The sequence below is a fragment of the Kineosporia rhizophila genome, from assembly GCF_021277265.1.
Classification (GTDB): domain Bacteria; phylum Actinomycetota; class Actinomycetes; order Actinomycetales; family Kineosporiaceae; genus Kineosporia; species Kineosporia rhizophila.
On record NZ_JAJSOH010000041.1, the window covers coordinates 1 to 56,706 of the forward strand.

At 67.2% G+C, this 56,706-nt stretch carries 47 protein-coding genes, 1 tRNA gene and 4 pseudogenes; 33 read left to right on the forward strand and 19 right to left on the reverse strand.

Annotated features, from left to right (window positions below; all coding sequences use genetic code 11):
* A partial coding sequence (locus LWF15_RS32850; RefSeq protein ID WP_232814891.1) for a hypothetical protein occupies nucleotides 1-326 on the reverse strand: 326 nt, incomplete at its 3' end.
* A 193-nt stretch (nucleotides 327-519) separates the two neighbouring features.
* Between LWF15_RS32850 and LWF15_RS32855 the strand changes: the two genes are divergently transcribed.
* Together LWF15_RS32855 and LWF15_RS32860 are read left to right on the forward strand one after the other, a co-directional pair.
* On the forward strand, nucleotides 520-1,461 hold the full coding sequence (locus LWF15_RS32855; protein WP_232814892.1) for a glycoside hydrolase family protein: 942 nt from the start codon (nucleotides 520-522) through the stop codon (nucleotides 1,459-1,461).
* A 46-nt stretch (nucleotides 1,462-1,507) separates the two neighbouring features.
* Entirely contained in the window at nucleotides 1,508-2,239 is a 732-nt protein-coding gene (locus tag LWF15_RS32860) for a sulfite exporter TauE/SafE family protein (RefSeq protein ID WP_232814893.1), read from the forward strand.
* Between the two features lie 34 nt (nucleotides 2,240-2,273).
* Here the strand turns inward: LWF15_RS32860 and LWF15_RS32865 are convergent, their stop codons facing one another.
* Together LWF15_RS32865 and LWF15_RS32870 are read right to left on the reverse strand one after the other, a co-directional pair.
* Nucleotides 2,274-2,789 (reverse strand): hypothetical protein, encoded by a 516-nt coding sequence (locus tag LWF15_RS32865; RefSeq protein WP_232814894.1) that lies wholly within the window; start codon nucleotides 2,787-2,789, stop codon nucleotides 2,274-2,276.
* Between the two features lie 114 nt (nucleotides 2,790-2,903).
* Complete coding sequence (locus LWF15_RS32870; protein WP_232814895.1) at nucleotides 2,904-3,710, reverse strand: hypothetical protein; 807 nt, start codon at nucleotides 3,708-3,710, stop codon at nucleotides 2,904-2,906.
* A gap of 280 nt (nucleotides 3,711-3,990) precedes the next feature.
* Here LWF15_RS32870 and LWF15_RS32875 point away from each other — a divergent pair, with 280 nt between their 5' ends.
* Nucleotides 3,991-5,244 (forward strand): lytic transglycosylase domain-containing protein, encoded by a 1,254-nt coding sequence (locus LWF15_RS32875; RefSeq protein WP_232814896.1) that lies wholly within the window; start codon nucleotides 3,991-3,993, stop codon nucleotides 5,242-5,244.
* Between the two features lie 3 nt (nucleotides 5,245-5,247).
* On the opposite strand, the gene LWF15_RS32880 is transcribed toward LWF15_RS32875, so the two are convergent.
* Nucleotides 5,248-6,369 carry a calcium:proton antiporter gene (locus tag LWF15_RS32880; protein ID WP_232814897.1) on the reverse strand — a complete coding sequence of 374 codons (1,122 nt, stop codon included), beginning with the start codon at nucleotides 6,367-6,369 and terminating at the stop codon, nucleotides 5,248-5,250.
* Between the two features lie 69 nt (nucleotides 6,370-6,438).
* Nucleotides 6,439-6,912 (reverse strand): NUDIX hydrolase, encoded by a 474-nt coding sequence (locus tag LWF15_RS32885; protein ID WP_232814898.1) that lies wholly within the window; start codon nucleotides 6,910-6,912, stop codon nucleotides 6,439-6,441.
* Between the two features lie 117 nt (nucleotides 6,913-7,029).
* Here LWF15_RS32885 and LWF15_RS32890 point away from each other — a divergent pair.
* From LWF15_RS32890 to LWF15_RS32945, 12 genes and pseudogenes are all read left to right on the forward strand, one after another.
* Nucleotides 7,030-7,115, forward strand: a tRNA-Leu gene (locus LWF15_RS32890).
* A gap of 842 nt (nucleotides 7,116-7,957) precedes the next feature.
* Nucleotides 7,958-8,281 carry a hypothetical protein gene (locus LWF15_RS32895; RefSeq protein WP_232814899.1) on the forward strand — a complete coding sequence of 108 codons (324 nt, stop codon included), beginning with the start codon at nucleotides 7,958-7,960 and terminating at the stop codon, nucleotides 8,279-8,281.
* Nucleotides 8,282-8,850: 569 nt separating this feature from the next.
* The gene (locus tag LWF15_RS32900; protein ID WP_232814900.1) at nucleotides 8,851-9,240 is read left to right on the forward strand and encodes a DUF6082 family protein; all 390 of its coding nucleotides are present in this window, start codon (nucleotides 8,851-8,853) and stop codon (nucleotides 9,238-9,240) included.
* A 1,049-nt stretch (nucleotides 9,241-10,289) separates the two neighbouring features.
* Nucleotides 10,290-10,748, forward strand: coding sequence for a hypothetical protein (locus LWF15_RS32905; protein WP_232814901.1), 459 nt, complete (start codon nucleotides 10,290-10,292; stop codon nucleotides 10,746-10,748).
* Nucleotides 10,749-10,777: 29 nt separating this feature from the next.
* Nucleotides 10,778-10,966 (forward strand): hypothetical protein, encoded by a 189-nt coding sequence (locus LWF15_RS32910; RefSeq protein ID WP_232814902.1) that lies wholly within the window; start codon nucleotides 10,778-10,780, stop codon nucleotides 10,964-10,966.
* Nucleotides 10,967-11,040: 74 nt separating this feature from the next.
* A pseudogene (locus LWF15_RS32915) lies at nucleotides 11,041-11,456 on the forward strand (integrase core domain-containing protein); the annotation flags it as partial.
* Nucleotides 11,457-11,883: 427 nt separating this feature from the next.
* Nucleotides 11,884-12,537 (forward strand): Crp/Fnr family transcriptional regulator, encoded by a 654-nt coding sequence (locus LWF15_RS32920; RefSeq protein ID WP_285620097.1) that lies wholly within the window; start codon nucleotides 11,884-11,886, stop codon nucleotides 12,535-12,537.
* 101 nt (nucleotides 12,538-12,638) lie between these two features.
* Nucleotides 12,639-13,508: a hypothetical protein gene (locus tag LWF15_RS32925; protein WP_232814904.1), complete on the forward strand. Its 870-nt coding sequence runs from the start codon at nucleotides 12,639-12,641 to the stop codon at nucleotides 13,506-13,508.
* Complete coding sequence (locus LWF15_RS32930; RefSeq protein ID WP_232814905.1) at nucleotides 13,505-15,487, forward strand: hypothetical protein; 1,983 nt, start codon at nucleotides 13,505-13,507, stop codon at nucleotides 15,485-15,487. Before LWF15_RS32925 ends, LWF15_RS32930 begins: the two co-directional genes overlap by 4 nt.
* Nucleotides 15,484-16,239 carry a hypothetical protein gene (locus LWF15_RS32935; RefSeq protein WP_232814906.1) on the forward strand — a complete coding sequence of 252 codons (756 nt, stop codon included), beginning with the start codon at nucleotides 15,484-15,486 and terminating at the stop codon, nucleotides 16,237-16,239. The genes LWF15_RS32930 and LWF15_RS32935 overlap by 4 nt, the downstream gene beginning before the upstream one ends.
* On the forward strand, nucleotides 16,236-16,721 hold the full coding sequence (locus LWF15_RS32940; RefSeq protein WP_232814907.1) for a hypothetical protein: 486 nt from the start codon (nucleotides 16,236-16,238) through the stop codon (nucleotides 16,719-16,721). The genes LWF15_RS32935 and LWF15_RS32940 overlap by 4 nt, the downstream gene beginning before the upstream one ends.
* Before the next feature lie 91 nt (nucleotides 16,722-16,812).
* Nucleotides 16,813-17,487: an alpha/beta hydrolase gene (locus tag LWF15_RS32945; RefSeq protein ID WP_232814908.1), complete on the forward strand. Its 675-nt coding sequence runs from the start codon at nucleotides 16,813-16,815 to the stop codon at nucleotides 17,485-17,487.
* A gap of 14 nt (nucleotides 17,488-17,501) precedes the next feature.
* Here LWF15_RS32945 and LWF15_RS32950 read toward each other — a convergent pair whose 3' ends face one another.
* The 5 genes from LWF15_RS32950 to LWF15_RS32970 all read right to left on the reverse strand — a co-directional run bounded on the left by LWF15_RS32950 (nucleotide 17,502) and on the right by LWF15_RS32970 (nucleotide 27,084).
* A complete protein-coding gene (locus LWF15_RS32950) occupies nucleotides 17,502-20,087 on the reverse strand; it encodes an alpha-L-rhamnosidase (RefSeq protein WP_232814909.1) in 2,586 nt (861 codons plus the stop codon).
* Nucleotides 20,084-23,689: a sugar-binding protein gene (locus LWF15_RS37985; protein WP_232814910.1), complete on the reverse strand. Its 3,606-nt coding sequence runs from the start codon at nucleotides 23,687-23,689 to the stop codon at nucleotides 20,084-20,086. The genes LWF15_RS32950 and LWF15_RS37985 overlap by 4 nt, the downstream gene beginning before the upstream one ends.
* A gap of 41 nt (nucleotides 23,690-23,730) precedes the next feature.
* On the reverse strand, nucleotides 23,731-24,666 hold the full coding sequence (locus LWF15_RS32960; protein WP_232814911.1) for a carbohydrate ABC transporter permease: 936 nt from the start codon (nucleotides 24,664-24,666) through the stop codon (nucleotides 23,731-23,733).
* Nucleotides 24,666-25,616: a carbohydrate ABC transporter permease gene (locus tag LWF15_RS32965; RefSeq protein WP_232814912.1), complete on the reverse strand. Its 951-nt coding sequence runs from the start codon at nucleotides 25,614-25,616 to the stop codon at nucleotides 24,666-24,668. The genes LWF15_RS32960 and LWF15_RS32965 overlap by 1 nt, the downstream gene beginning before the upstream one ends.
* Nucleotides 25,617-25,692: 76 nt before the next feature.
* Entirely contained in the window at nucleotides 25,693-27,084 is a 1,392-nt protein-coding gene (locus LWF15_RS32970) for an ABC transporter substrate-binding protein (protein ID WP_232814913.1), read from the reverse strand.
* 279 nt (nucleotides 27,085-27,363) lie between these two features.
* Between LWF15_RS32970 and LWF15_RS32975 the strand changes: the two genes are divergently transcribed.
* The 4 genes from LWF15_RS32975 to LWF15_RS32990 all read left to right on the forward strand — a co-directional run bounded on the left by LWF15_RS32975 (nucleotide 27,364) and on the right by LWF15_RS32990 (nucleotide 31,772).
* Nucleotides 27,364-28,461 (forward strand): LacI family DNA-binding transcriptional regulator, encoded by a 1,098-nt coding sequence (locus LWF15_RS32975; protein ID WP_232814914.1) that lies wholly within the window; start codon nucleotides 27,364-27,366, stop codon nucleotides 28,459-28,461.
* A gap of 66 nt (nucleotides 28,462-28,527) precedes the next feature.
* Entirely contained in the window at nucleotides 28,528-30,576 is a 2,049-nt protein-coding gene (locus LWF15_RS32980) for a glycoside hydrolase family 36 protein (protein ID WP_232814915.1), read from the forward strand.
* 273 nt (nucleotides 30,577-30,849) lie between these two features.
* The gene (locus LWF15_RS32985; RefSeq protein WP_232814916.1) at nucleotides 30,850-31,215 is read left to right on the forward strand and encodes a hypothetical protein; all 366 of its coding nucleotides are present in this window, start codon (nucleotides 30,850-30,852) and stop codon (nucleotides 31,213-31,215) included.
* Entirely contained in the window at nucleotides 31,173-31,772 is a 600-nt protein-coding gene (locus LWF15_RS32990; RefSeq protein WP_232814917.1) for a hypothetical protein, read from the forward strand. Before LWF15_RS32985 ends, LWF15_RS32990 begins: the two co-directional genes overlap by 43 nt.
* 144 nt (nucleotides 31,773-31,916) lie before the next feature.
* On the opposite strand, the gene LWF15_RS32995 is transcribed toward LWF15_RS32990, so the two are convergent.
* From LWF15_RS32995 to LWF15_RS33005, 4 genes are all read right to left on the reverse strand, one after another.
* On the reverse strand, nucleotides 31,917-32,525 hold the full coding sequence (locus LWF15_RS32995) for a hypothetical protein (RefSeq protein WP_232814918.1): 609 nt from the start codon (nucleotides 32,523-32,525) through the stop codon (nucleotides 31,917-31,919).
* Nucleotides 32,526-33,172: 647 nt separating this feature from the next.
* Nucleotides 33,173-33,307 carry a hypothetical protein gene (locus tag LWF15_RS37115; RefSeq protein WP_269811263.1) on the reverse strand — a complete coding sequence of 45 codons (135 nt, stop codon included), beginning with the start codon at nucleotides 33,305-33,307 and terminating at the stop codon, nucleotides 33,173-33,175.
* Between the two features lie 157 nt (nucleotides 33,308-33,464).
* Complete coding sequence (locus tag LWF15_RS33000) at nucleotides 33,465-36,038, reverse strand: putative bifunctional diguanylate cyclase/phosphodiesterase (protein ID WP_232814919.1); 2,574 nt, start codon at nucleotides 36,036-36,038, stop codon at nucleotides 33,465-33,467.
* Complete coding sequence (locus LWF15_RS33005) at nucleotides 36,035-37,636, reverse strand: S8 family serine peptidase (RefSeq protein WP_232814920.1); 1,602 nt, start codon at nucleotides 37,634-37,636, stop codon at nucleotides 36,035-36,037. Before LWF15_RS33005 ends, LWF15_RS33000 begins: the two co-directional genes overlap by 4 nt.
* Nucleotides 37,637-38,812: 1,176 nt before the next feature.
* Between LWF15_RS33005 and LWF15_RS33010 the strand changes: the two genes are divergently transcribed.
* Together LWF15_RS33010 and LWF15_RS33015 are read left to right on the forward strand one after the other, a co-directional pair.
* Nucleotides 38,813-40,081, forward strand: a complete 1,269-nt coding sequence (locus LWF15_RS33010; protein WP_232814921.1) for a poly(ethylene terephthalate) hydrolase family protein — start codon at nucleotides 38,813-38,815, stop codon at nucleotides 40,079-40,081.
* 726 nt (nucleotides 40,082-40,807) lie between these two features.
* Nucleotides 40,808-41,347, forward strand: a complete 540-nt coding sequence (locus LWF15_RS33015) for a hypothetical protein (RefSeq protein WP_232814922.1) — start codon at nucleotides 40,808-40,810, stop codon at nucleotides 41,345-41,347.
* Between the two features lie 127 nt (nucleotides 41,348-41,474).
* Here the strand turns inward: LWF15_RS33015 and LWF15_RS33020 are convergent, their stop codons facing one another.
* On the reverse strand, nucleotides 41,475-42,029 hold the full coding sequence (locus LWF15_RS33020; protein WP_232814923.1) for a TetR/AcrR family transcriptional regulator: 555 nt from the start codon (nucleotides 42,027-42,029) through the stop codon (nucleotides 41,475-41,477).
* A gap of 91 nt (nucleotides 42,030-42,120) precedes the next feature.
* Between LWF15_RS33020 and LWF15_RS33025 the strand changes: the two genes are divergently transcribed.
* Nucleotides 42,121-42,843, forward strand: coding sequence for an SDR family oxidoreductase (locus LWF15_RS33025; RefSeq protein WP_232814924.1), 723 nt, complete (start codon nucleotides 42,121-42,123; stop codon nucleotides 42,841-42,843).
* Nucleotides 42,844-42,994: 151 nt separating this feature from the next.
* Here the strand turns inward: LWF15_RS33025 and LWF15_RS33030 are convergent, their stop codons facing one another.
* The 3 genes and pseudogenes from LWF15_RS33030 to cynS form a co-directional block, all read right to left on the reverse strand.
* Entirely contained in the window at nucleotides 42,995-43,435 is a 441-nt protein-coding gene (locus tag LWF15_RS33030; RefSeq protein WP_232814925.1) for a TIGR03618 family F420-dependent PPOX class oxidoreductase, read from the reverse strand.
* Between the two features lie 48 nt (nucleotides 43,436-43,483).
* Nucleotides 43,484-44,310, reverse strand: a pseudogene (locus LWF15_RS38305) (formate/nitrite transporter family protein).
* A pseudogene (gene cynS / locus LWF15_RS38310) lies at nucleotides 44,310-44,767 on the reverse strand (cyanase). The pseudogenes LWF15_RS38305 and cynS overlap by 1 nt, the downstream one beginning before the upstream one ends.
* Before the next feature lie 196 nt (nucleotides 44,768-44,963).
* On the opposite strand from cynS, the gene LWF15_RS33050 reads away from it, so the two are divergent.
* The 8 genes from LWF15_RS33050 to LWF15_RS33085 all read left to right on the forward strand — a co-directional run bounded on the left by LWF15_RS33050 (nucleotide 44,964) and on the right by LWF15_RS33085 (nucleotide 53,798).
* The gene (locus tag LWF15_RS33050) at nucleotides 44,964-45,425 is read left to right on the forward strand and encodes a PAS domain-containing protein (protein WP_232814928.1); all 462 of its coding nucleotides are present in this window, start codon (nucleotides 44,964-44,966) and stop codon (nucleotides 45,423-45,425) included.
* Nucleotides 45,426-45,734 carry a helix-turn-helix transcriptional regulator gene (locus LWF15_RS33055; RefSeq protein ID WP_232814929.1) on the forward strand — a complete coding sequence of 103 codons (309 nt, stop codon included), beginning with the start codon at nucleotides 45,426-45,428 and terminating at the stop codon, nucleotides 45,732-45,734. It begins immediately after the preceding gene.
* Nucleotides 45,735-45,902: 168 nt separating this feature from the next.
* A complete protein-coding gene (locus tag LWF15_RS33060) occupies nucleotides 45,903-46,556 on the forward strand; it encodes a hypothetical protein (RefSeq protein ID WP_232814930.1) in 654 nt (217 codons plus the stop codon).
* Between the two features lie 89 nt (nucleotides 46,557-46,645).
* Nucleotides 46,646-47,875 (forward strand): serine hydrolase domain-containing protein, encoded by a 1,230-nt coding sequence (locus LWF15_RS33065; protein ID WP_232814931.1) that lies wholly within the window; start codon nucleotides 46,646-46,648, stop codon nucleotides 47,873-47,875.
* Between the two features lie 30 nt (nucleotides 47,876-47,905).
* Nucleotides 47,906-49,168, forward strand: a complete 1,263-nt coding sequence (locus tag LWF15_RS33070) for an alpha/beta hydrolase (RefSeq protein WP_232814932.1) — start codon at nucleotides 47,906-47,908, stop codon at nucleotides 49,166-49,168.
* A gap of 216 nt (nucleotides 49,169-49,384) precedes the next feature.
* The gene (locus LWF15_RS33075) at nucleotides 49,385-49,816 is read left to right on the forward strand and encodes a hypothetical protein (protein WP_232814933.1); all 432 of its coding nucleotides are present in this window, start codon (nucleotides 49,385-49,387) and stop codon (nucleotides 49,814-49,816) included.
* A 500-nt stretch (nucleotides 49,817-50,316) separates the two neighbouring features.
* Entirely contained in the window at nucleotides 50,317-51,978 is a 1,662-nt protein-coding gene (locus LWF15_RS33080) for a discoidin domain-containing protein (RefSeq protein WP_269811273.1), read from the forward strand.
* 170 nt (nucleotides 51,979-52,148) lie between these two features.
* Entirely contained in the window at nucleotides 52,149-53,798 is a 1,650-nt protein-coding gene (locus LWF15_RS33085; RefSeq protein ID WP_232814935.1) for an endo-1,4-beta-xylanase, read from the forward strand.
* A gap of 51 nt (nucleotides 53,799-53,849) precedes the next feature.
* On the opposite strand, the gene LWF15_RS33090 is transcribed toward LWF15_RS33085, so the two are convergent.
* Nucleotides 53,850-54,578 (reverse strand): class I SAM-dependent methyltransferase, encoded by a 729-nt coding sequence (locus LWF15_RS33090; RefSeq protein ID WP_232814936.1) that lies wholly within the window; start codon nucleotides 54,576-54,578, stop codon nucleotides 53,850-53,852.
* A 265-nt stretch (nucleotides 54,579-54,843) separates the two neighbouring features.
* Between LWF15_RS33090 and LWF15_RS33095 the strand changes: the two genes are divergently transcribed.
* From LWF15_RS33095 to LWF15_RS33105, 3 genes and pseudogenes are all read left to right on the forward strand, one after another.
* Nucleotides 54,844-56,034, forward strand: a complete 1,191-nt coding sequence (locus LWF15_RS33095; protein ID WP_232814937.1) for a hypothetical protein — start codon at nucleotides 54,844-54,846, stop codon at nucleotides 56,032-56,034.
* A gap of 249 nt (nucleotides 56,035-56,283) precedes the next feature.
* Complete coding sequence (locus LWF15_RS33100) at nucleotides 56,284-56,496, forward strand: heavy-metal-associated domain-containing protein (RefSeq protein ID WP_232814938.1); 213 nt, start codon at nucleotides 56,284-56,286, stop codon at nucleotides 56,494-56,496.
* Nucleotides 56,497-56,510: 14 nt separating this feature from the next.
* Nucleotides 56,511-56,706: pseudogene (locus LWF15_RS33105) on the forward strand (heavy-metal-associated domain-containing protein); the annotation flags it as partial.

Below are 56,706 nucleotides of genomic sequence, written 5' to 3' on the forward strand. Positions count from 1 at the left end.
TCAAAGACTTCGTCCAGAGTGGGATTGAGGACGATGACCCCTGATTCCAGCTCAACTCTGAGACCGCGCCCTCTCGCCTCCTGGGCCGAGACAACCCAAGCCGGCGTCATCCGGCGCAGTACGTCCGCATAACCAAGATCCGGCTCCCGCCAAACGGTGCCCGCCCGCTCCAGCACGGGCCAGACATAGCAGTTGAGGCACGGCGAATCAGAACTGTCCCCGCCATCGAAACGCAGTTGCACATAGTCGTTCAATACGAACTCGACCGAGTACAGCCGATAACCCACGAGCCGCGACAGCAACTCGTCAGGGATGTAACTGCTCAAACCCGCGCTCCCCCCTCTTCACGCGATGGCGTTCACCCGCCACCAGTCAAGTCAGATCTAAGTCCATGTGAAGATCCAGACCGCCGGAACCCGCCCGGACATTCGTCGTCGCAGCTCAGGCCGTATGCCACAGCAAACACTGGGACTTTCGCACTAGCCACCGCGCTCCGACCAGGCTCTACGCTCAGCCACCATGCCGTCCCTGACAAAACGCACCACCGCTCTCCTGGCCGCCGCGGCCGTCACCCTGACCGCTTCCGCGACTGCGGCCACCGCAGTGAACCGCTCCTCCGCCGACACCCCCGCGAAGTCGAGCGTCGCCGCCGAAGGCTCACCAACGTCCTCAGGTGTTTCGGTTGCCTCCCAGGCCGCCAAGAAGAAGGACCTGATCGACGGGCCCAAGAAGGGCGCGGCGCTGTGGAAGCAGGACGGCATCACCAAGAGCCTGAAGAACTCGAAGGTGTCCTGGTACTACAACTGGTCGCCGGTGCCGGCCGGGGTGAAGGCGCCCAAGGGCGTGGACTTCGTGCCGATGATCTGGGGCGCGGACTCGGTGACCAAGTCGAACCTGGCCAAGGCCAAGAAGAACGGCAACACGCTGCTCGGGTTCAACGAGCCGGACCTGGGCGAGCAGTCGAACATGAGCGTGGAGCAGGCCCTGGACCTGTGGCCGCAACTGCAGAAGACCGGGATGCGGCTGGGCAGCCCGGCCGTGGCCTGGGGCGCCGACCAGGACGGGCAGTGGCTGGACCGGTTCATGAAGGGCGCCAAGCAGCGCGGTCTGCGGGTCGACTTCATCACGCTGCACTGGTACGGCTCGGACTTCCGCAGCGCCCAGGCGACCAAGCAGCTGAAGCAGTACGTGACGGCGGTGCACAAGAAGTACCCGAAGAAGCCGATCTGGATCACCGAGTACGCGCTGATGAAGTTCGGCACCGGCGACCGTTTCCCGGCGCCGGCCAACCAGGCCAGCTTCGTCAAGAAGTCCACGGCCATGCTGAACAAGCTCAAGTACGTGGAGCAGTACGCCTGGTTCGCGTTCCCGACCTCCACGAACGGGCAGGACGAGACCGGCCTGTACCGCCCGGGTGGGGCGATCACGGCGCCCGGTAAGGCGTACCGCGCCGCTCGCTGAGCTTTACTTCAGGGGCAACTGCTCCCGCTGAAGAACGGCTCCACTCGTGATCCTTGAGACCGCGCCGGCCGCGGTGACCTGGCTCGTCCTGGTCACCGCGGCCTTCTGCGCAGGCTTCGCCAAGACCGCCGTGGGCGGGATCGGCCTGTTCACCGTTGTGCTGGCCGCGCTGGTGATGCCGGCGGCCGAGTCGACTGCGGCGGTGCTCCTGCTGCTGATCATTGCTGACGCCTGCGCGGTGTTCCGTTACGGACGGCACGCCGACTGGGCTCTGATCCGTCAGGTCGTGCCCGCGGTGATTCCGGGGTTGCTGATCGGCGCGGTGCTCCTGGCGGCTCTGCCCGACTCCCTGCTGCGGCGTCTCATCGGGGGCATTCTTCTGCTGATGGCCGCGCTGCAGCTTCTCCCCCGCACGCCGCAGCCTCCCCGGGGTGCGGCGACGGTGACGGGGCTAGGGGCGGGCGCCTGCACGATGATGGCCAACGCCGCCGGCCCCGTGATGACGCTGTACCTACTGGCCCGGGGGCTGGACAAGCAACGGTTCCTCGGCACGTCGGCCTGGTTCTTCGCCGGGGTGAACCTGTGCAAGGTGCCCTTCACCGCTGGGCTGGGTCTGTTCGACGGGCCAATGCTTTTACGGACGCTGGTGCTGGCCCCCGCTGTTCTGCTCGGTGCGTTGGTGGGCGTCAAAGTGGTGAACCGGCTGCGTCAGAGCGTGTTCGAGAGGGTGGTGCTGGGCGCCACCGCGGTGAGCGCTCTCACCCTGATCCTGCTCTGAGCCCGGCCTTTCCTGGAGGCCGGGCTCAGACGAGTCAGGCCCCTGGGTACTGGAACGGGATGTTCCCGCCGACGGCGATGTAGGCCAGTGGCAGGCTGAGCGCCGTCAGCGTGCCGGTGAGCACTTTCTCGAACTTGCCACCGGTCTTGAACCCGGCCCCGATGCGTCGGCTGTTGCCGGTCAGCGTGGCCAGGGCGAACGGGATGCCGCCGAACAGGAAGTCGGCGGCCAGGTGTGAGCCCCAGGCTGCCGCCGCGGCCATCAGGAACCAGTCGAGGTCGGGGGTCAGCACCAGACTCAGCCCGTACAGGACGGCGAAGACCAGCTCCGGCATGTGCGTGGGCCCGCGGTGACCGCCGGGGATGATCTTGGCCATCACCCCGCCCTGGTCGGCGTCGGGCGACCAGTCGTCGGCGCACATGCTCGAGGCGACGACCGCGCCGGCCACCACGTGCTGCCAGCCCAGATGCCAGTCGCCGTAGAGTTGTTCATAGGAGCAGATGCTGAGCCAGGTCGCCTGTGCGGCGGCCTGGTGGCCGAGCCTGTTCATGTGGTGCGAGGTCTCCGTTTCCTGGTGAATCTCCACTTCTTGATCACGTGGAGACCGTCAGTGCACCAGATGGGCGTTCTGCCCCGGTCATCGGGGTCGGGTCCGGACCGGCGGTCACCGGAACGGGGGTTCAGCGACCTTGCTGTTCTCCCCGCAGGCGATCGACTGAGCGCGACGTACCTCGTCCGCCCGCTCCGCAAGGTCCTTGCCGATCAGCACGTCCGGGCCATTCGTGGCCCGCTTGCCGTCCTTGTCGAGCTCGACCGCCCGGCGGGACACCTTGTACGTCTGCTGGTCCGGGTCGTACTCGGCCCGGTACCCGACCAGGATCCGTTCGGAGCCGTCGCCGAGGCAGCCCACCCCGTCACCGGTCATGTCGTAGCCCAGATCGAACAGGTACGGATGCCCCTCGGCATTCGTCGTGGCCACGATGTAGCAGTTGACCACGCTGTACAGGGCCGCCGACCGGCCCAGATCGAGCAGGATCACGGCCGATCCGTCTCCCAGGCGCCCGGCCAGGGCGTTCACCCGGTCACCGACCCGCTGCTCCAGCGCGCCTGCGTCCCACTGATTCAGGACCATGGAGAAACTGGCCCCGCTGGCCGTACTCACCCCCAGCAGCCGCAGGCCCTGATCATGGGCCAGCCACAGCTCGTCGGCCTCCCCGTCATCGTCCAGGTCGTCCGTGGCGACGCGGTTGGAGTCCTTCGGTACGGCTGCACCACCGGCCGGGCAGCCAGGCCCGGCACCGGCTGACGTTCCGAGGCCGGCCGGGCCGGCCGTGCCCTCGACGGCAACCGCGTCGGCCGCGTAGGTCTCGTTCGCGCATCCCGCCAGGGCAATGACCCCCGCGACCGCCATGGCCGCCCCCCGGGCCAACGGGCCGAACCAGGAGCGTCCTCCGCCGGTTTTCATGACCATGAACCGTTGCTCATCCACTTCTGTCCGCATCCCGTCTTGCACCAGTTCGTCATCATGCTCGAAGGCCCACATGCCTCAGTCAGTAGTCCCTCATCTGGCTGTCAGGCGCTGTCCCCCAGTGAGATGCCACGACAGACGAGTTTGTTCGATACTCGTGCAGCCTTCTGGTCCGTCCTGAGCACGGTCGACCGACGCTCCGGACGTGTAGGCAATATCAAACCTCCCTCAACTCTTTCCAACCCCGTTGTGCTTCTTGTCCCAATTCGTCACGGTGGAAGTCGTGACGACAACGGTGGGATCAGAGACCGAAGCGGATCTTGTGAACCACTGGCTCGACACCGGGGGCATACCGGTGATCGGTCACGACGGGTCGAAGGTCTACCCCCGGCGGGCAGATCTGCGCAGGGCCGAGGCCCGGGCCAGCGCGCGCCGCCGTTCGCACAGTCTCCCCGCCGACAGCCGCCGCTCCCCTGCGATCGCCGCCCACGAGCGTCCTCAAATTCCGCTGGCCGCCCCTCGCGGGGGTGCCTTCCGCTCTACGCCCGCCCTCGCCGACCCGACGCCGGAATGGGGACTCGACCTCACCCGTCCTCAAACGGCTCCTGCTGAGTGCGTCGACGCGCAGCGGGCCGGGCACTTCTCGGGAACGGCCACCCGCCTGCTGGTCATGGCTCTCGTGGTGGGTGCGGAAGGGGCTGCGGTGGCTCAGTTCGCCGGTCCCACCGACACCGACAACGGGCCCACCACCGCCACGTTCTCGCTGGAGGACCTGCGGGATACGGCTGAGGCCGAGCGTCGCGCCGCCGCGTTGCGCCAGGTTCAGACGGCGGAAGCCGAACGCCGCAAGACCACGGCGGTCGCTCTGGAGAGCGTGAAAGAGGCCTCACCGGCCAAGGCCGAAGCTGCCCTGGACCAGGCTCACAAGGCCAAGGCCGCGCAGATCCGGCACCTGAAGGCGCAGGCCAAGGCCAAGGCGGCCGCCCGGGCCGAAGCCGCTGAGGCTGCCGAGGCCCGCAAGAAGGCTCAGGCCGCGGAACGCCCGGCTGAGACCACCGCGCCGACGAGGGCCGCCGCGAAACCTGCGCCGAAGAAGGCCAAACCCGCCGCCAAGCCCCCCGCCAAGCCCACCGTCAGGTCCTCGCCGAAGGCTGAGAAGCCCAAGGCCGAGAAACCGAAAGCTGAGAAGAAGAAGGCCAGCACCTCCAGCCGGAAGAAGGCACTGGCCAACGCTCGCAAGAACCCGCGGGCCGCAGCCAAGGTGCTGCTGGGCGATCGCGGCTGGTCGTCGAGGCAGTACACCTGCCTGGACTCGCTGTGGAACCGGGAGAGCAACTGGAACTACCGGGCCAAGAACCCCTCGTCCGGGGCCTACGGCATCCCGCAGGCCCTGCCCGCCACCAAGATGAGCTCGGCCGGCTCGGACTGGAAGACGAACCCGGTCACCCAGATCCGCTGGGGGCTCGACTACATCGCCGACCGCTACGGAAGCCCCTGCGGCGCCTGGAGCCACAGCGAGTCACACGGCTGGTACTGAGGCCTAAGGCTGCACGGTGAGGAACAGCCAGGCGCCCAGCAGTACCAGGTGCACGAAGCCCTGCAGCGTGTAGGCCCGGCCCTGCACCACCGTGAACGCCGTGACCACGATGGTCAGGGCGAACAGGATCATCTGGGTCGGTTCCAGGCCGAGCTCGAGCGGGCCGCTGATCCAGATCATGGCCAGCGCGACGGCCGGGATGGTCAGGCCGATCGAGGCCATGGCTGAGCCGTAGGCCAGGTTCAGGCTCAGCTGAACCCGGTCGCGGGCAGCATTGCGGGTGGCCGCGATCGACTCGGGCGCCAGCACGAACAGCGCGATCACCACACCGACCACGGCGTAGGGCAGACCCAGGTCGGCCACCACGTCCTCGATCGTGGGCGAGAGCAGCTTGGCCAGCCCGACCACGGCGACCAGGGAGATCACCAGCAGGCCCAGGCTGGTCCAGGCCACCGAGGCCGGCGGCGGGTCGGCGTGCCCGTCCTCGTCCAGGTCGAGCAACCCTGTGACCTGCCCCATCTCGTCACTGGAGACCGGCAGGAAGAAGTCCCGGTGGCGGATGGTCTGGGTGAACACGAACGCCCCGTACAGGGCCAGCGAAGCGACCGCCGCAAAAGCCAGCTGAGACGTGGAGTACTCCCGGCCCGCGGCCGAGGTGGTGAAACTGGGCAGCACCAGCGCCACACCGGCCAGCGTGATCACCGTGGTCACGGCCGAACTGGTGCCCGAGGCGTTGAAACTGACGATGTGATGCTTGCGCGCCCCCACCAGCAGCGACAGCCCCACGATGCCGTTGAACGTGATCATCACCGCCGCGAACACCGTGTCGCGGGCGTACGTGCTCGCGCCCTTCCCGCCGTCGCTCATCAGCAGCACGATCAGCGCGACCTCGATGATCGTGACGGCCACCGCAAGGATCAGTGACCCGAACGGCTCCCCCACCTTGTGGGCCACCACCTCCGCATGGTGCACAGCGGCCACGATCGACCCGATCAGAGCCAGGGTCACGATGACCAGGGCTAACCAGTTGTCATGCCAGAACCAGGTGATGGCCAGGATCACGGCGGCCACCACGGGAGTCAGCAGCGGCCACTGCAAGCGTTCACGGATAGTAAGGGAACCCATGGCTCTAACTTACCCAGAGCGACCACTTCCCGCGTGCTGGGACTTATGTGCCGGCTGTGGCCGGCGGGCTCAGCCCAGGTGGGGCATGTCGGCGCCCTGGAGCCAGAGGTCGACCCGCATCCGCATCGACCGGTCCATCCTGAGGTCGGCGAGCTGATCCGGGTCTACCCACCTGACCTGGCTGGACTCGCTGGAGGGCGTGGGCCGGCCACTGATGTACGCGGCAGTGAAGACGACGGAGAACTCCTGCCTGACCTCACCGTTGCTCGTGTACTCGATCAGGTGCTTCGGGTCGGTGAAGATCCCCAGCAGGCCCGTGACCTGGCACGTGACGCCCGTCTCTTCCAGCGTTTCCCGCACGCCGCAGGCGACGATGCTCTCGCCCAGATCCATGCCGCCGCCGGGCAGCGCCCAGTTGCCGTTGTCGGACCGGCGGATCAGCAGAACCTGGCCTTGATCGTTTGTGACCAGCACGTTTGCCGACGGGACGAGGCTGTTGGGCCTGGGCGCGGCCGGGTCGTCGTAGTGATCGATGCGGCCCACTCATCCCCCAATGACCGCTTCGCCCCGGCTCGGCGGGGCCGTGTCAGGGCGTGCAACAGCCACCTCTCGTTCATGCTAATCTTCTACACGTTCGAAGGGAACACCCCAGAGAACAAAGTCCGGGTGGCGGAATAGGCAGACGCGCTAGCTTGAGGTGCTAGTGCCCTTTATCGGGCATGGGGGTTCAAGTCCCCCCTCGGACACGTAAGTGGGACATGAGTCAGGGAGTATCGAGGCCCTGACCAGGCGGTTCTCCTGCTCGTAGCAGAGATGAAGGCCGAGCTGCAGATAGAGATCAGCACGATCTCGCGGCTCGGCCTTTTTCAATGCCCGCGACAGCGAACCCAACTCCTCAACGACCTGCAGCAACTCTTTCTTACTCAGTTCGTTGGCCGGTTGAAGCTCCTGCAGTGCGACGGCCATCCGGGCACGCTCAGCAACAACCTCACTTGTCCATGTCGCCATCAGCGCAGGGTCGGCCCCGGCCTCTAAGGCCTCGCGGTACCGGGCAATCTTGGTCTCACACGCCTGCAGCTTCTTCCGGAGGGTCTCGCGACGCCTTTCGCAAGGGCCCTCGACCACGACGCATGCGAATGTGCTGCGCCTCGTCTGCACCGAGAAGGGATGCGCAGTAGCACCCTGAGGGTGAGTTCGGGAGGCTATGCGCGTAACACGACCTCGGCGTCGTCGCCTGAACGGTGCCTTCCCGCCCGCAAACGCGCCTGCAGGTGATCGTTGCGCTGGCTTCCATCCGCTACTGCCGCCTCCCGTGCCACAGGGCAGCCTCGTGGGGATCCCGAGCATCAGAGCGTTGTGGACGATGATCGCATCGTGCTGCCCTCCCTGTCGGAGCTGGCAGTGTGGCCGTGCGGGCAGATGGTGCAGGTGATTCGCATTGGTTGGCAATGGGTCACAACTCGACCGGCTAGCCGATGGTTTCCGTGGTGCTGCACCTGGATGCTGCAGGAACGTGATCTTGACTCGAAGGAGCGCTATGGCCTTGCCGCCCCGTCCTGCTTCAGCGCCACCTTGGCATGTCCCGGCCGTGGCTGCGTTGTACATGGCTGCGCAGGGACGGGCTCAACCTCGTCATCTGGTTGAGCAGCTCGTTCGGGACTTCAACCCACAGATTATGGACATGGTAGTGCTGACCTGGATCGATCTTTGTGCGGATGAAAGCAAACCCGATGAGTTCGCCATGGCGGATGACACCCCCGAGCCGATGAAATGGGCTGCGCGGGTGGTGTTTGCGCGCCTGGTCGGTGACGAACTGAACTGGAATGCGCTATGGGGATTGAGTTGTGATCCGGATGAGTGGATCGAGCGCTGGACTGCGTTGCTCCGGTTCTGCACCCATCGACAAGAGTAAGACGACCTTGGTCAGTTGGCTGACGGAGGTATTCCTGGGGCCCAACTGCTGACCGGAGAGTTCCCAGCCGACAGCCTTGCCGTCTTTGAGCGCCAATGGATAGCTGGCGGAGACGCCCTGAAACTTCTTGTGCTTCTGCTGGGTGTGGTTAGCGAAGCCTTCGGGTCGTTCTTGGCCCAGGCGGTCTTGATCTCGTGCGTGCGGTCCGCGATTCCGGAGCGGTGGCCGTGCAGGCCGGGATGGTCAATGCCCTCTTGCTGAACCGGGCCAAATTCTTTCGTTCGGCGGGGCTAGCTTCAACGCATGGCTGACGATGAGGGAGCGCCCAAGGGCGACGACAACGAAGACACCGTGGTTGGAAGGAAGGGGCACAAGCGCCCGCTCGACACGGCTTCCGGAGAACTGCATGCGTGCCCCATTTGTGGGTTCGAGCATTCAGGGGGCTAACCCGCAGCTGGGGGCCGCGATAGCGATCGGTCCTGCTGGACCATCAGTGCGCTATGGCCGGTTGAGTTCTGCGGCAGGATGCTTCGGAGGCGGCGGGCGTCTTGACCACGGGGGTGGCACGGATGAAGCGTCGTGTGCGGCCGCAGCGGTCTGGGATGGTGCGGCTGATCGGGCTGCTGCTCGTGGCCGCTGTGGCCTCGCCGGCCCTACTGCTCGCTTTCGCCCAGTGGGATACGAACTGGAATCAACTGAGCGCAATTGGGCAGGCGTACGGTTTTGCAACGGTGCTGCTGAACGGAGTTGCACTACTTGGCCCGGTGCGGACGCTGCGGCATCAGGCCCGGCAGCCTGAAATTTCGGTGTATCTTGCTCAGCGGCAGATTCTTTGGGAGATCGCGAAGGCGGAAATGGACGACGTCCGTTTGCTCCGCACCGGACGAGCTGCCTTTGAGAATGTGGACTTGGCGCGGTGCACGATTCACATCAACCAGTACTTTAGCTTCTGCTTATGAACTGGCGGTTCGAACTAATTGGGGAGCGAGAACTGGAGGACGTGGCCGCATACAACTTCCGGTCTCCGGTCGCGGCCTATTGGTGGCAGACGCGCAGGGCCTTTGGGAGAAGCATACTGAGGCTGAGTTCGTGGGAGCACTCGATCGAGGCATGCTTGCGGTAGCGGAGGATCCCGAAAAGTACAGGCATAGCACGAATGTGCCTGACGGGTCACACAAGCTGCCATCCGGCTCTTGGCGACATCAACCCAGGATGGTTCAAACCTTGCCCGGCAACGTGCGCCGAGGTCGCGGAAGCCGCGACCGAAGCCGCGCGCGCTGCGGCGGTGAGTGGCCTTGCTACTGACTGGTCACGGAGTTATTGGCCGGGTGTCTGGAATGGGGAAAACGGGCGCTACGACCTGACAGTCAACGCAGCAGCGAACGTGGTTGTTGCCGTAGGTGCTTGTGGGATTGGGTGCTGGGCGGGTGTAGCGCCGAAGCTGGGAACTCTGAACGTGGCAGTGACTGTCATCGGATCATTTCTGGCTAAGGGTGAAGTCGTCACCCAGCAGCAAGCTCGAAGCCCAGGTAGAAGAACACCGGGATGGAACAGCCGGGGGCGGGACCGTTCCCGGCGGGGCATCCACATCACGATCATCAGTTGCACAATACCCCGCGCGCGAACAGCGTCAGCATCGCGGCCGCCCGTGCCCGGCGCAGCCCAGCGTGCGGCCCTCGCCGATTCTTGAACCGGAACTCTCTCTGCTCCGACTCGACTGGCTGTTGGGTCATTCACTCATCCAGCTGCTCGACCCGGCTGTTGATCGTGGGCTCATACGGCAGCAGTCGACTGAGCTGAGTTGGCCACTCGGGCATTGCCCTGTCGGCTCAGAAGTCTCTGGCCTGGCTCAAGAGGGACTCAGGGCATGCCGTACATAGCCGCTCGAGCCTCAAGCCTCCTTTTGCTCTGCCATATCTGTGGAGTTGGGTGTAGTTCAGTGCAACGCCGTGGGCGCCAGCGGCGTTCTATGCGCACCCAACCCTCGGACGCGAAGGACGATCACCCCATGCCCTCCCCAGATGCCGTCTCTGCGGTCGCCGACGCGAGCACAGCGGTCGTGGCACTGGCCGCACTCATCGTGGCTGGCTGGGCAGCGAAGGCGACGGTGCAAACCAACCGAGCCCAACAGCAGACTCTGACGCTCCAACAGCAGCAGCTCGCCCACCAGCAGGAACTAGAGCGGGAGGCGCGAGAACAGCGGCGACGGTCCCAGGCCGAAATGATCGGCGTCTGGGCGGACCACGACTTCACGGATGTAGACCCTGCATCGGAGTACGGGGAAATCTTCGCCGCCGTCCGAGTTCATATATCCAACGCCTCGCCCGCTCCTATATACGGAGTGATCGTTGAAGAACGACACGGGACCGGCGCCCGCAATGCCCTGGCTCGCATCGGTGGCGTAGCACCATCAACCACCGAGTCTGGAGCTGGTCGTTTCGCCAGCGCGTTCTCTTTACGGAACTAGACCGAATGCCGCTGCTGTATATTACTTTCATGGATGGTCAGGGAAATACCTGGTGTCGCTCCAGCCGAGGCGAATTGTTGACCAGTAGGGAATACGAAGAGCGCGAGGATGCCCTCTTCGTAGCTTACGAAGCTCAGCAGCATGACGAGCCCTATGACCGGACGGTAGACCGCGAAATGTTCGTGGCTGACTGGATGCCCGAGATCAAGAAGCCTTGATCTCGGGCATCCAGACCCTCAAGCCCTCTCGCCTGGTCCGCTGATCCGCGCGGACGAGCGGACCACAATTTGCAGGGTTCTCCCGCCTGGCCTACACCGAGCACCTGCCCGATGAGAAAGCCACCACGGCGATCGCTTTCATGGCGCGAGCCCGTGCCTTCTTCGCTGCGCACGGCATCCAGCGGATCACCCGAGTCGTCACCGGCAACGGCTCCTGCCACCGATCCGGCGCATTCCTAAGAGCCATGAACAACCTCGGCGTGAGCACCCATCAGCGAATCCGGCCGTTCACGCCCCGCCACAACGGCGGGGTCGAGCGCTACCACCGAATCCTTGCCGGGGAATTCCTTAACGCCTGTGTCTGGACCTCAGAAACCCATCGGGCGCAGGCGGTTGGCATCTGGCTGACCCACTACAACTACCATCGAGCCCTCATCGCTGCCGGAACCAACCCCCAGCCAGTCGCTTCCACACCGGCGTCACCAACGTCATGACCGGAACACCGACCGCTGTCGTTGGGCTTCCGCTTCCAAGCCCCTCGGCAGCACGCCCGGAGCGAGGCCTGGATCGTCGGCTCGGGCCGAATCAGCCGGTGACGCCTGGACTGTGCGCCTCTTTCCTATCTCCGGACGGGCTGCCCCTTGCTTAGGACTCTTGTCGTCCTTCCGACGGTAGATCCCGCTCCGATCAAGAATCTTGGGTGCCTGGTCGAACTGCTGCGGTTCGCCACCGTGACCAGAGCCTCAGGCCCAAGGTGACCTCCGATTCGGAGGGGGACTCCGACGTCCCTAATCTCGATAACCCGTCCAGTCTCTGGGCCCGCGTGCAGCGTGAGTGCAGTTCGCAAACGACTTACCCATCCGTATCGACGATTCCCTTGCAGGGAGGTCAATCAAGGGAGGCGTCGTTTGGGAATCGTGAATCTTCTACCGACTGGTGTTTGGCAGAGCCTGCTCAGGAAGGGACGGGCCTCCAGATACTCGCAAGGCCAGGTGCTGATGAGACAGGGGGAACGGGGCACGCACGTACTTCTCCTCACCTCCGGGCTCGTCAAGGTGAGCCGCGTCGAGCCGGACGGCCGGCAACTGCTGCTGGCCGTACGGGGCCCTGGAGAGGCCCTCGGCGAGATGTCCGCCTGGGACGACTCCCACCGGTCCGCCACCGTCGAGGCCATTGCCCCGTGCATCGCCTACGTCCTGTCCGCCGCCCAGTTCCGCCGAGCGGTCCATGAGCTCGACGCTTCTGATGTGCTGTTCCGTCACGTTCTGCAGCGCCTGAGGGAGGGCGAGGACATCCGGGCCGAGCTCGTCGGCCCCTCTGCGATGCAACGCGTCGTCAATGTCTTGCTACGGCTTGCCCACTCTGTGGCTCCGGAGCTGTCTTCGACCGTGACACTGGGCCTTGGTCAGGAAGACATGGCCCGGGCCGCCGGCCTTTCGCGATCGGCTTTCACCGCTGAGCTGGCTGCCTTGCGTCGCTGCGGCCTCGTGAGTACAAGCCGACAGCGCGTCGTTCTTCACGACCTGGCGAAGCTCAGGGCCCTGGCCGAAGAGACTCGCCCCGCGACGTAAGGATGTGACGCCGCACACGCACGGGGCCATGTGTCCACTTCTGGACAGATGGCCCCGCAATATTCCTCCATCGTCGTGAGCGGAAGTTCTCGCCCGACCTCATGGAGCCCCAGACGATGGAAATGCCACAAAGCCGTTCAAAAGCGGTTTCCCTCCCGCCATATCGAGCCCTATTCGCCGTAGATGCCGAGCGTTACAGCGGCAATCCGAGCGTGCGGCTCCCTTTTCTGAAATCGGCACTGGGACGCGTGGTGGAGCAGACGCTCTCCCACCCCTCGGTCGGGAACATTTGGAACCGGTTGCGATTTCGCGAGTCCACTGGGGACGGAATGGTTTTCATGGCCGACCTGGAGGTCCTCCCGTTCCTCATCGATCCGTGGCTCAACCTGCTGCACTTGGCCCTGACCGACATGGACGAAGAAGTTCGTCGCCACAGCCGGGACATGCGGCTCCGACTGAGAGTCAGCATGCATCTGGGGCCCGTGCCCGGAGTCGGCCCCGATGTGCCCGATCCGGCATCAACGCCAATGAACGAGGTCTTCCGATACCTCAACGCGTCACCGACGCGGGACGCCCTTCGCGACAGCAACCCGAACGTCACATTCCTGGCTGCTCTGCTTTCGCAGAGGGTCTTTGACGACGTCGTCGTGGGCGGGTACTCCGGCGTGCACGAGGATCAGTTCACTCCGGTCGTGGCGGCATTGCCGGAGAAGGACTTTGCGCATCCGGCGTGGCTGTATGTGCCGGGTGTTTCGTCGATTGGGCGAGGTACAACATCCAACCCGGAGGACGAAGCGAATCCGCCTTCAACTGCGGGCCATCGATTCGGGGCACCTACCACGAACGTGGCAGGCAACGTGGGACAGAACATCGTGGGGCAGAACTTCAACGCTCCCATCAATCAGGCCCTCAACGCCAATGATTTTTGGACCAACGATCACTCCCGAAACAATGGTGAGGGAAAGCGATGAATCTCGACGACGGCAACTTCGCGGCTGAAACCTCTGAGCCGGCCACTGCCATCTATGGCGACGTTCGTCTGGCCGTCACGGCGAATCAAGTGCACCAGATCGGTGACCGGTACTACGGTTCTCTGACCCGGATGTCCTCCTTGAACAAGGACGCCCTGAAGCGCTTGCAGGACATGTTCGTCCAGCCCCCAGGCTGGGACGAAGCCTGGGCGCGACTGCGTGACCGCCAGGTTGTCGCACTTACCGCCGATTCCGGCAGTGGACGGCGCACCACTGCTATCAATCTTCTTGCCAGTCAGGGCCTGCCGGTCAAGGAGTTGCTGGTCGCAGAGGACAACGATCTGGACCGCCATTTCTCGGCGGATGCCGGCTGCGGGTACATCCTGACGCTCCCTGCGGTGCGCGAGATCCGCATGCCCGGCTTGGTGAACAAGTATCTTCAGCAGGTCGTCGAAGCCGGATCCTCCCTCGTCATCATCGCAACGCCTGCGAACCTGCGGGATCTCGATCGGGAGCTCCAGGACCTCTCCGTGCTGATCCAGCCGGCCAATGCCCGGGACGTATTCGGGAAGATCATCGAGAAATCCTACGATATCGATACAGCCAATCACTGGTTGCGATTCTCTGAGATTCAGGACCGGCTTCGAGGGGCGACACTCGAGGACGCCTGTCGGCTCGCCTCCTTGGTGGTTGCCGTTCTCGCTTCCCAGCATGAAGACCCACTGTCCGAAGTGCTGGGAGCGCACGCGAACTGGCTCGACGAGCTCAAGGCCTGGGAACAGGAAATCGAGGATAGGGAGAACGAAGCCCGCGACCGGGCAACCGTGCTTGCGATCGCAGCCTTGGAGGGCTCATCCCCCGCAGCTGTTTTCGAGGCCGCCTCTCAGCTCATGGACGTCGCGGGGCTGGAATCCCCGCGGGGAGCCGCCCTGGCCGGGCCCGGAATCGACCAACGCCTCCAGCGGGTCCATGCGCGCGTGGACGACCAGAGGGTCACGTTCAATCGCGTCGGCTACGGGCGTTCGCTTCTTGATCGCACCTGGACCGACCGGCCGGACCTGCAGAAGGTCATCGCTCGTTGGCTGAAAGGCATCCAGGCCAAGACCTTCACCGGCGAAGACATCGAACGAGCTGGGCAGACACTTCTGAACCTGGCTGACCGGCAGTGCGATGCCAGCCCCGTCCTGGATCTCGCCCAGGAGTGGGTCCGGACCGACCGGATGGCGTCGGCCGCTCGCCTCGTTTCCGAGGCGGCGACCAGTTCCTCGATTGGGCGGGCCACCCGGAAACGGCTCTACGACTGGTCCAAACTGTCGAACATCGACAACCGGATTCACTTCCTGGTCGCCGAGGTCTGCTCCGGGGACATGGCATTGAGCTACCCGGAAGTAGCCCTGACCCGGCTGCGGCACCTGGCCAACCGCGACGACGACCTCGTCCGGCAGGAAGTCGTCACCAAGGTCCACCACATGGCCTCACACGGAGTCATGAAGTTCGCGCTGGAACGCGAGGTCATCGAGTGGACCGGAGCGGCTGAGTCCTTGCGCGCCCGTTGCGGACGTAAGGCCTTTCTCGCTCTGGCACGTGAGTGGGAGCCGAACAGCATGACGCCCCTCATGGTGGCCCGGGTCTCACCGTCGATCGACGCGACCGAGGTCTTGGGCAATGGATGGCGTGCTGTCCTGCTCGACGCCACGACCCGGGCCAAAGCCCGGGAGACGGCTTGGGGATGGCTGGACGCGGCCAACGAAGGCCGCGCTCCACAGGAGTTGATCGTGAACACGTTCGCCCGGGCCAGCCGAACGACCGGCGATGCGGCCGTCGTCAGCAAGATGGTGCTGGACTGGCCCGGCAACACCAGGAACGTGGTCCCGGGCTACGAAGAGCTCCAGCTGCAGATCATCAAGCTGATCCATCGCAACGATGGGCTCGCGTTCGTGCCCGGGATCACAGGCGGCTCCGGCGGAGAGCACTCATGACCTGGCTCGAGTGGTGGGCGCGCCTGACCCAAAGCCAGCCCTGGGTCCCGGCGCAGCAGACGACGGCCTCGTTCCTGCTGCCCAGCGACGTACCGGATCTTCCCTTCCGGGCTCAGGTCACCATCGACTGGCCAGCGCTTCGTTCCGATGCGCCAGCTGTCGACAGGAGTGAGGTCATCAGACATCTCCGCGTCGCCGCCGGCGCACTGACGGAAAAGTATTCCGTCGTCTTCCGGGAGGAAGCGGAGTACGACCTGCATGTGAACATCGCCAGCCGCTGCGGAAGCTCAGCACCGTGCGCAGTCACCGTTCAGCTTCAGGTGGACGAGGAAGTGCGGCAGGCCGCCCTTCGGCACCAGGAGCTGCGTCGCGCGCAGGTCTTCGAGGAGGAGAAGCAGCAGATCCAGGTCAGACAGTGGGAAAATCTGCAGAAGAATGTTTTTCACGATCCTCTCCGGATCCGCATGTGGTGGCTCAAGGGCGATCCAGAGCGTCTCGAGCAGCTCATCGATGGCGACACGATCTTCGAAAGGGCAGCCCAAGCCCTGTCGCCGCCCGCGAGCCGGCCGTCGGAGGCGCTCAATCTGGTCCGCATGATTGAGTCCTTCTGGTCGAAACTCTCGGATGAGCAGCGCACCTACCTGGTCGTGGATCGGCTGGACGCGGTCTTCCGCAACTTCGAGCAGCCTGAACTGGCTGACGAGCTGCAACACGGGTTCCCCCCAGCCCCCGAGCAAGGAGGCCGACCATGACCGAACCACAGGACGAGTCACTGGAACTGCCTGCCGCCTTGGCCGCTCTTGCCTCATTTCAAGGGCTGACGCAGCAGGCAGATGCAAAGGCCAACATGCTCGTGGCCGTGCAGCTCGGCATAGCCGCGCTCACATTGGCTCAAGCAGAATTGCTCACGGCGGATTTCACTACCCTTCGGACAGCAGTCGCCATCGCATACCTCGTGGCCTTCATCGCCGGAGGGATCGCTATCGTACGGGCCATGTGGCCACGCGTCGGTCTGTATCCGGCGGCGAACCCCTTTTCAGTACCCATACACCATGACCTGCCAACGATGGTAGTGCCCAGCAACAGTCACAGCAGGCAGGCGTGGGAGGTGGCACAGGCCGTGGCGGTGATCGCCCGGCGCAAGAATCGGTTCGTCATGGAAGCGATCCTTTGGGTGGCTCTTTCGGTGGGCTCATGCGCTGTCTGGTTCCTGCTGGCCCTTCTGGGGTTCTGACTCCCTGTGACCTGGTGGAAAGTGCGAGGTCTATCGACCAGGTCGCAGGGTCTATCTCCTTGCCAAGAAGTTGATTCGTCAAGTGAGTAGGGTGGACGGTGTGACCGGACCTCAGTCTGATGTCGTGCTCGTGCTGCCGGGCGGCGGATACCGCGTCCATGCCCCGCATGAGGCGGAACCGATCGTCGAGTGGCTCGGCGCACAGGGCTGGTTCGCGAGGATCGTGAACTACCCGCTGAACACGGCACACCCCGCTCCCTTGCGCTTCGTCTCGCGCGCGGTTGCAGAAGAACGTGCGGGCGGTGCCGGCCGGGTCGGCGTGATCGGGTTCTCGGCCGGAGGACACCTTGCCGGATTGTCCGCTCTCGCGCCCGGCCTCGAGCCGGACGAGCGTCCGGACTTCGCGATTCTCGGCTACCCGGTCGTGAGCCTGGTCGACGGTCCGCACACCGGCTCGCGCGCCGTGCTGCTCGGCGACAACGTGGACTCCCCCGATGACGCTGTGGCACGCTCGCTTTCGCTGGAGACGCTGGTGCGTCCGGACTCCCCTCCAATGTTCGTGTGGCACACAGCAGAGGACGATGTCGTGCCCGTGCGGCACTCGTACCTCCTGGGTGGAGCACTCGCTGCAGCGCACGTTCCGCACGAGTTGCACGTCTTCCCCGGCGACGTCCACGGGGTGGCGCTCGCCGCCGACACCGACGCGTCCGCGTGGACGGGCCTGTGCGCTGACTGGCTGACACGCCTGCCCGTCACGCCTCGATAGGCCCGGCAGTCCCGTCACACCTCGGTGGCGAGCGCGCGCAGTACGGTCGTTCCCGCGCAGAGCTCGGCGTCGCGCGCTCCGAGGCGGGCGATCCCCGTCGTCCCTGGCGGAAGCGTGACCGTGAGCACGATCTCATCGCCCTCGCGCACCCAGCGCGTCGTGATCTCCCCGTGCGGGGCCTGCAGCCGGCCGTTCACCCACTCCAACCGCGGGTCGATCGACGGCGCGATGATGACGCGTCGGAAGCCCACTGAGTCGTCGGCCTGCGCGATGCCCGCGACATCCGAGTAGATCCACTGGCCCACCGACCCGAGCGAGTAGTGGTTGAAGGAGTTCATTTCCGGCGTCTGGAAGCCGCCGTCCGGGGTCCAGCCGTCCCAGCGCTCCCAGATCGTCGTGGCGCCGTTGTCGATCGAGAACCCCCATGACGGGAACTCCCGCTGGAACAGCAGGTCGTAGGCCAGATCAGGGCGGCCGAATCGAGCGAGCGTCGGGCACAGCAGTGCCACGCCGTGAAAACCGGTCGTGAGGCGTGCGCCGCGCTGCTCGATCTTGTCGACGAGGCGGGCGAAGAGCGCCGGGCGGCGATCTTCCGGGGCGAGGTCCCACGCCAGGCTCATCAGGTACGCGGTCTGCGAGTCGCCGTGCACGCGTCCGTCCTCGCCGAGGAACGCCTCGACGAACGCGGCCCGGATCAGCGCGGCGCGGGTGTGGAGCTCCCGGGCCGCCTCGTGTTCTTCCAAGACCTGGGCGATGCGGGCCGCCGTCGCGGTGGCGTGCGCGTGGTACGCCGTGGCGACCACTTCCTTGGGCGTGTGCTCGTCGACGGACAGCCAGTCGCCGTAGTCGTTGCCGCGTCGCGAGCGCCAGAGACCGTCGGGGTTGCGCTCCGCCACGTAGTCGAGCCAGCGCCGCATCGGCTCGAACATCGCCCGCAGCACGTCGATGTCACCGTAGGCGCGGTACAGGGTCCAGGGGACGAGCACGATCGCATCGCCCCAGCCGGGGGCGCCGTAGTCGAACAGGGTCGTGCCGGGGGAACGGGGGATGACGTCGGGCACCGACCCGTTGGGTAGCTGCGCCGACACGAGGTCGTCGAGCCAGCGCCGCAGCAGGGCCTGCAGGTCGGCGTTCAGCGTGGCCGTCGGGGCGAACACCTGCACGTCGGCGGTCCAGCCGAGCCGTTCGTCGCGTTGCGGGCAGTCCGTCGGCACCGAGACGAAGTTGCCCAGCTGGCCCCAGCGGATGTTCTCGATCAGCCGGTTGAGGAAGGGCGAGGAGGTGGTGACCTCGCCCGTCCACTCGACGTCGCTCGAGAGCACGGCGGCGCGCACCTGCATCGGGTCGACGTCGGCGCCGCTCAGCTCGGCGTACCGGAAGCCGTGGAACGTGAACACCGGCTCCGTCGGGGTGCTGGAGCGCAGGTGGTCCGTGGCCTCGGCGGAGCGCAGGTTGTCGGTGTAGAGCTCTCCGTGCGCGTCAAGCACCTCGCCGTGGCGCACGGTGAGCGGATGGTTCGGGCTTGCCGGAAGACGCAGGCGGCCTACGAGGTTCTGCCCGAAGTCGATGATCGTGCGGTTCGCGGTGCGGTCGATGGCGACGGGGGCGAGCTCGTCGACCACGCGTACGGGCTCGTCGCGCTGACCGATCAGCGGACCGGGATCGGGGTCGAGCACGCGCGCCGCGCGCCATTTCAAGTCGTCGAATCCGCGACCGGTCCAGCCCGGTGTGCCGTGTGTGCTGTCGATGTACTCGCCCATCAGCAGATCGGCCCAGCGCCGTCTGCCGTCGTGCTCGCGCCACGACTCGTCGGTGCCGAGGACGGTGCGTTCGCCGTCGGGATCGTCGATCACGAGGCGCGCGAGCAGTTGGGGTGCCGTGCCGTAGTGGTGGGCGTGGTGGCGGTGGTCGAAGCCCACGAAACCCGACCACCATCCTTCGCCGACCTCTGCCGCGAGCACGTTTTCCCCGGCGTGCACGAGGTCGGTGACGTCGAAAGTGCGGTACTGGATGCGGGTGCGGTAATCGGTCCAGCCGGGCAGGAGTTCATCGTCGCCGACCCTGGCCCCGTTGATGTACGGCACCACGAGACCGCGCGCGGTCACGGTGAGCCGGGCGCGCGCCGGCGCGGCCGAGGTCGTGAACGCGCGGCGCAGTTGCAGGGGCGGGCTCAGGTCGTTCGTGCGCAGCGTCGGACGTACGGGGGTGTCGCTGTCGCGATCGGTCGCGTCGATCGCGCCGTTCGGCTCGGGGTCGCGGCCGATCCACACGACCCCTGACCAGTCGCAGACGCCGGTCTCGAAGGTGGACTCCGCTGAGCAGCGTGCGCCCTGTCGGTCCTCGACCTCGACGCTCCAGACGTACGACGTCTCGGGGGTGAGCTTCGGGCCGTCGTAGCGCAGCCCGGTGGAGTCGCCCTCGCGTACCCCGCTGTCCCACAGGGCGTGCGCGTCGGCGGCGGGGCGCACGGTCACCCGGTGGGAGGCCGGGATCGCGCCCTGTTCGTCGCTGCGCAGCGCCCAGGACAGTTCGGGGTTGGGGGCGTCGACCTCTCGTGGTTCGGCGCGGGCATCGACGCGCAGACGGTACGGCTCGATCACTCGCAGGTCACTTTCTTTCCGTTGTTCGCGAACGCCCGCGTGCCAGCGTCGCCGGCCACGACCGTGAGTGATTCCCAGGCCGGGACCGAGGCGCCATCTGGACGGAAGGCGTGGTAACCGCCCTTCTTTGCGGCGAGATCGTGCACGACGTGGTCGCCGAGCGAGGTTGAGAAGCGCACGTCGACCGGGGTCGCGGCGTCGTTCCAGGCGTGGGTCGCCAGCGCCGGCCCGTCGCCCCAGCACTGAGCGCGCACGTTCGCGGAGCTTGCGACGGCGTTGTTGGCATCGGCCGCGAAGATCACCGGTTCGAACAGTTCGCTGTCCTTCGCCGTGGTGATCCCGCCGCCCCACTGGACCCATCCGCGGGTGCCGTCGCCGTCGGTGTCGTTCGCGACGATCGACAGGGAGGCGGCGGAGGCCGGCGATATCCCGATCGGCTCGAGCAGCGACCACGGGACCGCGGCCTCGTAGACGGTCGTCTTGGTCGTCGCGTCACGCACGGCTGCGACATCCGCCGAGGTGAGGTGGCCGGCGACGGACCCTGAGGCGTAGCGGTACAGCTGGGGGCCTTCCGGAGTCAGGGCGAAGCCGAACTCGATGCGCTCCTGGATCTCAGGGCGCAGGTCTCTCTCGCCGGGCCAGTTCGGGGCGACGGCGAACTGGAGTCCGTCGGCCTGCCAGGTCGCGTTCCCCGTGAAGGGCTGGATGTGGATGTCGTCGGCGACCTCGGCCGTCAGGTAGAGGTTGTCGTCGTCCCACGTGAACCAGGTCTTGGCGGCGAGACTCGCGTCCCTGACGCCGGGTGCCCTGAGCGTGGTTGACGGCAGTGCGTCGAGGTCGTCGCGCACGCCGTCGATCTCGATGGTGCGCTTCGGCACCCGGGGGACGTCGAGCCAGGGCGGGGCCGAGAGCGTGCCTGACGCCGACACGTCTGCTGCGGCGCCGTCGATCGTGAGAGCTGCTGTGTAGGTCACCTCGCCGACGCCTGCGGGCGCCGGGCCCGACAGGAGCGAGACCGTGGCCCCGGGTGCGACGTCCAGGTCGACCTCGAGCGTCTCGGTGTCTTCGCCGAAGGTCCAGGATGCCTCGGAGACGTGCTGGGCGGCATCCGTCGTGTTCGTGTACTCGGCCTTCACCACGTCGTCGGCACCGTCGATCGCGTGCTCGAGCGTCAGCGACGACGCCCGCGGGCGCAGCTCGGCGACCGCCGGAGACGAGGTCTTACCGTCGACGCTCGCCTCGATCGTGAGATCGGCGATCGTCTGCTGGAGGTCGTTGCCTGCGGTGATCTCGAACGGTACGTCGGTCTTGCCGCCGGCGGGGATCGTGACCTGCTGCGCTGCGCCTGCGACCTGCCAGCCGCCCTGGGCGGTGGCGGCGACCTCGGCGCTCACGTCGGTGTCGTTGAAGTTGTAGACCTCGGCCGTGACCGTGGTGGTGGCCGTGCTGTCGAGTCCGTATCCGTACAGCTGGGAGTCTTTCGAGGTCTCAGCGTCGAACACGGGCTGGATCACGACGCGTTCGGCCGCGGTGAAGTCCTCGGCGTCGATCGGGTCGGCGGGGACAGCGGGCGCCGGGGCGGCAGTGAGATCGGGAAACTCGGCCGCGGACAGGTAGACAGGATCGGGGCCGACGGTGAACGCCGCGGTGGCGCCGGAGACCTTGAGGTCGGCGTCGCGCCCCATGAGGTCGACGAGCGCGGCTTCGCCTTCGACGGGGACCGTGACCTCGGTGTCGGTGGGCGCCCAGAGCACGGCGGCCGGACCCGAGCCGGTGTCGAAGACGTAGGCCGAGACGCCCTTCGGGAGGCCGGTCAGCCGTCCCGCATATCGGCCCTTGCCGAGTTCGCGGGTCATGACCGACTGCGCCGCGAGCGCCGCCATCGGCTCGTCGGGGCTGCGGTACATGCTCCAGTACGAGGCACCTTCGCGGTACGGCGCGGCGATGAAGAAGAACTGCTTGGTCGAGCCCTGGGCGAGCGACTCGGCCGCTGAGCTCACGATGTAGCGCGCCTGCAGGCTCTCCTGCGCGGCGGTCGGCAGCTTGTTCACGTCGACGTTGTTGAGCGCGATGCCGCTCTCGGTGACCCATCGGCCCTTGCCGTCGCCTCCGTACGGCTGTGCGGCGTCGAGCTGCGACGAGAAGTCCGGGTGCGCGTTGATCGACGCCGAGGAGTTCACGGTCGTGTGCGTGTGGTAGGCGTAGGCGTCGAGGTAGTCGAGGATGCCGTTGCGGAACTGCCACTGCGCGTAGTGCGGGTCGACGCCGGCGAGACCGCCGTTCACGAGGAGCGCGTCCGTCCCCGAGTCGAGGAAGCCGAGGGCCGCGGCCTTCATGACGGCGGCGTAGCGGTCGGCGCCCTCCGATTCGTGCGCGAACTTGCGGTTCTGCTCATTCCACAGCTGCCACGCGTCCACAATTCCGTCGTAGTGCTCCCCGGCTGCGAAGGCGAAGTCGTACATGTCGCGCAGGTCCTGCGGGAGCTCCCGCTTCTCGGTTCGCGTCCAGGACGGCCCGTCGTGGAACGAGGAGAGGGTTTTCAGCCCGGCGTCATCCGCTGCCTGCAGCCAGTTCCACGGCTGCTGCTCACCCGAGAAATCGAAGCTGCCCCGCTCAGGATTGATGACGTCGTTCCAGCGCTGCCGATCGCGGATCCAGTCGACGCCGGTCAGCGACAGGACATGCGCGAAGGCCTCGGCGTCGTCGGTCGCGATGAGCTTCGAACCGTAGACGTCGACCGCGAAAGGGCTGTCGTCGAGCGCGGGTCGGGACGATGCCGCGGGCAGAACGGCGAACGCGCCCTCGACGCCGGTCTGCGACCCCGTGATCCGCGCAGACACCCGGTACGCCCCGGTGTCGAGCGCGGCGCCGAGGTCGATGGATGCGGCGGACTCGCCGGTCTCCGTCGTGGCCTCGCCCTCGGCCACGACGGCCCCTTCATAGTCCGTGACGCTCCAGGTGACCGGCACGGGGCCCGGCGCCTCGCCGTTGAGCGCGGCTGCGAGCGTGACGCTCTGGCCCTGTTCGAAGACGCCGAAGCGATCGGGGGCCGTCACTGAGTCGAGGGTCATCTCGACCGGCGTGAGGGTGAACGTGTCGAGGAACAGCGTGTAGTTCGTGTTCGGAGACACCCGGCGCTCGTTGACCTGGAACTCGATCGTGTTGACGCCGGCGTCGAGGGCGAGGGTGCCCAGCTCGTAGCGACGCAGCTCGTTCGTGACCACCGAAAGCTGCCGGGCGTCACGGCTCTCGCGCCAGGCTCCGTCGTTCGCCCGCACCCGGAAGGGTGACGCCCATTCCACCCCGGTCGGGATCGTCGTCGCGTCGAGCCGGTACAGGGAGGCGTCGTCGACCTCGACCTCGTAGGTGGCGGTGTATCCGCCTTCGGGGGCCTCCGCCGCGGTGTAGAGCCGCAGTGACGAACCTCCGCTGGCCCCGGTCTGCGCAGCGGCGCCGGGCACCATGGTTGTGGCCGTGGGGTTCTCACCCTCGATCGTGAGGGGCTCGGCGGCTTGAGCCGGGCTTGCGACGAGCAGACCCGTGGCGAGCATGACGGCGGCCGCGACGGCTATGCCGGCGACGCGATGGCGGCGGAAGCGCACAGAGATCTCCTTTGATCCGAGGTGGGACGGGCAGGAAACGCTCAGCCCTTCAGAGCGCCGGCGGATCCGGCGCCCGTCAGGAATTGCTTCTGGAAGATCGCGAACACCGCGATCGGGATGAGGACGGCGATGAACATGCCGGCCATGAGCATGGCGAGATCGGCCTGAGGCGCGACCGTCGCGAGTCCCACCGACAGCGGCTGCTTGTCGGGCGAGGGCAGGGCCAGGAGCGGCCACAGGAAGTCCTTCCACGACGCGATGAACGCCAGGAGGGCGACCACGCCGATGATCGGACGCGCCAACGGCAGCACGATCGACCACAGGATGCGCAGCGGACCTGCGCCGTCGACCGTCGCCGCCTCGAACAGCTCGGACGGGATGGTCTGGAAGTACTGCTTCATGATCAGCACGTTGAAAGCACTGACGCCGTTGGTGAGCCACAGCGCCGCGTAGCTGTCGAGGAGCCCGAGGTCGATCACGGTGAGGTACAGCGGGACCAGCGAGATCACCCCGGGAATGAACAGGGTCGCCATGATCGCGGCGTTGAGGACCGGCCCGTACCTCGGGCGCAGGATGGCCAGCACGTAGCCGAGCGTCACGGCCGAGAACACGGCCACGATCACCTCGCCGCCCGTGATCAGGAGCGAGTTGGTGGTGAACCGGCCGATCTGGATCTGGTTCCACGCGTCAGCGAGGTTGTGCCACTGGATGCCCGCGGGCCACAGGGCGAACGGGGTGCGGAGAATGTCCTGCGTGGTCGAGACCGCGGACTTCGCGAGCCACAGCAGCGGCCCGGCCGCGACGAGGACGAGCAGGGCCAGGACCACCCCGACCACGACGCGGAAGGTGAAGCGGGTGCTCGCGCGGGAGAGGTCGGAGTCGGAGATGTTCGAGCGCTCGAGCGAGCGGCCGCCCGAGCGCCGCCGGGCAGAGCCGGCGACGGAGGTCGGGGTGCGGGTCCATCCGCTGAGGGCCATCACTTGCTCCATTTCCGGGACAGCCACAGGTAGATCGCGGCAAAGACGCTGAGGGCGGCGGCGAGCATGAGGCTCAGGGCCGCGGCCTGGCCGAAGTTGCCGAAGACGAACGCGTAGCGGTAGATGAGCATGAGCAGCGTCACGGTGCTGTTGTTCGGCCCGCCGCCGGTGAGCAGGAACGGCTCGGTGAACACCTGGAACGTGCCGATCAGCTGCAGGAGAAGGAGCAGGAGAATCGTGCCGCGCAGCTGCGGCAGGGTGATGTGCCAGATGCGGCGGAGGATGCCGGCGCCGTCGATCTCGGCCGCCTCGTACAGCTGCGAGTCGATCGACAGGATCGTCGCGAGGTAGATGATCGTGGTCGATCCGGCCGCGCCCCAGGTGGCGACAAGCACGATCGACAGCATCGCGCTCGAGGGGGACTGCAGCCACGGGAGCGGTCCGATGCCCACGGTCGCAAGGATCGAGTTGAAGAGGCCGCTGGCGCCGGGGTCGTAGAACACCTGCCACAGCAGGATCGACACAACCGGCGGGATCACGGTGGGCAGGAACACCAGGAAGCTCGCGATGCGACGTGAGCGGCGCATCTCGGCGAGCAGGACGGCGAGGAAGATCGGGACGGGGAAGCCGACCACGAGGGCGAGACCCGCGTAGAGGGCCGTGTTCTCGAGGGCCTGACCGAGCAGCGGGTCGGCCAGCACGCGCTCGAAGTTCTCGATGCCGACCCAGCTGGTCGTGATGAAGTTCGTCTTCTGGAAGGCGATGACGAGCCCGCGCAGGATCGGCCACCACGAGAAGAGCGCGAACAGCACCACGGCGGGCAGCAGGATGAGCATCGTGCTGAGCCCGCCCCGTCGCAGGAGCGGACGCCGACGCCGGGTCGGCGGCGGGACGGACTCCTCGCCGGCCGCCCCGGGTGGGACGAGAGGCGGGGACGTAACGGAGGCCATGCGGGCTCCTTCGTCGGAAACGGCGTGAGGACGATGAGGACGGCCAGAGCGGGGGCGTCCTGACGCCCCCGCTCGGTCAGGACTGCGGCTGCGCGTCGGCGACGATGGTCTCGGCCTGGCTCTGGGCCTCGGCGAGAAGCGCGTCGATGTCGGCGTTCTCGTCGGTGAACACGGCCTGGAGCGCGGTGTCGAGCAGACCGTAGATCTGCTGCGCCTCCGTGCGCGGCTCCGTCACGACCGCGAAGTCGGGCGACTCGGTGGCCGAGTAGTACGTCTCGAGGTTCTCGAGCGGGACGTTGATGCTCGGCTTGATGGCCTCGAGGTAGGCCGTGTACGTCTCCGGAGCGACCAGCGGGAGTCCGACGCGCGGCACCGTGCCGCCGTCCTTCGCCATGCCCGCGGCCTCTTCGGCTGCGAAGTCGAGGTCGGAGAACCGGTCGAGGTAGTAGAAGTTGGTCCAGGCCACGCCGGCCGCCGTCTCGGCATCGCTGGCGTCGGCGCGGATGACCGACACCGAACCGCCGCCCAGCGAACCGAGACCGCCGTCCTTCTGCGGGAGCGGGAACAGGCCGTACGACTCGGGAGCCATCCCGAAGTTGCGTACCAGCGGGTTGTACCACTCGGAGGCGCCCACGAGCATGCCGTACTCCCCCGTGGCGAACGCGGGGCCGGCGGAGTCGAAGTCGAGCAGGAAGTTGCTGCCCAGCACGTCCTTGTTCCAGCGCAGGTCCGACAGGTACTCGAGCGCGGCCTTCGTCGCGTCGTTGTCCAGGTTCGTGGTCGTCTCCTCGCCGCTCGCCTCCTCGACCAGGCCGCCGAATGCGGCACTGATCGCGGTCAGGGTCCATCCACCCTGGTTCGTCGTCGTCAGCTGGCCGAGGCCGGCGGCATCCGTCTTCTCGGTGATCGTGGACGCGGCGGCGGCGATGTCCTCCCAGCTCTCGAGGGTCTGGTCGGGGTCTAGTCCGGCCTGCTCGAACACCTCGCGGTTGACGAGGACCGCCAGCGTGAACGCCGAGACGGGGATGCCGTAGTACGCGCCGTCCGGGCCCTGCAGGTTCGCGGTCACCGACTCGTTGAGCTCCTTCAGTACGTCCTCGGAGTCGTAGTACGAGCTGACGTCCTTGAGCTGCTCACGGTTGATGAGCGACTGGATCTCGGTCACGGGCACGCCCATGACGACCGGCAGCGTGCCACCGGCGAGCTGCGCGGCGAAGGTCTGCGGGTCGTACACGACCTCGCTGCCCTCGATCGTGACGTCGGGATTCTCCTTCTCGAACTGCTCGACCTTCTGGTCCCAGAGCGCAAGGGCGGCCTGGTCGGTGGCCTGCGGCTTACCGCCGACGGTGAGCGTGACCTCGCCGCCGGCGGCGTCCCCGCTCGAGCCGCTGCAGCCGGTGAGCAGGAGTGCGGATGTGGTCATCGCGGCGATCAGCCCGACGGCTGCGCGGCGCGGGTGTCGTGACATGTTCGTACCCCTTTGTAGAAACGTCATTCCGCGTCGTCGGGGGTCACGGATCTTCGGGCGCAGACCTCCGGCAGAGTGCGGTTCGGTGGCGAACGTACTTCAATTGGATCGGTTCAACAAGGATCAATCTGGACAAGAGCCCGCCATTGCGTCAAGGTCCCCTTACCTGCATAGTTAGTGTCATCCTGACGAAGAGGGACCGGGGCTGATGGGATTGGACCACTCCAATTTCGATGGCCGCCCGCCCGCTCGCAGGTGAGGACGAAAGAGACTGGAGCGATGAAGCGCGTAGCCATCACCGATGTCGCCGAGGCGGCGCAGGTCTCCCGGTCGACCGTGTCGAACTACCTGAACCGACCGGAGATCCTGTCCCCGGCGACGCGGGAGCGGATCGCCCGCGCGATCGACGAACTCGGGTTCGTGCCCAGCGACGCGGCGCGCAAGATCAGCTCCGGGGACACCCGCACGATCGGGTACGTGGCGTTCGAGTTCACCAACCCGTTCTCCGGCGTGATCGCCGACGCGATCGAGCGCCGTGCGGCCGAGACCGGGCGCACCGTCATGATCGGCAACTCCGCGGGGTCGGCCTCGCGCCAGCTGGAGTACCTCGAGCTGTTCGAGCGCAAGCGCGTCTCGGGCCTGATCATCGCGACGCTGGACGAGATCGAGCCGCGTCTGGCCGAGATGCGCCGACGGGGCACGCCGAGCGTCATCACCGGCCGTCGCGCGACCGTGGCGGATCAGGCATCGGTGTCAGCGGCGGACTCGGCGGGCGGCTACCTCGCCGCCTGGCACCTCCTGGACATCGGCCGTCGCCGTCTGGCGTTCGTCGGCGGTCCGTTCAGCGTCAAACAGGTCAGCGAGCGCTTCGACGGGGCGAGCCGCGCGGTGCAGGAGGTCTCGGGCGCGAGCCTCACGGTGCTACGCGCCGACAACCGCAACATGAACGCGGGCTTCGCGGCCGGCGTCGAGATGGCCTCGCAGCGCGACCGGCTCCCCGACGCGGTCTTCGCGGTCAACGACATGGTCGGCCTGGGCGTCGTACGGGGGCTCACCTCGTTCGGCATCGACGTTCCCCGCGACGTGGCCGTGATCGGCTTCGACGGCGACGAGATCGCCGCCGTCTCCGCGATCCCGCTCTCCACGATCAGCACCCCGGGCGAGGCGATCGGCGAGACCGCGTACGACCTGCTCCTCTCGGAGCTCGGCGAACCCGTGCGCACCTTCGACTCGCGCCAGCAGATCGTCGACCCCGAGCTGATCGTCCGCGCCTCGACCGTCGGAGACGCCGCCGACGCCGCCGACGCCGCAGGCACCCCCACGCTCGAGCGGCCCCGCTCGCTCGGAACCCTCGACGCCGAGCGCCCGCACCCCTGAAGGAGACTGCGCCATGGATGCCTCGACACTCCCGCTCCGCGGGTCCGAAACGAAGATGGTGCACCAGTGAGCGTCCCCGTCGAGGTGGTCCTGAGCCGCGGCGCGCTGCAGGCCGTGCTCGGCACATCCGGTGACGCGCCCGCCGAGCTGCGCTCGCTCACGCTCCACGGCGCCGAGGCGGTACGCCCGCATCCGCTCGTCGAGGTGCTCACGGCGGCCGAACGCCATGAGCGCATGACGCTCGGGTACCGGGGTACCACGGTCGGCGCGCGACTGCGCCCGACCGCGGTGGAGAAGAGCAGCGCGGCGGCCGTCGTGACCCAGACCGACCAGGTCACCGGCCTCTCGGTGCGCACGCGCCTGACCCTCGACGACGGCGGCCTGCGCGTGAGCCACGAGCTACGCAACGACGGGTCCGAGGATGTCGTCGTCTTCGCCGCCCCCACGCTCTCCGTCACCACAGCCGCCGAGCCGGCGCAGCTGACTCTCACCTCCGGGCGCAGCGAATGGCTCGGCGAGGGACGGTGGCGTGAGGACGCGGTCGCGGATCTCCTGCCGGAGCTCGGCTTCGCTGCCGTCGCCCAGCCCGATCGCACGGGGTTCGGGCAGAGCAGCGCGGGCGGCTGGCCGACCGGCAGCGTGCTCCCCGTCGCGGTCCTCTCGACGGCGGACGCCGTGAGCGTCGGCTGGCAGATCGAGAGCTCGGCGGGCTGGCAGTGGTCGCTCTCGCGCGGTGACGGAGGGGTGGTCCTGAGCGCCGGTGGGCCCACGGAGCGCGAGCACCAGGCCGCGGTGCGGCTGCGGCCGGGAGACTCTTTCGAGACGGTCGCGGCGGGGCTCGTGGTCTCGGACGGCGGCCGTGACGGCGCGTTCGCGGCGCTCACGCGGCACCGGCGCGGCCTGCGCGAGGTGCGCGACATCGAGCGGTCGCTGCCCGTCGTTTACAACGACTACATGAACACGCTCATGGGACAGCCGAGCACGGAACGTCTGCTCCCGCTGATCGCCGCGGCTGGCGAGGCCGGTGCGGAGTACTTCTGCATCGACGCGGGCTGGTTCACTGACAGCAGCGACTACTGGAGCGAGGTGGGGGAATGGCGTGAGGCGCCGACCCGCTTCGGCGGAGGACTCGGACGTGTGATCGCGGCGATCCGGGACGCCGGGATGCGGCCAGGCCTGTGGATCGAGCCCGAATCGGTCGGCCTCGACTCCCCCGTCGCCGGCGCCCTGCCCGCCGAGGCCTTCTTCCAGAGGTACGGCGCGGCGGTGGTGGAGCAGCGACGGCGGCACCTTGACCTGCGGCATCCAGCCGCGGTGGCCCACCTCGACGCCGCCGTCGACCACCTCGTCGCCACGTTCGGCATTGAGTACCTCAAGCTTGACTACAACATCGAGCCGGGCTCGGGCACCGACGTCGGCGGCCTCGCGCCGGGGCACGGGCTGCTCGCGCACACGAGAGCACTGCGGGACTGGCTCGTCGCGCTCCAGCGACGGCATCCGCAGCTGCTGATCGAGAACTGCGCCTCGGGTGCGATGCGCAGCGACTACCACCTGCTCGCCGTGACCCACCTGCAGTCCACGAGCGACCAGCAGGATGCTCTGCGGTACGCCGCGATCGCCGCAGCGGCGCCGGCCACGATCCTTCCCGAGCAGGCAGGGAACTGGGCCTACCCCGCCGCGGCCATGAGTGAGGGCGAGCTCGACGTCACGCTCGTCTCGGGGCTGGCCGGCCGGTTCTACCTCGCCGGCTTCCTGAACGAGCTGAGTGCCGACGCCTTGGCCCGGGTACACGAGGCCGTCGCGACGGCGAAGACCCTGCGCGGCGACCTCGCGACCGCCACTCCGTTTTGGCCGATCGGCATGCCGGGGTGGGGCGACGACATCCTGTGCCTGGGTCTGCGGCAGAAGGACGGTTCAGCGGTGTTCTGCGTGTGGTCGAGGGGAACCGAGGGCGCCCATCTCGCGCTGCCGCACGTCGGTGCACTCACGCAGATCTTCCCCTCCGGTGCCGCATGGCACACCACCGCGGCCGAGGATCATGCGGTGGTCACGGTGCCGGCGGGACCGGCCGCGGCGGTCTTCCGCACCGAGCGAGCCGGGTACTCCACTCCGTGACCGAAGCCCGCGAAGGAGCCAGCATCAGATGCCTTCACGGGCCGGCCCCACAGACTCGGGGAACCGAACGTCCCCGGTCGAGGGTGGGGCGTTCAGGCCAACGCCCCGGAGACACCGTGACGAACCGACGAGTAGGACTGTCGTCGCCCTAGCGTTCCCGGCATGACGAGCTACAGCGGCCAGCAGGATCGGGATTCGGTAGCTGACGGACTCCCCGTTCCGCAGGTGACCTGCTGTCTGTGCCGGCGGCCGGTCCCGCCTGCCCATGAAGTCGTGGCGTTGGATGCCGAGTGGCAGCGCCGTTTCACGTCGATGGTCGGGGTGCTGGCCTGCGAGGAATGTGTGCTCGAAGCCGAGTGGAAGTGTCACGACGAGACCGGGAACTACGTGTCCGGCCACATCCCGGCCGCCGGCCTGCCCCCGCAGACCCAGGACGTGGACTCGTGGAGTCATCTGCTGGCCCAGGGCAGCCAGGTCGCCATGATCAAGCAGTTCGCCGACCCCGCCCCGCGGCCGGTCGCCCCGAGCATTCCGAACCGGGTGGCCCGGGTCGACCTGAGCGAACAGCGCACGGAGTTGATGGGACTCATCGACGCGTGGCAGACCACCCGACCCTCACGTTCGAGGGCGGCGAAGTGAACCGGATGGGCGGCTCCTGGAAGGGTGCTGTCGTCGTGCTGGCCTGCGGGCTGGTCCTGGGGGCAGGAGGCGCGGCGTGGGGGGTGAACCGAACGTCCACCACCACACTCGCGCCCGTGCAGCAGATGACCCTCACCTCCGCCTACGGCCCGGAGGCTTTCCAGGAGAACGGACCTATGGACGGGGTGGGTGGGGGCGGGAGCATCGACCGTCTGCCGGTCACGGTGCCGGGGGACGCCTCGGCGTACGACGCTCTGGTCACGGTCACCTTCCGCTACCGGACAACGGGCAAAGGGCGTTACACACTCGGCCTGATCGCGAGTACCGACGTCCGCAGAAATGAACTGACCAGGCGTCCAGCGACGCCGTGGCCCTTGGCGGCCTCGGCCGTTACAACCTCCTCCACGGTGCAGTTCGTCGTGCCCGCTCTGGAAGCCGCGCAGACGTACTACTTCGCGCCGACCGCGAGCACGTCCCCGCTGACCCCGTCACACAGCAGCCGTATCGCCACGAACAACATCGTCATGACAATCCAGCTCACCCCGCGCCCCGACTGACTCACAGACTGAGCCGCAGTCACAACAACGGAGACTGATCGGTCTGGTCGCAGCCTCGTGGGCGCGATCAGATCGCTTCTTCGGACCAGACCGCTCCATGTGTACATGATCGAACGGGCCGCATCGGTGTTTGATGGCGCAAGGTCAGCGTCCACGTGTCAGCATCACGGCCAGCCCACCGCCGAAGAACACGAGCGCGGCCCCGCCCGACACGGCGGTCGAGGTGTCCCCCGTCGTAATGCCATTGACCAAGAGCACTGCGCCCACCACGGCCAAGATGGCTGCAGCGATCAGCGGGCCCTTGCCGAGTGGCGGCTCGCCCCGCTGGGCGGCGGTCGGGCGTGTGAGCCTGGCTGAAGCCGTTGACTGCGGGAGTTCTGATGGTGACGTGGGGCCGGGCCGGTGATGATCCTCATTCTGAGCGGCGGGAAGTAGGGGATCGACCGCCCTGGACGCCGCCCGCACCAGATCGTCACCGTCCGGTGTTCCCCAGGCGAGCCAGACCTCGGTATCTTCGCGCTCGACCCTCGTCACGCCACGAACCGCGGTCAGCGCGTCGTAGAGGGCCTCCGACATGCGCGTCTGGAGCGGCTCTTCCCGCGCAAACTCAGCCAGGGCCACCACGATCTGCCACGGGTGTTCCGGAGGCAACAAAGCCTCGACGTGACCCCAGTCCCCACCGTCGGTTCGGGTCCACTGTTCAAGCAGCTCTTCATCGTCCGGCGGATCGACACGGCGCACCTCGATCGACATCGAAGCAGCATACGTTGAGCGCCGGGATGTCACGTCACCCGCGCTGAACCCATCCGACTGGCATCACGAGTGAAAGGCCAAGATTCGAAAGGGTGTTCACCAGTAGCGTGGCGGACCGGTCTGGAACAGGCCTCACGCAGGAGGTGACAGATCTGGCTGAGCCCGGCGCCCGCGCGGTGCACCACAGAGTGCAACTTGTGGTCCGGTGTTTCGCTCAGTACTCGGCCGGTGGCGAGCGACACCCTGGCCATCGGGACGAGGGCACTCCGCAGGAGTCCTTACCGAACTGGTGGTTGGACGTTGCAAGCCGCTGAACGTCCTTGGAACGGTCCCGACCTGGGTGATCACCAGTTTCAGCACCCATTCTTCGGTCCACCTGGCCGGGAAGATCACCGCCCCTGTGCCGGACATATCCCCCTAGAGACAACGCAATCGTCCGGGCCCATGTCGTACTCGCGGCGGAAGGCGCCGGCGAGGGCGAACAACGTTCCCGGTGTAGCGGGTAGCAGCCCGGTGCAGATGGCCCCGGACAGTCAGGCCGCCATGGTCGGCATCATTCCTGAGACCGGTCCCCGTGATGCGGCCACGAACGCCCTGGTCGCCGATCTACGCGTCACCCTGGAACCGATCGGCACCGACACGGGCGACTACGTGGCCGTGACCGCCGGTGGCCGCAACGCCGGCCGGGTCGTGGTGGCCGCCGCCGCAATCATGATCGCGGTGTTCGTCAGCTTCCTGTTCTCCCACGACCCGAACATCATGCCGATCGCGTTCAGGTACATGATCAGCAGACCAAGACGTAGCTTGGCCCCGGTCGTTCGTCTGGTCTCAGGAGATGCACCCGAATCAAGTAGTCAGTCCCGTTGCCTTCGCGACGCCCCTCGAGAACGGTTCGCCCGGAGAACAGCGCCGAACCCATCCGACCCGACCAGCTCCAGCTCAGAGCCTCAGAGCGGAGTTCAAAGCAGTCCTCCTGAGCCGACCGGCAGCGAGGTCGTCGACGGCCTCGGCCGGCAGGGCCTGCGCGATGAAGTATCCCTGGGCCAGGTCACAGCCGAGCCCGCGCAGGAATTCCAGCACGTCGGCGTCCTCAACTCCTTCGGCCACGACCCGTAGACCCAGGTTGGCGCCGAGGGTGAGGATGCTGCGGATCAGCACAGCACTGGCCAGGGCCTCGCCCGTGCCGCTCAGACCCGCGATGAAGGACCTGTCGATCTTCACTTCGCGGACCGGCAACTTCTGCAGGTAGGCCAGGCTGGAGTATCCGGTTCCGAAGTCGTCCAGAGAGAGGGTGACGCCGATGTCGGCGAGGCGCTGCAGGATCGGCACGGTCCGGGTGGGGTCGCCCATCACACTGCTCTCGGTGATCTCCATGACCAGGCGGTCGGCGGAAAGCCCTTCGGCGGCCAGAGCTGCTGCCACGTTCTCGGGCAGGTTCGCATCGTTCACGCTGTGAGCGGAGAGATTGACGGCCACCGCCAGGTCCAGGCCGGCATCGCGCCAGCGCCGGCACTGTCGCATTGCCTGGCGCAGTACCTGCCGCGTGAGTTCCTCGATCAAGCCACCGGATTCGGCCAGCGGAATGAACAGGCCCGGTCCCAGCAACCCGTGCCGGGGGTGTCGCCACCGGACCAGGGCCTCGACGCTGGTCACCTCGTTCGTCCTGAGGTCCAGTTGCGGCTGATAGCACACTTCCAGCTGGCCGTGCTCGAGAGCGAGGGCAAGATCTGCGAGCAGGGTCAGGCGTTCGGCCCGACCGCGGTCCAGTTCCTGGCTGTAGACGACGATGGGGCCTTTACCAGCCTTGGCCGAGTACATTGCGGTGTCCGCGTGCCGGAGCAGGTCCGCGCCGTTCATGCCGGCGCCGGCGAGGGCGATGCCGATGCTTGCCCGGGTACTGACGACTGCGTCGGGCAGGGTGATCGGCGAGGTCAGTTCGTCCACAATGTTCTTGGCGGTCCGCTCGGCCGCACGCAGCATCCCGGCCGGACCGGCACTGGATTTCGGCAACAGGATGGCAAATTCGTCTCCGCCGAGCCGGGCCACCGTGCCGACCTCGGGAACGCAGGCGCGGATGCGGGCCCCCACCACTCGAAGGAGTGCGTCTCCCACGTGGTGACCCAGAGCGTCATTGACTTCCTTGAACCGGTCCAGGTCCAGGAGCAGGACCGCAGACCGCTGGGACGGAGGGGCGCTCGCCGTAGGTTGCGATGTGCCCGGGGCCAGATCCTGCTCGATCCGCTCGGCCAGCAGTACCCGGTTCGGTAACCCGGTCAAGGCGTCGTGGGTGGCATCGAAACGTAACTGCTCGACCAGCCGGATCCCGCGCAGGGCAGTGGCCAGGTGCCCGGCCAGGGTTCCCAGCAGGGTGAGATCATCGGCGGTGAACGTCGAGGCCTCCCCCATCCGGTCCTGGGCGATCAGAACACCTTGCACACCTTCGGAGGAGAGCGGCACGATCATCGCGTCCCTGGCCGCATGGGCGGTCAGCCAGTCGCGCATCCCCTGATCGCGCGTGGTTCGAGGAATTACGATGAATTCCCTGCTTGCGCAGGCCCGGGCGATCAGAGCGTCCCCGGGCCCGCTCGGGGGTGAGTGCAGAGTACTCAGGGCTTCGTCCTCGGCGATGCGCAGCTGCACATCGCCTTCCTCCCGGTAGACGATCAGTTGGACGCTGCTGGCGTTCAGCAGCTGTCGGGTGGGGGCCAAGAGCAACGCGGCCAACTGCTCGAGCGTGGTCGCACTCAGGCTCTGCTCGACGAAATCATGCATCAGCGCCAGAGACTGGTGCCGGTTACGAAGGCTCAGATAGCTCCGGTAGAAGACAGCGGTCACCGCGGTGAAGCCGAGAACCAGGACCAGGCCGAGCCGGCCGTGGGCCAGCAGCACGGTGGCCGCGAGGGCGCACACGGTGCTGAACGGGCTCAGCACGGCGGCGGGCCCCAGCACCGCCTTCGCCTGGGAGTACGTGACCCGGTCCTGGTGGACCGAGATGACCAGCAGGACCAGGGAACTCATCACCAGGTCGATCACGACCAGCGTCAGACAGCAGATCATGGCTGCGGCGAGGCCCAGATCGGCTCCCGGCCCCAGCACCTGATGCAGGACGAGACCGACGGCCCCAGCTTCGAAAAGATAGGCGCCCATGTTGTACCCGCGTTTCAGCCACGGCAGCTGCTGACGGCTGAATGCCACACCGGCGCCGATCAGCCGGGCCAGGATCACCAGGCGCAGATCGAAGGAGAGCACACCGAGCAGGAGCGCCACCCCCGACAGTGAGAACGAGTGGGCCTGGTGCCGGAACTCGACGTGCAGCAGGGCCAGTTCGGCGGCCCAGAACGCCAGCACCAGCAGCACAAACGCTACCGCCGGAGGCATCGGCGGATTCTGCGCCAGGACCGCACCGCCATCGGTGAGCAGCAGGGCGATCGCTCCTGCAGCGACCAGACCGAGCGCCAGGGTCACGGTGATCGCCGTGGCCCGACGGACGGCGGTACGGGGCGAGGCGGTCACTGCCAGTCCTGATGGGTCCAGCCTTTGCCGGTCCAGCGGGCACCCGTCCACCGCGCTCCGGTCCAGGACACGTCCTGCCAGGAAGAGCCGGTCCAGCGGGCACCGTCCCAGCCGGAGCTGATCCAGTTCGACCCGGACCAGGTACTGCCGCTCCACTGGGCGCCGTTCCAGCGCCCGCCGGACCAGGCCGTCGCTATCATTGAAACGGCTCGCCAGGCGGCCGGATTCCAGGGTGATCCCTGCACGTCGATCTCACCGGACAGCAGGGCTCCGGTCTCGGCGTCACTCAGATGGTTGCCACCGCGTGCGGCCTCCAGCGACCCGAGCCCGCCGGCCTCGGGGAAGCTCTGAACCGTGTCGTCGCCCTTGTTCTTGCCTGCCCGCTGGAGAATCTTCTTGGCCTCGTTGAGCGCCGCGTCGATGTCGATCTGGCCGTTGCCGCGCTCGAGCACTGTGCCGCTGGTCGAATGGGCCGTGCGGGTCAGAGCTGCCTTCACCTGGTCGGGGGAAAGCTGCGGGTGAGCCTGCAGCAGGAGGGCGACAGCGCCTGAGGTGACCGCCGCGGCCTGGGAAGTGCCGCTGCCGCGAAAGAGCCGGCCTGTCGTGTCGCCTGAGACCAGACCTTCGGGATGGTGAGCGTCGATGTACGAACCGGGAACGCGCAGCCCGGCAATGGAGGTACCCGGGGCCATCAGGTCGACGTGCCGGGCTGCGTTGCCCCGGCTGCTGAACGGGGCCACCGCCGGGGTACTCCAGCCCTTGACCTCGGTGAGCGGGTCGCTCGCTCCGACGGCAAGGACGTAAGGATCGATCGCCGGGTTGTTCAGCCGGCCGTGAGCGGACCCCTCGTTACCCCCGGAGACAACGACCACGATGCCGTGCTTCCAGGCGTTCTCGACGGCGGAGGACAATGGGTCCTGCTGATACGACTGCGTTGAGAGCGTGCCGTAGGAGAGGTTGACCACGCGAACCGCCATGCCGTTGTCGTTGCGGTGCTGAACGACCCAGTCCAGGCCGGCGATCACCTGGCTGACGTCGGTGCTGCCGTCGGTGGTGGCGAGTTTGAGCGCCAGCAACCGGGCGTCGGGAGCTACACCGAGCTGCACCTTGGTGTCAGGCGCGATCGGTACGCCCTTGTTGCTGACCGGAACCGAGTCGCGCCCGGCGATGATGCTGGCCAGGTGGGTGCCGTGGCCGTAGGTGTCTCGACCGCGCAGGTCCGTCGAGTTCGTCTCAAGAGAAAGGTCAGGCCCGTGGATCACTTTGCCGGGATCGTCGAGGCCGGCCACATCGTCGTTGACCCCGCTGTCGAGCAAGGCGATCGTGACCCCTTGCCCGGTGATCGCCCGGCCCGCCGAATCCTTCTTCTTCCACACCGCTCGGGCGCCGACGGCGGTGGTGACGGTGGCCATCGAACCGGCGTCCTGGCTCGGCTTGTTCTTGCCGCCGACGTCTTTCGCCTTGGCATCGGTCTCGGGGTCGCCCCACTTTGCAGTGGTCCACGTCTGGTGCGGCGAGAAGGCCACCTGCCGCTCATGAGCGACAAGGCCGCCGCTGACCAGGCAGAAGGCCAGAACGAGGACGAGGCCTAGGAGCATGAAAGCTGCGGATCTGTAAAGGGAACCCCGGAATACTCGCAAGTCTGTCACGGCCGCTCACTCTACGTCGCAGAGGGGTGGCATTTCAGCGATTTTGCGGAACGGGTCGAAACTGTGCGCAACGAACCCAGTTCGGCTTGAGGTGACGGCACGCCGCCCCGAAAGGCTCCCGCACCCTCGGCGGCCAGCCAGGCGTGGCCAAATATTTCAGCGGCCGATGCAACAAGATCATGACCGACCCCAGCCTCCGCCACCCTGGCCCAAGTACGGACCCAGCCTCGTCGCGAGCCACGGAGATTGCTGCTTCACCGTCCTGGAATCCCCTGACGGCCACGAGAACACTTGTGCCGAAGACCAGCCCACGGCGGATGCCGCGGACACGTGTCCTGGGCCGCGAACGCTCGGCGATCCCACTCGACGCCCACGCCCCGCCGGTCGCTACCTCACTTGCAGGGGCCCTCCGGCGAGATCGTGCACATGGTGCCGAGGAGCAGCCCGCCCGTATCACCTCTGTGAACCTGCCTCCCAAGGGAGCTAGGAAAGGGCGAATGGTCGACATCCAGCCTCGGACAGAGATTTCGTTACGCGCTCCTCGTGTCGCCCCGGCGGACCGCCAGACGTTCAGCGACCTGGACAGTCCGTAGCTCCTGCGCCACCAGCACGCCCAGCCGGCTCATTGCATCCCTGACGGTGGCCCCAAAGTCAATGCTGTCCAGGAGTTCTCGCATGGCCCCGCTGATGGGCACCTCTCGCAGACCCGACTCCGTGCCCACCGCCAGCAGTGGAGGACCGGATTCGGGAAGAGAGATGGCAAAAGGAGGGCACCCGCGAGTCAGTTCCGGGAAGCCCCGTGCGTCACTCATGACTGAACGGTAGGGCTCACGGCGCGCGCAGGGTGAAAACGCCTACAAGAAAGACCGAACGCACTAGCTACCGCCTCAGCCGAAGGATGGACGGGCGGGAGGCAGCAGGCCCGGTCGATCGGGGCACACTCGTGCCGCCCCGCCCCGATGGTGAGTCGGCGCGGCGCAGACCCAGGCAAGCCACGTCGTTCAGCAGAACTGCCCGCACCATCGGGCCGGTCAGCATGGCCCTCCGTTCTGGACACAACCTCGCCCGGGCCCCGGACGTCGTTTGTCCGTCACAGGACAGACAAGCATCCTCACGATCGGAACCATGGTGATCAGACGCATCGGACCGTGCCTCGCGGCAGTTGCTGGCGCAGTACTTCTCCTGGTGCCGCTCGCGCCCACGGCCCAGGCCTCCGCGCGAATCGACCCGGCGGCTCCCGGCAAGCACGCGGTCGAGGTCGCCGACTACAACCTGGGCGATTCGGCCTTCACGATCCCCGATTTCCACGTGTTCGGCAGCAACAAGCCTGCCCCACTGGAACTGGCGGGCCGGGTCCACTACCCCCGGGACCTGAAGAACGGCCCCTACCCCTTGGTTCTGCTGGCCCACGGGCTATGGCCCACCTGCGCCGACCGGGCCGCCTCCAAGGAGTTCGACGCTGCTACCGCTCTTCTCTACGGTCCGAATGCGCCGGAGGACCCGGACGAACTGGCCAGGCTGGAAGCGGTCGTCGAGCGCACCGGTGAACTGCTGAACCGCTGGCCCTGTGCCACTGGCACGCCCGGCCTGCCGAGTCTTCGTGGCTACGACTACCTGGGCAAACAGTTGGCGAGCCACGGATTCGTCGTCGTCTCCATCGGCGTCAACGGGATCAACGTCGGAGAGATGGGCGAGGCCCAGGACCAGGCTCGCGCCACCCTGGCCAACAAGCACCTGCAGATGTGGCGGGACCTCGCGATCAGGGGCAAGGGCCCGCTGGCCGGTCACTTCACCGGAAGTCGTCCTTCGTTCCGTGGGCACGTGGACCTGCAGCGCGTCGGGCTGATGGGGCACTCACGGGGCGGTCGTGGGGTGATGAGCCAGGCCGCCGACGTGAACGCCGCGAAAGTACCCTCGGGGGTGCGGATCGGCGCGGTGCTGGGTCTGGAAGCAGTGAGCTTCTACCGCGCAGACGACGACCCCAAGTGGGAGCTGCCCTACCGCGTCACCCGCATTCCCTCGGCCACCCTTCTGGGCGACTGTGGCTACGGCTCGAGGGGTTACTTCGACGCCGCCAGGAAACACTCCAAGGTGCCGACCTACCTGTGGAACATCCACGGCGCCAACCACAATTTCTTCAACACCCAGTGGTCGCCCGACAGCGGCCAGGTACAGGCTCAGGACGACGCGTTCGTACCTGAGCCGGGTAGGTGCGGTCCCGGGGGAGCCCTGGACCGAAAGCTGGACGAACCGCAGCAACGTCACGTTGGTATGGCCTATATGTCGGCCTTCTTCCGCCGGCATCTGGCCGGGGACAAGAAGTTCGATCCAATGCTCAGTGGCCGCACCCATCCCCTGGCCGAGATCGCCCAGGTTGAGGCTCAGAGGGACTGAGCCTGCCGCGAGCGCCCCTCAGCGACATGGCGTTGCTGAGGGGTCACTCACCGGCCCATTGACGGCGGCCACTGTCTGATCGGTGTACTCCTCGGAGCGCAACTCCGATGCTCGCGGCCCATCATTCGCCGATAAGCACTGGCGCCACGTCATGTACACGGTTCCGTCCCGAAGCAGGCCTGCCTTCGGGCCGATCCCTTCTGTGCCGGGCGAGTCTCGGATCCAACCGCCACCTACGCATGGACCTCCACGCCAGCCCTCAGGTGGCGAACTCGCGCGTGATCTCCCCAACACCCATACGGACCGGAGCGTCTCGGTGCGGTTGCGAGTTGGCCCGCAATCCCCTGGCTCGCACAGTGCCAGAACGAGGTAGCTGCTTTGCACTCGCCGCTCCATCCACGCGCCTTCCAAAGTCATTCGACTTGCCAGTCAACATGTTTCAGGAGAACCTCTTCGTCGCCGCCCTGCTCCGACGGTGCGCCGGCCAGGGCGCCCGCGCGTCACTTCGTCATCAAGCGCACATGTTTTCGTCAAGCAACTACTGGACTGTCGCGCCTGAACCTCAGCTGTACGCCAGGTTGCCGATTCCTGAATTGCCTCTTGAGTACAGGGCAGGGCGGTGATCGTGCCGCCGTCGGTGCGGCGAGGACCAGACTCACGGACGATGCAGCCTGCGTCTGGTTCTCCCCATGACGTCTCTAGGAGGACGACTACGTGATGTTCCGGGTGAGGGCGAAGCGTTCGGTGTTCAAGGCGGCAGTGGCGGTGCCGGTCGCGGCCCTGCTCCTGGCCGGGTGCGGCGGTGGCGACGACGATGACGACAACGACGACGACATGGCACAGAGCCAGACGACCGAGATGACCACACCGGCCCCTGACCCGTCCCAGTCGGATGCGGCGGCCGCGCCGGGCACCGGGACCAGCCCCGCAGTCCAGGACATGGACGACGCCTGGGATCAGATTTCCGACCAACTCGAGGCGGCCGGGCGCCAGGCCGGGCCGGACGGTTTTGCGAAGCTGGCCTGCGACTCTGTCGAGGGCACCCTGCTGGGCGGCCAGATGCCCGGCGTCACCAAGGACGACACGGTCGTGGTCAGTGACGCCCTCGGCGAGGTGCTCGAAAGCATTCTCGACGGCGTTGAGGACGCCAACACCGGCGTCACGACCATCAACGTCGACAACACGCTGAAGAAGGAGTGCCCCGACGTGCACGCTGACGCCGTCAAGGCGTCCGGGGTCAACGACCTGAACGTCCTCCTCGACTGATCGGCTCGCGCCACCCCAAACTCTACGTAAGACAACCGGGCCGGTCGCTTCCACAGACAAGACTGGAAGCGTCCGGCCCGGTTCCTGTCTGTACTCAGGCGGCCGATTTTCGGCCTACCCGTGGCCGCTAGAGGGGACGAAGGCCGTCCATGACGAGGTCGAGCAGGTGGGCCGTGCGGGCCTCCCAGTCCTCATTGGGCACCCGCCACAAGAACCCGACCAGCAACAGAACGTCTTGCGCGTCGACGTCCGCACGCAGCAGCCCCTGTTCCTGGCCGGCGTGCAGCAAAGTTCCGATCGTTGTGAGCGTTTCGGCGTAGTACTCAGCCGAGAGATCAGCGCGGGTGGCGGCGCGAACCGCCGCCGCAGCGCCGTGCTTGATCCGCCCGTACGCCGCTAAGCGGTCCAGCCAGTGACGCAGCGCCTGGTCGGGCGGATACTTCTCGAGCAGACCAGGCCCGGAGTCGAGAAGCTCCCGCAGATCCACCCGGTAGACGGCGACCAGGAGAGCCTCCCGTGTGGGGAAGTGCCGGTAAAGGGTGCCCTGACCCACCCCGGCCTCCTGGGCAATCGACTTCAGCGTGGCATCGCTACTGCGGGTGAACTGCTGACGAGCGATCGCCAGAATGCGCTCACGGTTGTGTTCGGCGTCCGCTCGCCTGCCGGTCTGTTGCCCTGCCATGGCTCCATTCTGCCGCTTGCCATCCGGACACGTGTCCGCTTAGCCTGATCAAGCCAAACGGACACTTGTCCACTTAATGGGGAGGGTCGCCATGGACAAGGTTGTAGCCATCACCGGGGCCGGCAGCGGGATCGGGGCCGCCACCGCCGAACTGCTGTCGGCCGCCAGAGCACGGGTCGTCCTGGCCGGGCGACGGGCCGATCGGCTCGCATCCCTGGCCGAGCGACTGCCAGGAGAAGCCGCCTGGCTGCCCACCGACGTCCGCCATCGCCCCGATCTGCAGGCCCTCGTCGATCTGGCCGTTGAGCGCTTCGGACGCCTGGACGTACTGGTCAGCAACGCCGGGGTGGCCACCGTGGCCCCGCTGCACGAGCTCACCCCGGAACAGATCGACGACATGGTCAACGTCAACCTCATGGGCGTCCTGCACGGAATCACCGCCGCACTGCCAGTTTTCCGAACCCAGGGCAGCGGGCACTTCATCCAGACGGTCTCCACCTCGGGTCTGCGGATTGTGCCCGGGCAGACCATTTACGCAGGCGTGAAGAACGCAGTGAGGACCATCAGCGAGGGCTTGCGCCAAGAGGTGGGCGAGTCGATCCGGGTCACCGCAGTGTCACCCGGCATGACGCGTACCGAATTCGTCGGTGCCGAGCCTTCCCCGGACAATCCGGCCGCCCAGGCCATCTACGAGCAGGTGCAGCGCGTGGCCATCGGAGCCGACGCTGTCGCCCGCGCCATCGTTTTCGCGATCGAACAGCCCTCCGACGTGGACGTGAACGAGATCGTCGTACGGCCCACCGCCCAGAGCTGAGTCGCCCCTGGTCCCCTGATCAGGACACATGAGCACAACCGCTTGATGTGGGGACCACTCTCCTGATCTTCGCGGCAATCAGCCTGGGCACCCCTCTGGTGCTCGGCCTCTCCCCCATCCGCCGGCTCCACGACCTCAGCGACCTCGAGGCTCAGAGAGTCGGGTAAATGCGTTGTGGCTGAATCAGAACGGCAGTACGCCGCTCGTCGACCATGGTTCGGTCGTAAGCGTCCCAGTCGTCGTGCGTCCCCCCGGCCGCGCTGAAGATGTCACGCAGGAGAACGCGCAGCCTTTCGGGGTCCAGCCAGTCCTGAGCATCGTCCGGCCCGGCCAACTCGGCCGTGCCCTCGACCGTGGCGTAACGCCAGCCGTTGCGGAAGGCGACCGCGAGCCGCGGACGCGCCCGTAGATTGCCCAGCTTGATCTTGCCGTAGGTGACGAAGGCGAGCACCGGCACCCCGCTCGCCGGATGAGCCAGGAGGCCGGTGTTCACCAGCGTCGACTGGACCGAGCCGTCCGCGCGGGCGGTGGACACGATGGCCAGGCCGTGATCCTCGCGCGAGAGCGCCCAGGCTTGCTCCAGGGTCGTCATCCCGAAAGCGTACCCATGCGGATGTACCAGAGCCCGACCTGCGTGTGATCAGACTTCGGAAGGCACCTTGCGCGGCCGGGTGGGGGCCGTCCGGGCGTGCGTGGCGTAGATGATCAGCCCGACGAAGGTCAGACCGCCCACCAGATTACCCAGCAGCGTCGGGATCTCGTTCCAGACCAAGTAGTCGGACAGGGTGAAGTCGCCGCCCAGCAGCAGTCCGGAGGGGAACAGGAACATGTTCACCACGGAGTGCTCGAAGCCCAGGTAGAAGAACACCAGGATGGGCATCCACATCACGATCACCTTGCCGGGCACGCTGTCCGACATCATCGCCCCGACCACCGCGGTCGAGACCATCCAGTTGCACAGCACCCCGCGCACGAACAGCGTCAGCATCCCGGCCGCCCCGTGCTCGGCGTAGCCCAGCGTGCGGCCCTCGCCGATCGTGGCGATCTGCTGGGCCACTGCGTCCGGCTCGACGCTGAAGCCGTAGGTGAAGTAGATCGCCATCAGCAGCGCGGTTGTCAGCGCCCGGCGAAGTTGCCGACGAAGACCAGGCCCCAGTTGCGCAGCATTCCGGGCACGGTCACCCCCGGCCGGCGGTCCAGCAGGGCCAGCGGCACCAGGGTGAAAACTCCGGTCAGCAGGTCGAAACCGAGCAGGTAGAGCATGCAGAACCCGACCGGGAAGAGCAGTGCGCCGAGCAGCGGCTCCCCGGTGCGCACGGTGACGCTGACCGCGAACGCTGCGGCCAGGCCGAGCAGGGCACCGGCCATGAAGGCCCGGATCAGGGTGTCCCGGGTCGACATGAACACCTTGGACTCACCGGCGTCGAGGATACGGGCGGCCAGTTCCTTGGGCGGCACGTACGACATCAGGCACCCCACTGGTAGGGCAGGAACTTGCCGTCGATGCTGACCACGACCCGGGCTCCGTCCGGGTGCTCACGCCGCGACACGTCCACGCTGCAGTTGATCGCGCTCATGATCCCGTCACCGAACTGCTCGTGGATCAGCGCCTTGAACGCCGGGCCGTAAACCGCCAGCAGCTCGTGGAAGCGGTAGATCGTCGGGTCGCTGGCCATCACCGGGTCGGCGGTGCGGTACGGCTGACGCTGCAGCGCCCGCACGGTCTCGTCGCTGAGCTCCAGCAACTCGCGACCTTCTCGGCATCGTCCCGGGTCATCGGATGCGATCCCAGGAGGGCGGCGGTGGCCCAGACGGGCGGCTTCCCGAGGCGCTCGGCCAGGGCCCGCCAGGTCAGGCCCTTGGCGATCCGCTGCTCGTCGACCTCGTTCGCCGCGTGCTCCCGGAGGGCGGGGTTGTATGGCATGCGTAGTCCTTTTCAGCTCGTCGTGGCTCTCCTCCCAGCCCACCGCACCACCACCCGGCCGGCCCAGGCTCTGAACGCAGGCCTGGCGGCAAAACGCGCAGCCGGCGCGCCCCGTCACACAGCCGCGACACACCGGCAATCGCCAGGACACGGCCGCGTGTGAGCCTCGACGCCGACCCGAGGAGAGGTGAGCTGCATGACCGCGATGCCCACACTCGTCCCCGCACCGGACAGCGCACTGCTGGAAGCGGTGATCGAGCAGGCCCCGACCCCGCTGTGGGTGATCGCCCCGCAGGGGCACGTGCAGCTGGTCAACCGGGCCGCGGTGACGCTGCTGGGCTACCACCACCGCGGTGAGTTGCTGGGCCGGCCCAGCCACGGCACGCTGCACGACACCCGTCCCGACGGTTCGCGCTACCCCCAGGAACACTGCCCGATCGTGGGACGTCCGGGGTCCGGTCCGCGCACCGGCACCGAATGGTTCACCACCCGTTCGGGGCGGCCGGTCCCGGTGGTCTGGTCGACCCGGTCCCTGGGCCCGACCGGCGCCACGCTGCTGTCGTTCGAGGACGCCGGCCATCACGGCACGGGTGAGTCCCGGAACGAACCTCAGGCTGCCCGTACGGCGGACACCCGCGGGAATCGCACCCGGGCCTAGGTGCGGGACGACCTGTTCCAGCAGGTGCACCAGAGCTTTCGCGACCCCCAGTTCTGCGTGGCGCAGCTGGCCCGGGCCAACCATCTGTCGGTGCGCTCGGTCCAGGTGCTCTTCGCCGAGGTGGGCCGCACCCCGGGTGACGAGATCCGCACGGCCCGGTTGGAGTTCGCCCGCGGGCTGCTCGAACGCGGTGCCGGCGTACGGTCCGCCTGCCACGACAGTGGTTTCAGTGACCAGGGGACGTTTGCACGCGCCTTCCGCCGTCAGTTCGGCGATTCCCCCAGTGGGTTCGTCGGAAAGCGCACCTGAGGCGCGAAGCTCCGGCGAGGGTCACCGCGGGCGTTCATCGAAAGCCATGAGCCCTCTTGCCGCACAGAACGCCAGTGATGTGTCACGGCTCACGTATTGACTGGCTGATCAGTGGTGTCATATTTCCTGGGCCCGGGTATCTGGCCCGGACCTGGGGAGGGACACACCATGACCAACACCGGCAGCACTCTGAGACAGTCCGCCCAGCGGCAGACCGGGCGGCTGGCGCTGGCCGCCCTGCTCTCGGCAATCGCCGGTGGAACGGGCACCTGCATGGTGTGGGCCACCCAGAACAGCCTTGACCCCTCCCCCACCCAGACCGTCATCGCCGGCGCTCCCGTCCTCATCGTGCTCGCGGTGGCACTGTGGCGCCTGAGCGCGCACGGCGTGCTCTCCCGGACCCCGGTGACCCGAGCCCTGACCGGCCTGCTCGCGGCCGTCGGCATCGGGTTGCTGTTCTTCGGCCTGAGCTGGGTCGACTTCGTCAACGACGATCCTCTGCTCGGCATCGACACGCTGCGCACCCTGGGCGTGGTGACCGGCCTCGGGTCCGTCTTCGCGATAGTGCCCGCCCTGGTCACCTTCCTCGTCCTGGCACCGTTGACCGCCCTCCGGCCGGGACTGAGCGCGGCCAGCCTAGAGGCACTGGCGGCCGTAGTAGCTGCAGTGATCACCGGGCTCTACACCCGATGGCTGTTCGCTTACGACCCCAGCTTCAGCCCGGCGCCCGTCCTCCTGATCACGCTCTCCGCCGCGGCGCTGGCCGGCTGTTGCGCTGTCGCCGGTGTGCAGTGGGTGCTGAAGGCTCGCCCTCAGAACTGATCGCCGCACCTGTCCCCCGCACGAGGGACCATCCAAATGCCCACCCCGGGGTGACGTTTTGCGGAGGTGAGATCCCTAGCGTCATCGGCATGAGGAAGTCACTTGTAGCGAGCGTCATTGCAGCGACACTGGCAGGAACCGCCATCGTCGGCGGCGTGGCCGCTCAGGCCAGAACCACCAGCGACCCGGCAGCGCCTACATCCCGGCCGGGCCTGACCGCAACCCTGCAGTCCGACGCCGACGTACTTCAGAACTACGGCGCGCCAGGTGTTCTGGTCAAACTCGATACCGCACGCGGCGACGTGCGGGTGCGCAGCGGATACGGCAACGTCGCGAAGCGTACCCCGGTCCCGTGGAACGCGAAGTTCCGGATCGGTAGCTTCACCAAGCCGTACGTGGCAGCGACCGTGCTGCAGCTCGTCGGCGAGCGCAAGCTGTCACTGGACGACACGGTCGAGAAGTTCCTGCCCGGCCTGATCAGCGCCAACGGCAACGACGGTCGCAAGATCACGGTGCGACAGCTTCTGCAGCACACCAGCGGCCTGCCCGAATACACCAACGCCATGACGTCCATGGGCACCGTGGAGGGGTTCCAGAAGACCCGTCTGCGCACCTGGACCAACCCTGAACTCGTCGCCCTGGCCATGCAGTTCCCGTCCGGCTTCGCGCCGGGCACCGGATGGGGCTACTCCAACACCAACTACGTCGTGGCCTCGCTGATCATCGAGAAGGTCACCGGCCGGTCCTGGCAGCAGGAGATCCACCGACGAATCGTCAAGCCGCTGGGCCTGCGCCACACCTACCTGCCGGGCACCACGCCGACGATCCCGCGCCCACACGCGGTGGGCTACCAGCGCTTCCCCGGCCCGGGCGCGACGCCCACCGATCCCCGCTACGGCAAGCCGATCGACGCGACGCTGCTCAACCCGTCCCTGGCCGGCCCTGCCGGCGAGATGATCAGCACCGCCGAGGACGCCAACACCTTCCTGCGGGCACTGGTGACCGGCAAAGTGCTCAAGCCCGCCCAGCTCGCCGAGATGCAGCGCACCGTGGCCACCAACGACGAACTGCGGGCCAGGTGGCCCGGCGCCCGATACGGCCTGGGCATCGTGTGGGCGGAGAACTCGTGCGGTGGCTACTGGAGCCACGGCGGCGACATCCCCGGCTTCATGACCCGCAACGGCGTCACCCCGGACGGCTCCCGGAGCGTCATGGTGTCGATCAACACCGACTCGCTCAAGCCGAAGCCTGGAGTGAAGCTGCCCGCGGTGGACGTCACCACCGAACTGGTCGACCACGCCCTCTGCAGCGCTCACTGACCCGCCTCGTACGGGGGCCGCGCTCAACGGTTGCTTGGCGCGGCCCCACTGCTGCGATGTCGCTGCCATCGAAGAGAGACCTCCGACATGAAATCCGTTAAGAACCAAATTCCTTTGGCGCTCACCGTCGCTGTCACCGCCATCTTGCCCGCGGTGGGGGTCTCCGTCGCGAACGAACCCACCGCCACGAGCACCGCGTCCTCCGGCTGGGACGGCATCACTCGTGAGCAGGTACGGATCGACCTTGGCGCGGGCTGGGTCACCAAGGCCGAGCTGACCTATCCGAGCGCCGCCCAGGGGCGCCTGCCGCTGGTCGTGTTCCTGCACGGCAGCGGACGCAACGACATGAACCAGACGCTGCCGGGCGGCAACGGCTCGACCTTCGTACCGCTCGCGCAGGCCGCCGGCCGGGCGGGCTACGCGACTCTGCGCTTCAACAAGCGCGCGGTGAATGACATCGGCCCGGTACTGACCACGGATCCGGCTCAGCTGGAGCCGAAGCGGCCCTACCACCGGACTCAGCAGGACGCCGCTGCGGTGATCCGGTTCGTGGCCAGGTCGCCTCGGGTGAACCCTTCGAGGATCTTCCTGCTCGGCCACAGCGAGGGCACGAACGTTGCCGCGAACCTCGCCGCCGCCCCGAAGAGCTTCGGCATCCCGAAGCCGGCCGGGGTGATCGCGATGGCTGTCATCGGCAAACCCGTCAAACAGCTGATGACGTTCCAGGTCTACGGAGGTCTGCTGCTGCAACTGCACGACGAGTTCGACCTTGACGGCGACGGCCGGCTAACTGCCACCGAGGCGACCGACGGCCTGGTGGGACAGCCTCAGCAGGTCACCGGCCTGTTCCGCTCCGTCCTGCTCGACGGCACAAAACTGAAGGCCGACACCGACAAGAACCGTGACGGTCACATCGAGATCGATATCGAAGCAGGCCCGGTGCTGCGCGACCTGACCGGCATCGACGCGTACCCGAACATCCCCGGCCTGAGTTCCTTCCTGGTCAGCTACATCAAGGACCTCGCCCGCTTTCCGGATGCCGGGAAGGCGCTGCCTCGGTTCTCCGGCCCGACGCTCCTGCTCAACGGCGAGAACGACCTGGAGACGCCGGCCCGGGCGGCACTGGCTGCGGACGCGGCGGTGGCGGCGGCCGGCAACAAGGACCACACAGTGGTGATCTACCCCGGCCTCGCCCACACCTTGAACGCGTCACCGAAGTTCGCCGACGAACTGGGCGAGCCGGACCAGCGGGTCGTTGCCGACGTCCAGAAGTGGCTCGAGGCACACCACTGATCAGGCGCGCGAGGGGCCTCAGCCCGGCGCCGCAACCATCCCGACCCGGACGCTCCTGATTCGTGTCAGGTGAGTGTCGGGTCTTGTCCGGAGTTGTCGGGTCAACCGCCTGAACACCGGCCTGAGCTGAACTGATGGCGAGGTGGTCACCGCAACGGTGGCCGCAACATGCCTGCTTCAGCGATGAGTTTCGTTCAATGTCGAAAGGACGAGCCGGTGAACAATGATCTGTCGGTGGGAGCCCGGTTGCGGGTACGCGGCCTGATTCTCAGTTTCGTAGCAGCCCTGACCGCGGCGCTGAGCCTGGTCGCCACGGCGGAACCCAGTAGTGCGCTCAGCCCTGACAAGGGCGTCGTCAACGGCAGCAGTACCCTGAACATTGGTCTGATCGAGGTCTGGCCCGGACGAACGAGCACCTACGACTTCTACATCCCGCCGTACACCGACAGCCAGTCGGTCGAAGCCCCTCACCGGGTTCAGGGCGTCTACATCGGACCTGGGTACTGCGCGCAGCGCTGGACGTACCCGACCAGGATCGCTACGAACTCGACGCTCTGGAAGCGGGCCGGTACCGACTTCCCACCGGGCCGCTACCAGTTGCTCGGCGATTTCTGGGTCAAGATCGTCGCCTACCGGGGCACCTGCTGAACGATTCATCGCGAGGCCGGCCGGCGCTGCGCCGGCCGGCCTCACCGGTGTTCCCACGGCCCACCCAGGCGAAGCTGCCCGGGGCCCACAAACGTCTTCAATTGATGACGTTTGTGGGCCCCGATCACGAAGCCGGCACCTGCGCAGTTGGGGACCAACGCTGTTGGCAATCCTGATGTTGAGCCAAGGATCCTAAAACCTTTCGGTGCAGCCACTTTCAAGCAATCCGCAGTGCCGGGTCGGGGCAGGCAACCGTCCGGCGACGGTTCAACGGCTTCCGTGAGCACCACCGTCGGCGCCGCGCAATCCCCTTCTGGCCTGGGACAAGCGTGGTCTCCCAGCGCGCCGTGGCGCCCGCTGCATAGGCATAAGGTCCTATTGACGCCTCTGGGCCACGAGATGACACTCAGCACGCCCGAACCCCCTGACGCTTCGAGGAGTTCACCGTGCCCACAGTGCGAAATCGGAGGCTGCTCGGCTTGTCCGGGGTGGTCGCCGCGATGGCGACCGCCCTGGCGGTGGTCGCGCCGATGCAGGCGCAGGCCGCCGAGAAACTGCTCTCCCAAGGACAACCCGTCATTGCCTCGTCCAGTGAGAACGCGGCCGCCTTCCCGGCCCGGGCGGCCGTGGACGGCGATTTTGGCACCCGCTGGTCCAGCGCTTTCGGCGATCCCCAGTGGCTCCAGGTGGATCTCGGGGCCGCCCGTAAGATCACCAAAGTGACGCTGCAGTGGGAGGCCTCGCACGCCAAGGCGTTCAAGCTGCAGGTGTCGAACGACGCCAACAGCTGGACCGACGTCTACTCCACCACCACCGGGGACGGCGGAAACCAGACTCTCGACGTCAGCGGCACCGGCCGCTACGTGCGCATGTACGGCACCGCGCGGGCCAACGCCTACGGCTACTCGCTATGGGAGTTTCAGGTCTACGGCGAGGATTCGGGCGGCGGGACCGATCCCGGCACTCCCGGTGGGGACGTCGAGCTTTCGTACACCAAGCCGGCCACCGCCTCGACCTTCCAGAACGACGGCGCCTGTTCCTCCTGCACCGCCGCGAAGGTGACCGACGGTGACGTCACCACCCGTTGGGCCACCAGTTCCACCAACGGGTGGGTGGATCCCGGTTGGGTCTACGTCGACCTGGGCAAGAGCGCGAACATCCACCGCGTCGTGCTGCACTGGGACGCCGCCTACGCCACGGCCTACCAACTGCAGGTCTCCAGCGATGCCGCGAACTGGACCACCATCCACACGGTCAGCGCAGGTAAGGGCCACAAGGAGACCGTCGGCGGCCTCAACGGCACCGGCCGCTACGTGCGGGTGTACGGCACTGCCCGTTCGAACGGGTACGGCTACTCGATGTGGGAGTTCCAGGTGTTCGGCACCGGCGGCGACCCCGTCACCCCACCGGCCAAGATCCCCAACATCACTCTTCCGGCCACCCGGATGGTCTTCAACGACGAGTTCAACGGCGCGGTCGGCAGCACCCCGGACACCAGCAAGTGGACGGCCGACCCGGGTACCGGCCAGAACGGCGAACTGCAGTACTACACCGACAACAAGAACGCGACCATGGACGGCGGCGGCAACCTGGTCATCAAGGCGCGCAAGGAGACCCCGCAGCAGTGCGCCGGCTGCCAGTACACCTCCGGCCGGATCAACACGCTCAAGACGTTCTCCTTCACCTACGGCCATGCCGAGGCCCGCATCAAGGTCTCCGGCACCCAGGGCCTGTGGCCGGCGTTCTGGATGCTGGGCGCCAACTTCCCCACCGTGGGATGGCCACGCTCGGGTGAGATCGACATCATGGAGCACGTCGGCAAGGTCCCCGACACCGTCTACTCCACGCTGCACGCCCCCGCCTACTACGGCGGCGGAGGCTACGGACAGCCTTTCACCGTTCCCGGAACCGATTTCGCGAACGACTTCCACACCTACGCGGTGGACTGGGACGCCACCCACATGACCTTCTCCGTGGACGGCAAGGCGTTCTTCACCGCCGACAAGGAGACGGTCGAGACCACCCGCGGGCCGTGGGTTTACGACCACCCGTTCTACCTGATCCTGAACAACGCCGTGGGCGGCGAGTGGCCCGGCGCCCCGGACGCGAGCACCCGGTTCCCGCAGAAGATGCTGATCGACTACGTGCGGGTCTACCAGTAGGAGGATTCGCTGCTTCGGGCGGCTCAGACCGCCCGAAGCAGGCCCCACCATCGCCGATGACGGTAGAGGGCCTGCCCTAGTATGCGGGCGTGTTCGGCACTGAAGCACTCTTGTCAACAAATCCGAGGGCCAGGCACCCGTACCGGCTGACTGCCCTGGCGTCAGGGCTTTTGCTCGCGGTCGCGGGATGCACCTCGCACGCCCCAGAGCCGAAAGAGACGGTCGTCGACCTGCTGCAGCAGGACTGGCAGCACGTATCGGGAGTGGCGGCCGACGGCAACGGGTTACGGATCACCGCCACGGGACGGACCATCGTCGACCGTGACAGCGGAGGGCGTCAGTCGAACCCGCCACTCAACCTGGCCGGCACACACCTGGTGACCGAGGGCGACTTCACCCTCGAAGCGCTCTTCAGCGACGTCACCGCCGACGCGTCCTGGGCCGTCTACGACAGCCCGCCGGTGATCGCTGACGAGTTCCGGATCGAGCCGGCCGGCCTGCGGCTCACCCTCGACGGCGACGACCTCGGGGTCATAGTCTTCGACGGCTCACCCGAGCAGGACGTGAGCGACCCCCAGCCGGCGTACGACGAGCACGTGACGCTCCCCGATCCGCGGGCCGCTATCGCGGTGCGCCGAGCCGGGGACACCCTCGAGATCGCGAGCGACGGGAACACCCTGGCCTCAGTGCCTTTCGGTGAGGTGTTCGAGTCGGGAGAGCTCTGGCTGGGACTGTCGAGCGACGAAGGCTCCTTCAGCGTCAGCTCCCTCACCGCCACCGCCGCCGAGGGTGCCTCCTTGAGCGCCGCAGGCCCGGCCGTCGCGCAGGCCGAGCCGTCGGCGCAGGGCCTGCAGGCGCTCGCCGACCAGGCCCGTCCGGACTTCAGGATCGGTGCGGCGGTCGCGCTCGGTCCACTCGCCTCGGATGAGGACTACGCGCGGGAGTTCGTCGGCAACTTCGGTGCCATCACCCCCGAGAACGCGATGAAGCCGCAGTTCCTCTCCCCGCAGCAGGGCGTCTACACCTTCGACGAGGCCGACGCGATCCTTGCGATGGTCGAGAGCAAGGGCCTGACGGTGCACGGGCACACCATCGCCTTCACCGAGGCCATGCCCGCCTGGATGCAGGAGCTGCCTACCGGCTCCGAGGAGGATCGTCGTGCCAGCGCCGATGCCCTGCTCGACTACGTCACCACCGTGGTGGGCCACTTCAAGGGACGGATCGCCTCACTCGACGTGGTCAACGAGCCGTTAGACCTCGACCAGGGAACCAGCCTGCAGGAGAACATCTGGTACCAGACCTTCGGGCCCGACTACCCGGCGATCGTCTCTCAGGCGGTCTACGACGCCGACCCCGACGTCAGGCAGTTCATCAACGAGAACGGGGCCGACGTGCCGGGCGAGCGCCAGGACGCCCTCCTGGAACTGGCACTCCAGGCCAACGAGATGGGCGGTCACATCTACGGCGTCGGCCTGCAGTCGCACGTCTACGACCTCGAGACCGACGCCATCTCCGCCGAGGACCTCACCGAAACGCTCGACCTCTTCGAGGCAGCCGGGCTGCACGTGCGCATCTCGGAGAACGACGTCACCGACGACCAGGGAACGGACGTTCAGGCGGAGCAGTACGCGACGGTGCTGGCCACCTGTCTGCGCTCAAGCACCTGTGTCTCGTACACGACCTGGGGCGTGGACGACCGCTACGACTGGTGGATCGATGACGACGGTGGCCTGCAGCAAGGCCACGACCTCCTGTTCGACGAGGGGAACCCGACGCCGGCCCTCAATGCGATGAGACGAGCGCTGAAGTCTTTCCAGTAGACGGTATTGGGGCGGATCGACCACCCACACCTGGATCAGCGCGCCCGGTGCTCAGCTCCGGGCGTACACGCTGACGTGCTGCACGCTGTCGGCGGTGAAGGGCTGCCGGTGCCAGCCGCCCCAGCGATCCACGAGCTTCAGCCCCGCCAGCCGGGCCATCAGGTCGAGCTCAGCTGGGTAGGCCAGGCGCAGGACGATCGGGAAGAACCGGTTGCCCTGCTCCGTGATGCTCACGTGGTTCGTCTCCAGGAGCTGGGTCACCGGGTCATAGCGCGAGACGTCCAGGCCGACGCCGTCCTGGGTCACCCACTCCGCACGGGTCCGCTCGCCCCGCGGGGTCCAGGCCCAGGGCGAGGCGGCCTCCACCAGGAACACCCCGTCGTCGTCCAGGTGCCGGGCTGCGTTCTCGAAGCAGCGCACCTGGGCGTCCTGGCTCAACAGGTTGAACACGGTGTTGAAGACCAGGTACACCAGCGCGAACCGGCCCGGGACGACCTCGGTGGTCATGTCCCCCAGGACAACCGGGACCTGTGCCCCGCCCGGCCGGGCCCGGAGCTGGGCGACCATGTCCGCGGACAGCTCGATGCCACTGACCTGGACACCGCGCGACGCCAAAGGCAGGGCGACCCTCCCGGTCCCGATCGCGAACTCCAGGGCCGGGCCACCGTGCGCCAGCTCGGCCAGCAACGCGGTGCACGCGGCCTCGTCGCCCCGTGGTGCGTCGTCGTAGTGCTCAGCGATCTGGCCGGCAAAGCTGGTCGCCGGATCGAAGTCATCCATGACCCCACCCTGGGTGAGGCCGCGCACGCCCGCAATGGATTAAGACACGCCGCCTGGTCAATACCGGCGATTGGAGGGCTGGTCGCTCCGCTACGTTGTGCGTTGCCTTGTGGGGGCAAGGTGAGCAACGAGGCGGGGGTGCTTCATGTTTGGACGACGGCGTCGGCTGACGATGGTCGGGCTGGCTTCGGTGGGGGTCACGTTTCTGGGTGGCCTCGGCTCACCGGTTCAGGCGGCACAAACGCCACGGACGACGTCGTACGGGGTGCCGCGGCCTGAGGTGGCGCTGGGCGGCGGGCGGTTGCTGGTCTCACAGTCGCAGACGCCGGGTGGGCGCGTCACGGTGGTGGCGCGGGATCTGCAGCAGATCACGGCGTCGGGGTCGGTGAAGGTAGGGACGGCTCGCCAGATCAGCGCGGTCGAGCCGATCATGCTGGACGAGCAGCCGCCCAGTAGTGGCCAGGTCGAGGTCTCGGGCGACTACGTGCTCACGGCCGACTCGCAGAACGGCTTCATGCTGCGGGTGGGCGACCGGCCCGCGATCAATCTGGCGCCGGCCGATCCGGAGCTCACCCGGATCCGGCAGTCTGGCCGGTACTCGCTGGCCGGTGGGGTGGTCTATCGCCCGGCGCCCGGCAACCAGGTACGGGAGGTGTTCCGGACATCGACCGACTCCACCGACCTGTTCGGCTCGAAGGTCTCCTGGGTCACCGCTTCCGGGCAGGTGAAGACCCTGGAGCTGAACCCGGGCTACGGCATCAGGCCGGCGCCCAAGCCGGAGGTGCTCGCTGCCCGGGGCGGGGCCGGGCCGATCGCCGTGTCGGCCCACGTCACGGCCTGGCTCGACACCAACAACGTGGTCCACCTGTCCGAGGGGTACGGCAGCAAGGACCGCCTGATCCGCGGTACCCGGGCGACGGAGCTGCAGCTCGACGGCGGTCTGCTGTCCTGGGCCAACGTCCGCGGCGAGGTCGGCCTGCTGGACATCTCCGATCCGGACGCCAAGCCCCGCCGCTCCGTCCTTCAGGCGCCCTACGCGGTGGACAACGGGCTCATCGCGGGAATGGACCAGACCGGGAAGGTGCGGGTGCGAGCGCTTCCCTTCCTGCCCAGCCGGCCGCTGCTGATCTCCTCGGACGTGAAGCCCTTCTTCTCCAAGGGCACGATCTGGCGGCCGCAGTTCGACTTCGCCGGGCCGGTGCTGAACGCCAAGCTCCGGATCACCGGCGGGCGTCAGGTCCGGGTGATCCGCGGCCGGGCTCCCCACGGTTCCCTGAACGGGCTGCGCTGGAACGGTACCGGCAGCAACGGGAAGTACCTAGGGCCGGGTTGTTACCACTGGACTCTCGCCGGAACGGTCAGCACGGTCCGGGGTGCACGCCCGTTCAAGCTGGGCGCCTACGTCTCCACCGACGTCGAAGGTGGTGAGAGCGGGGGCTGCGGCGGTTCGTCCTGATCACGGTCTGCGGATCGAGCCGACCGACAGCTGTATCCCGCTCTCAGGTTTCCCATGTCGAGGCGGACGACGGGTCGTGAGATCCCGCTCTGCCCCGTCAGTGACCGCATCCGAGGAAGCCTCTCCAGCTTGCGGCCGTTTGACGGTTCTCTGCGCTCCCATGCGCCATCCGCCAGGAATACCCTTAGGGGGTACCCGTGTTACGCTGGCGAGGTACCCATAGGGGGTATTGCGGCGAACGGAGCGGACATGACCTCGATCGAGTACAGGGTGACCGGGATGACCTGCGGGCACTGCGAGACGGCGGTGGCTCAGGAAGTCGGCCGGATCAGTGACGTCGAGGGGGTCGAGGTCAGCGCACAGACCGGCAGGCTCGTGGTGACCGCACCCGGGGTGGTCGACGACGCGGCCGTGCTGGCGGCCGTGGGCGAGGCCGGCTACGCGGCCGAGCGCGTCTCGTGAGCCCGGCGGGGCGGTTGGGCCTGTATACGGCGGGTCTGGTTGCAGCCTTCGCCGCCGCGTTCGGTATCGCGGCCCTCGTCGTACCGGAGAACGCGGTGGCCTCCTGGCAGGACAAGGCCGACCCTGCTCACGGCGACGGCCATGGCAGCCAGTCCCAGCCGCCCGCTGGGAACGACGCATCCATGAGTACGGCTGTGGCGGGACTGTCAC

Excerpts from the sequence above, each read along its gene's own strand:
- LWF15_RS32855 (WP_232814892.1), top strand. The coding sequence starts at position 520 with ATGCCGTCCCTGACAAAACGCACCACCGCTCTCCTGGCCGCCGCGGCC.
- LWF15_RS32865 (WP_232814894.1), bottom strand. The coding sequence starts at position 2,789 with ATGAACAGGCTCGGCCACCAGGCCGCCGCACAGGCGACCTGGCTCAGC.
- LWF15_RS32870 (WP_232814895.1), bottom strand. The coding sequence starts at position 3,710 with ATGGTCATGAAAACCGGCGGAGGACGCTCCTGGTTCGGCCCGTTGGCC.
- LWF15_RS32880 (WP_232814897.1), bottom strand. The coding sequence starts at position 6,369 with ATGGGTTCCCTTACTATCCGTGAACGCTTGCAGTGGCCGCTGCTGACT.
- LWF15_RS32900 (WP_232814900.1), top strand. The coding sequence starts at position 8,851 with ATGAAGCGTCGTGTGCGGCCGCAGCGGTCTGGGATGGTGCGGCTGATC.
- LWF15_RS32905 (WP_232814901.1), top strand. The coding sequence starts at position 10,290 with ATGCCCTCCCCAGATGCCGTCTCTGCGGTCGCCGACGCGAGCACAGCG.
- LWF15_RS32910 (WP_232814902.1), top strand. The coding sequence starts at position 10,778 with ATGGATGGTCAGGGAAATACCTGGTGTCGCTCCAGCCGAGGCGAATTG.
- LWF15_RS32925 (WP_232814904.1), top strand. The coding sequence starts at position 12,639 with ATGGAGCCCCAGACGATGGAAATGCCACAAAGCCGTTCAAAAGCGGTT.
- LWF15_RS32930 (WP_232814905.1), top strand. The coding sequence starts at position 13,505 with ATGAATCTCGACGACGGCAACTTCGCGGCTGAAACCTCTGAGCCGGCC.
- LWF15_RS32935 (WP_232814906.1), top strand. The coding sequence starts at position 15,484 with ATGACCTGGCTCGAGTGGTGGGCGCGCCTGACCCAAAGCCAGCCCTGG.
- LWF15_RS32940 (WP_232814907.1), top strand. The coding sequence starts at position 16,236 with ATGACCGAACCACAGGACGAGTCACTGGAACTGCCTGCCGCCTTGGCC.
- LWF15_RS32960 (WP_232814911.1), bottom strand. The coding sequence starts at position 24,666 with ATGGCCCTCAGCGGATGGACCCGCACCCCGACCTCCGTCGCCGGCTCT.
- LWF15_RS32965 (WP_232814912.1), bottom strand. The coding sequence starts at position 25,616 with ATGGCCTCCGTTACGTCCCCGCCTCTCGTCCCACCCGGGGCGGCCGGC.
- LWF15_RS32970 (WP_232814913.1), bottom strand. The coding sequence starts at position 27,084 with ATGTCACGACACCCGCGCCGCGCAGCCGTCGGGCTGATCGCCGCGATG.
- LWF15_RS32975 (WP_232814914.1), top strand. The coding sequence starts at position 27,364 with ATGAAGCGCGTAGCCATCACCGATGTCGCCGAGGCGGCGCAGGTCTCC.
- LWF15_RS32995 (WP_232814918.1), bottom strand. The coding sequence starts at position 32,525 with ATGTCGATCGAGGTGCGCCGTGTCGATCCGCCGGACGATGAAGAGCTG.
- LWF15_RS37115 (WP_269811263.1), bottom strand. The coding sequence starts at position 33,307 with ATGTACCTGAACGCGATCGGCATGATGTTCGGGTCGTGGGAGAACAGG.
- LWF15_RS33005 (WP_232814920.1), bottom strand. The coding sequence starts at position 37,636 with ATGCTCCTAGGCCTCGTCCTCGTTCTGGCCTTCTGCCTGGTCAGCGGC.
- LWF15_RS33010 (WP_232814921.1), top strand. The coding sequence starts at position 38,813 with ATGGTGATCAGACGCATCGGACCGTGCCTCGCGGCAGTTGCTGGCGCA.
- LWF15_RS33020 (WP_232814923.1), bottom strand. The coding sequence starts at position 42,029 with ATGGCAGGGCAACAGACCGGCAGGCGAGCGGACGCCGAACACAACCGT.
- LWF15_RS33025 (WP_232814924.1), top strand. The coding sequence starts at position 42,121 with ATGGACAAGGTTGTAGCCATCACCGGGGCCGGCAGCGGGATCGGGGCC.
- LWF15_RS33030 (WP_232814925.1), bottom strand. The coding sequence starts at position 43,435 with ATGACGACCCTGGAGCAAGCCTGGGCGCTCTCGCGCGAGGATCACGGC.
- LWF15_RS33050 (WP_232814928.1), top strand. The coding sequence starts at position 44,964 with ATGACCGCGATGCCCACACTCGTCCCCGCACCGGACAGCGCACTGCTG.
- LWF15_RS33060 (WP_232814930.1), top strand. The coding sequence starts at position 45,903 with ATGACCAACACCGGCAGCACTCTGAGACAGTCCGCCCAGCGGCAGACC.
- LWF15_RS33065 (WP_232814931.1), top strand. The coding sequence starts at position 46,646 with ATGAGGAAGTCACTTGTAGCGAGCGTCATTGCAGCGACACTGGCAGGA.
- LWF15_RS33080 (WP_269811273.1), top strand. The coding sequence starts at position 50,317 with ATGGCGACCGCCCTGGCGGTGGTCGCGCCGATGCAGGCGCAGGCCGCC.
- LWF15_RS33090 (WP_232814936.1), bottom strand. The coding sequence starts at position 54,578 with ATGGATGACTTCGATCCGGCGACCAGCTTTGCCGGCCAGATCGCTGAG.
- LWF15_RS33100 (WP_232814938.1), top strand. The coding sequence starts at position 56,284 with ATGACCTCGATCGAGTACAGGGTGACCGGGATGACCTGCGGGCACTGC.